The 44194-nt window shown below is 65.5% G+C and carries 40 protein-coding genes; 19 read left to right on the top strand and 21 right to left on the bottom strand.

Features of this window, described 5'->3' with window-relative positions:
- From L6D77_RS24180 to hflK (L6D77_RS24165), 4 genes are all read right to left on the bottom strand, one after another.
- Nucleotides 1-1628: heavy metal translocating P-type ATPase (locus L6D77_RS24180; protein ID WP_236170185.1), on the bottom strand; the 1628-nt coding region annotated here is incomplete at its 3' end.
- Nucleotides 1625-2644 (bottom strand): protease modulator HflK, encoded by a 1020-nt coding sequence (hflK, locus tag L6D77_RS24175; protein ID WP_232885475.1) that lies wholly within the window; start codon nt 2642-2644, stop codon nt 1625-1627. The genes hflK (L6D77_RS24175) and L6D77_RS24180, both read right to left, overlap by 4 nt.
- On the bottom strand, nt 2637-3641 hold the full coding sequence (locus L6D77_RS24170; protein WP_232885476.1) for an SPFH domain-containing protein: 1005 nt from the start codon (nt 3639-3641) through the stop codon (nt 2637-2639). The genes hflK (L6D77_RS24175) and L6D77_RS24170 overlap by 8 nt, the downstream gene beginning before the upstream one ends.
- Complete coding sequence (gene hflK, locus L6D77_RS24165; protein WP_232885477.1) at nt 3638-5617, bottom strand: protease modulator HflK; 1980 nt, start codon at nt 5615-5617, stop codon at nt 3638-3640. Before hflK (L6D77_RS24165) ends, L6D77_RS24170 begins: the two co-directional genes overlap by 4 nt.
- A 279-nt stretch (nt 5618-5896) precedes the next feature.
- Between hflK (L6D77_RS24165) and pmrG the strand changes: the two genes are divergently transcribed.
- Together pmrG and L6D77_RS24155 are read left to right on the top strand one after the other, a co-directional pair.
- On the top strand, nt 5897-6583 hold the full coding sequence (pmrG, locus tag L6D77_RS24160) for a lipopolysaccharide core heptose(II)-phosphate phosphatase PmrG (RefSeq protein WP_232885478.1): 687 nt from the start codon (nt 5897-5899) through the stop codon (nt 6581-6583).
- 2 nt (nt 6584-6585) lie between these two features.
- The gene (locus L6D77_RS24155) at nt 6586-7416 is read left to right on the top strand and encodes a phosphatase PAP2 family protein (protein ID WP_232885479.1); all 831 of its coding nucleotides are present in this window, start codon (nt 6586-6588) and stop codon (nt 7414-7416) included.
- On the opposite strand, the gene L6D77_RS24150 is transcribed toward L6D77_RS24155, so the two are convergent.
- Nucleotides 7367-8380, bottom strand: coding sequence for a transporter (locus L6D77_RS24150; protein WP_232885480.1), 1014 nt, complete (start codon nt 8378-8380; stop codon nt 7367-7369). The genes L6D77_RS24155 and L6D77_RS24150 overlap by 50 nt on opposite strands.
- A gap of 239 nt (nt 8381-8619) precedes the next feature.
- Between L6D77_RS24150 and L6D77_RS24145 the strand changes: the two genes are divergently transcribed.
- The 3 genes from L6D77_RS24145 to L6D77_RS24135 all read left to right on the top strand — a co-directional run bounded on the left by L6D77_RS24145 (nt 8620) and on the right by L6D77_RS24135 (nt 12865).
- On the top strand, nt 8620-10752 hold the full coding sequence (locus L6D77_RS24145; RefSeq protein ID WP_232885481.1) for a TonB-dependent siderophore receptor: 2133 nt from the start codon (nt 8620-8622) through the stop codon (nt 10750-10752).
- 611 nt (nt 10753-11363) lie between these two features.
- Nucleotides 11364-11768, top strand: coding sequence for a hypothetical protein (locus L6D77_RS24140; RefSeq protein ID WP_232885482.1), 405 nt, complete (start codon nt 11364-11366; stop codon nt 11766-11768).
- A gap of 128 nt (nt 11769-11896) precedes the next feature.
- Nucleotides 11897-12865 (top strand): ribonuclease Z, encoded by a 969-nt coding sequence (locus tag L6D77_RS24135; protein ID WP_232885483.1) that lies wholly within the window; start codon nt 11897-11899, stop codon nt 12863-12865.
- Nucleotides 12866-12885: 20 nt separating this feature from the next.
- Here the strand turns inward: L6D77_RS24135 and ppk2 are convergent, their stop codons facing one another.
- The gene (ppk2, locus tag L6D77_RS24130; RefSeq protein ID WP_232885484.1) at nt 12886-13704 is read right to left on the bottom strand and encodes a polyphosphate kinase 2; all 819 of its coding nucleotides are present in this window, start codon (nt 13702-13704) and stop codon (nt 12886-12888) included.
- 210 nt (nt 13705-13914) lie between these two features.
- Here ppk2 and L6D77_RS24125 point away from each other — a divergent pair, with 210 nt between their 5' ends.
- Entirely contained in the window at nt 13915-14532 is a 618-nt protein-coding gene (locus tag L6D77_RS24125) for a hypothetical protein (protein ID WP_232885485.1), read from the top strand.
- A 224-nt stretch (nt 14533-14756) separates the two neighbouring features.
- Nucleotides 14757-14975, top strand: coding sequence for a hypothetical protein (locus L6D77_RS24120; protein WP_232885486.1), 219 nt, complete (start codon nt 14757-14759; stop codon nt 14973-14975).
- Between the two features lie 30 nt (nt 14976-15005).
- Here the strand turns inward: L6D77_RS24120 and L6D77_RS24115 are convergent, their stop codons facing one another.
- Entirely contained in the window at nt 15006-15881 is an 876-nt protein-coding gene (locus tag L6D77_RS24115; RefSeq protein WP_232885487.1) for an AEC family transporter, read from the bottom strand.
- Nucleotides 15882-16351: 470 nt separating this feature from the next.
- On the opposite strand from L6D77_RS24115, the gene L6D77_RS24110 reads away from it, so the two are divergent.
- From L6D77_RS24110 to L6D77_RS24100, 3 genes are all read left to right on the top strand, one after another.
- Nucleotides 16352-17656 (top strand): MFS transporter, encoded by a 1305-nt coding sequence (locus L6D77_RS24110; RefSeq protein ID WP_232885488.1) that lies wholly within the window; start codon nt 16352-16354, stop codon nt 17654-17656.
- A gap of 111 nt (nt 17657-17767) precedes the next feature.
- On the top strand, nt 17768-18091 hold the full coding sequence (locus L6D77_RS24105; protein WP_232885489.1) for a hypothetical protein: 324 nt from the start codon (nt 17768-17770) through the stop codon (nt 18089-18091).
- Between the two features lie 49 nt (nt 18092-18140).
- The gene (locus L6D77_RS24100; protein ID WP_232885490.1) at nt 18141-18695 is read left to right on the top strand and encodes a YbhB/YbcL family Raf kinase inhibitor-like protein; all 555 of its coding nucleotides are present in this window, start codon (nt 18141-18143) and stop codon (nt 18693-18695) included.
- Between the two features lie 184 nt (nt 18696-18879).
- On the opposite strand, the gene L6D77_RS24095 is transcribed toward L6D77_RS24100, so the two are convergent.
- A complete protein-coding gene (locus L6D77_RS24095; RefSeq protein WP_232885491.1) occupies nt 18880-19812 on the bottom strand; it encodes a LysR family transcriptional regulator in 933 nt (310 codons plus the stop codon).
- A 113-nt stretch (nt 19813-19925) separates the two neighbouring features.
- On the opposite strand from L6D77_RS24095, the gene L6D77_RS24090 reads away from it, so the two are divergent.
- Complete coding sequence (locus L6D77_RS24090; protein WP_232885492.1) at nt 19926-20186, top strand: DUF2790 domain-containing protein; 261 nt, start codon at nt 19926-19928, stop codon at nt 20184-20186.
- A gap of 117 nt (nt 20187-20303) precedes the next feature.
- Nucleotides 20304-21602 (top strand): MFS transporter, encoded by a 1299-nt coding sequence (locus tag L6D77_RS24085; protein WP_232885493.1) that lies wholly within the window; start codon nt 20304-20306, stop codon nt 21600-21602.
- Here L6D77_RS24085 and L6D77_RS24080 read toward each other — a convergent pair.
- Nucleotides 21599-22300, bottom strand: coding sequence for a tRNA (adenine(22)-N(1))-methyltransferase (locus tag L6D77_RS24080; RefSeq protein ID WP_309295661.1), 702 nt, complete (start codon nt 22298-22300; stop codon nt 21599-21601). The two genes, L6D77_RS24085 and L6D77_RS24080, sit on opposite strands and share 4 nt — an antisense overlap.
- A gap of 172 nt (nt 22301-22472) precedes the next feature.
- Between L6D77_RS24080 and L6D77_RS24075 the strand changes: the two genes are divergently transcribed.
- From L6D77_RS24075 to L6D77_RS24060, 4 genes are all read left to right on the top strand, one after another.
- Entirely contained in the window at nt 22473-22853 is a 381-nt protein-coding gene (locus L6D77_RS24075; protein ID WP_232885494.1) for a RidA family protein, read from the top strand.
- Between the two features lie 37 nt (nt 22854-22890).
- Nucleotides 22891-24534, top strand: coding sequence for a KAP family NTPase (locus L6D77_RS24070; RefSeq protein ID WP_232885495.1), 1644 nt, complete (start codon nt 22891-22893; stop codon nt 24532-24534).
- A 384-nt stretch (nt 24535-24918) separates the two neighbouring features.
- Nucleotides 24919-26919 (top strand): peptidase U32 family protein, encoded by a 2001-nt coding sequence (locus L6D77_RS24065; RefSeq protein ID WP_232885496.1) that lies wholly within the window; start codon nt 24919-24921, stop codon nt 26917-26919.
- A 62-nt stretch (nt 26920-26981) separates the two neighbouring features.
- Nucleotides 26982-28475 (top strand): FAD-dependent oxidoreductase, encoded by a 1494-nt coding sequence (locus tag L6D77_RS24060; RefSeq protein ID WP_236170186.1) that lies wholly within the window; start codon nt 26982-26984, stop codon nt 28473-28475.
- 1 nt (nt 28476) lies between these two features.
- Here the strand turns inward: L6D77_RS24060 and L6D77_RS24055 are convergent, their stop codons facing one another.
- The gene (locus tag L6D77_RS24055) at nt 28477-28920 is read right to left on the bottom strand and encodes an anti-virulence regulator CigR family protein (protein ID WP_232884686.1); all 444 of its coding nucleotides are present in this window, start codon (nt 28918-28920) and stop codon (nt 28477-28479) included.
- 146 nt (nt 28921-29066) lie between these two features.
- On the opposite strand from L6D77_RS24055, the gene L6D77_RS24050 reads away from it, so the two are divergent.
- Nucleotides 29067-30077 (top strand): aldo/keto reductase, encoded by a 1011-nt coding sequence (locus tag L6D77_RS24050; RefSeq protein WP_232884687.1) that lies wholly within the window; start codon nt 29067-29069, stop codon nt 30075-30077.
- A 21-nt stretch (nt 30078-30098) separates the two neighbouring features.
- Here L6D77_RS24050 and L6D77_RS24045 read toward each other — a convergent pair whose 3' ends face one another.
- The 11 genes from L6D77_RS24045 to benA all read right to left on the bottom strand — a co-directional run bounded on the left by L6D77_RS24045 (nt 30099) and on the right by benA (nt 41920).
- Nucleotides 30099-31235 carry a glycerate kinase gene (locus tag L6D77_RS24045; RefSeq protein ID WP_232884688.1) on the bottom strand — a complete coding sequence of 379 codons (1137 nt, stop codon included), beginning with the start codon at nt 31233-31235 and terminating at the stop codon, nt 30099-30101.
- A 235-nt stretch (nt 31236-31470) separates the two neighbouring features.
- A complete protein-coding gene (locus tag L6D77_RS24040; protein ID WP_232884689.1) occupies nt 31471-32721 on the bottom strand; it encodes an OprD family porin in 1251 nt (416 codons plus the stop codon).
- Nucleotides 32722-32783: 62 nt separating this feature from the next.
- Complete coding sequence (locus L6D77_RS24035) at nt 32784-33986, bottom strand: benzoate/H(+) symporter BenE family transporter (RefSeq protein WP_232884690.1); 1203 nt, start codon at nt 33984-33986, stop codon at nt 32784-32786.
- Between the two features lie 144 nt (nt 33987-34130).
- Nucleotides 34131-35057 (bottom strand): catechol 1,2-dioxygenase, encoded by a 927-nt coding sequence (gene catA, locus L6D77_RS24030; protein WP_232884691.1) that lies wholly within the window; start codon nt 35055-35057, stop codon nt 34131-34133.
- 32 nt (nt 35058-35089) lie between these two features.
- Nucleotides 35090-35380 (bottom strand): muconolactone Delta-isomerase, encoded by a 291-nt coding sequence (gene catC / locus L6D77_RS24025; protein ID WP_232884692.1) that lies wholly within the window; start codon nt 35378-35380, stop codon nt 35090-35092.
- 142 nt (nt 35381-35522) lie between these two features.
- The gene (locus L6D77_RS24020; RefSeq protein ID WP_232884693.1) at nt 35523-36644 is read right to left on the bottom strand and encodes a muconate cycloisomerase family protein; all 1122 of its coding nucleotides are present in this window, start codon (nt 36642-36644) and stop codon (nt 35523-35525) included.
- A gap of 29 nt (nt 36645-36673) precedes the next feature.
- Complete coding sequence (locus L6D77_RS24015) at nt 36674-37996, bottom strand: MFS transporter (RefSeq protein WP_232884694.1); 1323 nt, start codon at nt 37994-37996, stop codon at nt 36674-36676.
- Nucleotides 37997-38052: 56 nt separating this feature from the next.
- A complete protein-coding gene (locus L6D77_RS24010) occupies nt 38053-38814 on the bottom strand; it encodes a 1,6-dihydroxycyclohexa-2,4-diene-1-carboxylate dehydrogenase (protein WP_232884695.1) in 762 nt (253 codons plus the stop codon).
- 186 nt (nt 38815-39000) lie between these two features.
- Complete coding sequence (gene benC, locus L6D77_RS24005) at nt 39001-40011, bottom strand: benzoate 1,2-dioxygenase electron transfer component BenC (RefSeq protein ID WP_232884696.1); 1011 nt, start codon at nt 40009-40011, stop codon at nt 39001-39003.
- A gap of 68 nt (nt 40012-40079) precedes the next feature.
- The gene (gene benB, locus L6D77_RS24000; RefSeq protein ID WP_232884697.1) at nt 40080-40565 is read right to left on the bottom strand and encodes a benzoate 1,2-dioxygenase small subunit; all 486 of its coding nucleotides are present in this window, start codon (nt 40563-40565) and stop codon (nt 40080-40082) included.
- Entirely contained in the window at nt 40562-41920 is a 1359-nt protein-coding gene (benA, locus tag L6D77_RS23995; protein WP_232884698.1) for a benzoate 1,2-dioxygenase large subunit, read from the bottom strand. The genes benB and benA overlap by 4 nt, the downstream gene beginning before the upstream one ends.
- 662 nt (nt 41921-42582) lie before the next feature.
- Between benA and L6D77_RS23990 the strand changes: the two genes are divergently transcribed.
- Nucleotides 42583-43644, top strand: a complete 1062-nt coding sequence (locus L6D77_RS23990; RefSeq protein ID WP_232884699.1) for a 3-deoxy-7-phosphoheptulonate synthase — start codon at nt 42583-42585, stop codon at nt 43642-43644.
- An 82-nt stretch (nt 43645-43726) separates the two neighbouring features.
- A complete protein-coding gene (locus L6D77_RS23985; RefSeq protein WP_054884552.1) occupies nt 43727-44008 on the top strand; it encodes a peptidylprolyl isomerase in 282 nt (93 codons plus the stop codon).
- Nucleotides 44009-44194: the final 186 nt, after the last annotated feature.

The following is a 44194-nucleotide window of genomic DNA, read 5'->3' as shown; positions in this document are numbered from 1 at the left end:
ACCACGCCCGCCTTGAGCGCCAGTGAATCATTGATGCCATCGCCAACCACCAGCGGCCGAAAACCGGCCTGCAGCTCCTGATTGACGTGGTGCAGCTTGTCGTGCGGCAGTGCCTGGGCAACCACGCTGCCGATTCCGGTCTGTGCGGCGATGGTGTCGGCCACACGCTGGCGGTCGCCGGTCAGCAGCAACTGGCGCCCCAAGCCCAGCTCGCGCAGTTGCGTCATGGCCTCGGCGGCTTCGGCGCGCAGGGTGTCGGCCAGCAGCAGCCAGGCCACGAAGCGGCCATTCAGGGCCAGCCCGGCGATCGGCCCGTCATGGGTCGGCACCGGGGGCATGGCGATGCCCAGCTGCTGGAACAGCTCCGGGCGCCCCAGCGCGGCCTCGCCTTCGGCAGTGCGGGCCAGTACGCCGAAACCCTGGCGTTCGCGCAGATCACTCAGGGCCAGTAACCGATCATGGCTGACCAGCCGGGCCAAGGCGCGGCTTACCGGGTGGCTGCTGGCCGTGCCGAGGCTGGCTGCGAGGCGTTTGACCTGGTCGTCAGACCATTGCGAAGTACTGTTAAGCACCTGCTGCAGGTGCAGGCTGCCGTGGGTGAGCGTGCCGGTCTTGTCGATCACCAGCGAGGACAGGTCGGCAAGCTCTTCCAGAAACGCCGAGCCACGGATCAGGATGCCGTGCCGCGCGGCCACGGCAATCCCGGCCACGGCGGTGGCCGGGGCCGACAGCACCAGCGCACAGGGGCAGGCGGCCACCAGCACGGCGAGCATGGCCTGGGCATCGGCGGTGATGAACCAGGTGGCGGCGGCGATCAGCAACACCAGCAGCAGGTAACGCCCGGCATAGCGCTCCAGCAAGCGGGTGATCGGCGGCTTGGCCTGCTCGGCGCGCTGCATCAGGGCGATGACCTTGCCCAGCGTGGAATCGTCGCCCACGCGGGTGACTTCGATGCGCAACAGGCCATCGAGGTTGATCGCGCCGCCATGCACCAATGCGCCGGCCTGCACGTCCTGGGGCAGGCCTTCGCCGGTGATCGGCGCGGTATCCAGGCTGGCCTGGCCCTCCAGCACCCGGCCATCGGCCGGGACGCGGTCGCCGGCACGCACTTCGACCTGGTCGCCCGGTACCAGGCTGGCATTGTCCACCTCGCTGACCTGGCCATCCGCGCCGATCCGCCGCGCCTGGCTGCGGGTCAGGCGCCCCAGGGCCTCGATCGCCTCTTGCGAGCCGATCACGCTGCGCTCTTCGAGCACGTGGCCGAGGATCATGATGATCGGCAGCAATGCGGCGGTGGCCAGGTCGCCCGTGGCCCAGGCGCCGAGCATGGCCAGGCCGATCAGTTGGTCGGTGATGCCGTGCAGGCTCGGGTGGCGCAGGCTGAACCAGGCCGAGCGCAACACCGGCACCGCCACCAGCAGCGACGCGCAGCCCAGCAACAGTTGCGCCACGCCCTCCTGGGCCGGGGCCAGCCAGCGCCAGGCCAGGCCCAACCCGAGCAGGCCGAGGGCGAGCATGGCCAGGGTCAGTTGGCGGGCCGCCTGGCGGCGCTCGTCGCTGGACAGCAGCCCCGCGGTGATATGCACGTGGCCATGGTGGTGATGATGGCCGTGGTGGTGAGTGCTCATGGTTTGGGGCCTTCCAGGATCATGCGCCCGGCATCGCCAGGGTCGACGGTGGTTACGCTGCCTGCGTGGGACAGGATGGCGGGCATACGTTCGCGGTACAGGCGCAATAACAGGTCCGGGTCCTGCTGCCCGCCCAGGCCGACGATGGTCGCCGTGCTGGCCTGGGCCCTGGACACACGCTCACGCCCCTCGGCCTCGGCCACCTGCAAGGTGCGGTCGGCGGCCTGGGTGGCTTGCTGCAACTGCCGGGCGGCATCGTTGCGCGCGCTGGCGATCGCCTGTTCGGCCTGCTGGCTGGCGGTGAGCACGGCGTTGAAGGCATTGACTGCCGCCACCGGCAGCGAGGACTGCACATCCACCCGCACCACCTCGATGCCCAGCTCGCCGCCGGCCGCCTTGAGCGCCGCCAGGCGCTGGTTGATGCCCTGCTGCAGGTCGCCCCGCAGGCGCTCGCGGCGCTCGGCAAGGCCGCTGTCGGCGCCGACCAGTTCCGGGCGGGCGACCAGGATCGCGTCCATGTCGCGCGAGGCGCAAACCTGTACCGCGCTGCGCTCGACCAGGCGCTCCAGCGCCGGCAGCACATGCTCGCCCTGGCGGGTAAAGGCGTAGGGTTCATTGACCTTGTAGAACACCCGTACGTCCAGCTGCACCATGCCCGCGTCGCCGCTGAGCAGGTAGCCCGACCCCGCCGTCGCGTCGCCGGCCAGCTTGCCGTCCAGGTCGGCCTTGCGTGCCAGCTCCGAGCGCAGCAGCAGCTCGACCCGGCGCTCGCTCACCCGGTCGGCCGACGGCAGTATCAGCACCTGTTCGAACGGCCGCGGCCAGGCCAGCAGCAAGCCGGCGTTGTGGATCCGTGACTCGGCGCCCAGGCGCAGCACCACCGCACGGTTCTCCGGGCCGATTTCACGGACATTGCCAAACAGCCAGCCCAGCGCCGCCAGCAAGGTGACCGCATACAGCGCGATGAAACCAATGCCGCCGGCCTGCAGCCACGCGCTACCACGCGGGTTAGTCATGGGCACGCCCCGCCGGCAATGCCGGGCCGTCCACCAGCGCACGGAACGGTGCCGCGTCGGTGCGCAGCACCAGGCGAGTGCTGGGCGTGACCAGGGTGCCCAGGGTGTCGAGCGAGCGCAGCAAGCGGTACAGCTCGGGCGCACCGGCATAGGCCTTGCCGTAGATCTGCGCCGCGTCGACCTGGGCCTGGGCCTGGACCTGCGCGGCCTTGACGCTGGCGTCGGCTTCGAGGATGCGCGCGTCACGCTCGGCGGCGGAGCGAATCTCGGCGGCCTTGCGCTTGCCTTCGGCGGTGCGCTCGGTGGCGATGGTTTCGCGCTCGGCACGCATGCGGTCGACAGTGGCTTCGAGGGTTACCTTGGGCAGGGTCAGTCGCTCGATGCCCACCTGCACCACCTTGATGCCGTAGGTGTGCGCCAGTTGTTCGGCTATCTGCTGCTGCAAACGCTGCTCGAAGGCATCGATGCGCACACGGCTGGCATCCACGTTCACCAGGTCGGCCAGCTGGAAGCCGCTGGCGCTGGTTTCCAGGGCCGAGCCCACCAGGGTGCGGATCTGCCGCGCGGCTTCATCAGGCTGGTTCTGCACGGCACGCATGAAGCGCTGGATGCTCTGCGGATCGGCCGCCACCTGCCAGGCGATATAGGCCTGCACGATGATCCGCAGACCATCGCGGGTACCGACGTCCTGCAGGCCGCTGGAGGTGGTGCGCAGGCGCAGGTCGACCGGCACCGCCGCTTCGAACGGCACCGGCCAGCGCCAGGCGAGGCCCGGCGCCAGCAACACCCGCGACGGGTTGCCGAAGCGGGTGATGACGGTGGCCTCGCCGACCCGCACCTGCACTAGGCTGGCGGTCGCGGCGAGCAGCAGCACCAGCAGCGCGGCGATCAATATCCGGCGCCGGGCGGGGCCGGCCGGGGCCTGGTCAGCATGGGAATGGCCGTGATCATGGTCGCAGCCATGGTGGTCGTGGGCGGCATGGGTGCTCTGGCTCACTTGGCGTGCTCCTGGTTGCGGGTACTGGAGGTTGATAGCGCTGGGTCCACCGGCAATCCATAGCTGCGCAGGTCCAGGGTCGGCGCCTGGGCCGCGCCCAGGCGGTGGTCGATGATCAGGCTGTGGGCGCCGGCCAGCCCTTGGCTCAGCCGGTCCAGGTACTGTTCAAGCACGAAGGCCTGGCCAGCACCGGCCCAGGCCGCCCGTTCGGCATCGAACAGCAGCGCCGCCGCCTGGGCCTTGGCGCGGGTTTCATGGGCGCTGCCGCTGGCCGAGTCTGCGGCCACGGTGGCGGCTTGGCGGGCCAGGCTAGCCTGCTGTGCGGCCTGGCCACGGTCACGGGCGATCAGCGCATCGGCGTTGATCTGCGCGGCCTGCACACCGTGGTAGGCATTGGCCGCGCCGGCGGGCGGATGGATCGCCTCGATCGCGGTGGCGAGGATCTCCACCCCGCTGTCCAGTTGGTCGAGGTCGGCCTGCACCGCCCTGCCGATATCCTGGCCCAGGGCTTCGCGCGCTTCGCCCAGCACACCGTCGAGCGAGCGCCCGGCAAAGTCGTGTACCAGCACCCGGTTGGCGACGCTGCGCAGCAATTGTTCAATATCGCTACTGTGGTAGGTGGCGGCCAACGCCGCAGCGTCGCTCAGGCCGATGCGGTAGATGAAGCGCACGTCCATGTTGACGATCTGGAAGCTCTGCGCATCGCCATCGCTGCCCGCGATCACCTGGGCGTTCTCGCTGACGTGGGTGGCATCCCACAAGCGATTGGCAGCCACGGGCGCAGGCCCTTCGGCAGCGGCCAGGGGCTCGGCGGCAGCGGTGTCGCCGGTGCTGGCCAGCTCATGAATAGTGCCGTTGTCCACCCGCACCACCTTGCCCAACGGCCAGGGCAGCCCCAGGTGCAAACCGGGTTGATAGACCTGTACCGGCTTGCCGAAGCGCTCGTACACGCCGCGCCCGTCCATGGGCACCTCGACGATAGCGGTGAGCAGCCAGCCGACCAGGCCGACCAATGCCAATACCGGCAACAAGGCCCGACGCATGAAGCCGAAAGCCCAGATCTGTTGCAGGTCGATACCCAGGCGCTGGTGCAACTCGCCCCGCAAATACGCCAGTGGCCGCGGCGGCCATTGCAGCGCACCGGCGACCAGGCTGCGCGCCACCAGATGCGGTTCGCGGCGTGGGTGGCGCGGGCTGAACACCGACAACACGGCCCGCAGCATCAGCTCGACGGCCAACAGGCCAGGCAGCAACCCGATCAGCACCGCCAGGCGTGCCGGCCACAACCGTTCGCCGTCGGCGAACACCAGGCAAGGGATCGACAACACCAGCACGGCGATCAGCAGGCGTAACTGCGCCGCCAGCGCCGTGGCTTCGGGCCACGCGTTGGCGTCACTGCCGGCCAGGTGGCGCTCGACCACCACCAGCCCGAAGGCGATCAGCGCCCACCCCCCCACCGCCACCCAGCTTGCCTGGTGGGCCAGGGCGGCGGCCGGCAGATCGAGCCGCCAGTACCCTTGCACCAGCAGTAGCGCCAGCAGTGCCAGGCCGAACAGCCACAGCGCATCGCCGCCGATGCGCCGCAATTGCCTGCGGCACAGCTCACTCAGCCGTTCGAGCCAGCGCTCGTAAGGGCTGAGCAGCTCGGGGTCGCCCTGCTCCTGCAACGCCTTGCGCCAGGGCGCCAATTGCGCGGGGTGCTGGCCGATGGCCGTGGCGCGCCAGCTGGCAACCACCCAGGCCGACCGGCTGCTGGCGGCGACAAGCAGCCAGGCGGCGGCATTGATGCTCAGCAAGGGTGCCCAGTGCGAAGCGGGCGCGAACAGCCCGACAAAGAACGCCAACCCACTTTGCAACGCTGACGCGGCCAGCGCGCTGTAGACCAGCAATACCAGGCGGCGTGCCTGCGTGGGGGCTTGCTGGAAGCGTGCAATCCCCTGCAGGTCCAGGCCGTGGCTATCCAGGTTGACGCTCATGAAAACTCCAGAGACTGAGGGTGCATGGCCGCAGGATGGTCACCCACCCGGCATGCTGGCGCAGAAACACGGCGCGGCTAATATCGTTATGTTATAGCAACGCCAGTGAAAAAATTGTGAGGAAATATTTCATCGATTTCATCGACAAGATCGCCGCTCGCATTTTTTTCACATCCCCCTCACCGTCTCCCGACATTCGACTTTCTAAAGTGCCGCCACTCGTGATGCCTGTGGCCCTGCGCCGCTGCATCCCACATTGCTCACCCACGGAGTGACTGCATGCTGCAAGGCACCCTCGTCAAACCCACCTCCCTCAAGCCCTCCCGGCGCGTTCGGCTTTCCCCCACGGCTTTGATCGCCGGCCTGTGCGTGGCGTTGACCCTGGCCACCGCAGGGGCGTGGTATGCCGCACGCACCCAGGTACGCGACCTCGGCAGCGAGCGGCAGATGAACCGCAGCGGCACCTACGCCGCCTGGGCCAAGGGCTCGGCCATTGTCCTGGTGCGCCATGCCGAACGCTGCGACCGCTCCCATGCCGCCTGCCTGAGCGACCCTGCCGGTATTACCGAGGACGGCAGCCGTGCCGCCGTGGGCGTAGGCCTGGGGCTCGAGCGGCTGGGGCTGCAGGACAGCGATGTGCTGGCCAGCCCCGAGGTGCGTACCCGGCAGACGGCAGGTTTCATGTTCGGCAAGAACATCACCACCCAGGACTGGGTGGCACGCTGCGATGCGACCTTCGCCAGCGCGGTGTTCGACCACAAGCGGCCCGGCCATAACCTGGTGCTGGTGACCCACAGCGGCTGCATCGACCAGCTCGAGCGGCAACTGGGCGTAGCCGGCGGCGAACGCAGCAGCGGTTATGCAAGTGCCTTGTTCCTGTCGGTCGACAGTGCGGGCAAACCACAGATTCTTGGCCAGATGAACGCCACGCAGTGGCGCAACCTGGCCCCAGGCAAAGGGATGTGACCATGCCGTTTTCCACGCGCACACGCTTCTACCTCAACAACCTGGCCTTCCCGCTACTGCTGGCGGTGCTGGTGTTCGTGCTGTTCGACCTGACCGAGCTGGACCGCTGGATCAGCAACCTGCTGCTCGACGCGAACGGGCAGTTCGTCTTCGCGCACAATGCGCTGTTCGAAAAACTCACCCACAAGTGGCCGCGGATCCTGCCGGACTGGACCGGCGAACTGGCGGTGATCGGGGTAATGCTGTCGCTGTTGTGGCCACTGGCCTCACGCTCGGCCCGGGCCGCCCGCCTGCTGGATGCCGTGCGCATCGCCCCGGTGATGCGCTGGAGCACCCGCTACCGCCGCGACCTGTGGTTCGTGGTGGTGGCGTTCGGCCTGTGCACCATGGTCATCCACTACCTGAAGAGCCACACCGGGGTGTACTGCCCGGTGGAAACCACCCTGTATGGCGGCACCGAAGCGCGCTACGAATGGTTCGACCAGTTCAACGGCCTGGACCGCGCAGGCCCCGGCCGTTGCTGGCCCGGCGGCCACGCTTCCAGTGGTTTCACCCTGTTGGCGCTGTACTTCATCGCCCTGCGCCACCGCTGGCAGCATGCGCGCAAGCTACTGGTGGCGATCCTGCTGATCGGGATGTTCTACGGCACCACCCGCGTGTTGCAGGGCTGGCACTACATGTCGCACACCTTCTGGGCCGGGATTTTCGTCTGGCTGACCAGCTGGTTCACCGCCTTGCTGTTCTACGGCCGCCCGGCCCTGCAGGCAGCGCCGCAAGCCAGGCTCAGTAATCGCCCCGCTTGCGAAACGCCCAGCGCCCTGCAATCAACGTAAAGGTCACCACCAGCGCCACCAGCACCCAGAAGCCGTGGGGGTCGTCCGACAGCGGCACGCCCCCCACGTTCATGCCGAAAAAGCCGGCGATGATATTGATCGGCAGTGCCAGCACGGTGACCACGGTCAGGGTGAACAGGGTGCGGTTGTTCTCTTCGGTGAGCTTGGCGGCAATCTCTTCCTGCAACAGCTTGATCCGCTCGACCAGGCTGGTGAGGTCGCTGATGATCACCGAGAACTCTTCGGTGGACGCGCGCAACTGGCGGATATCCTCTTCATGCAACCACTCGGGCGGGCGGTTCAGCAGCCGCAGCAACGAGCCCGGCTCCAGTGCCAGCAGGCGCTGCAGGCGCACCAGTACACGGCGCAGGCTGCCCAGCTCGGCGCGGTTGTCGCTCAGGCGCAGCGACAGCAACTGGTCCTCGATGCGGTCGATCTTCAAGGTGGTTTCGCGCAGCACCCGGGTCAGCAGGTCGCCCTGGTCGCGCACCAGGTGCACCAGCAACTCCACCGTCGAACCGAACCCCTCGCCGCGCTTTACCGATGAGCGCAGCTCGTCCACCGAGTGCAGCGGCTGCAAGCGTGCGCTGACCAGCAAACGGCTGCGTGCGCAGGCCCACAGGGTGGAAACGTCGGACGACATCACGCCATAGCTGAACACCAGGTCGTTGACCACCGCCAGCAAGGCGCTGTCGGTGTGCTCGATGCGCGTGGAGCGCGAGCCTTCGCGCAGGGTTTCGAAAAAGGTGTCGGGCAGGTCCAGGTGGCTCTTCATCCAGCGCTCGCAGGCGGCGTGGGCGAGGTTCAGGTGCAGCCAGAGGAACTGCCCGTCGGGTGGCGCCTGCAAGTGCGCCAGGGCCTGTACCGAGTCGATCTCGCGGCCGGGATGGCCCGGGCGGAACAGGTACGCATACAGCAGGCCGTGCAGGTCGGTTTCAGGGTTTTGCGGATTGGCGGGGAGCATGCGGCGGAGCGACCTCGGCGAGTCCCGGTTCAGAGAAGGTCATATTAGGTAACGTCACATGACAGTTGCGTGACGTTTTCGCTGAAGGCCACGGCTGTTCTAGCCGGCACCCATGGAACTGGCACGCCCGTCACAATTGGCATGTGGTATGCCAAAATATCTGGTAATGGGAATTGTTACCAGATACTATCGCGACGCTTTCACACCCTCCCCCGTGCCCCTTTCCAGGACCTGAACCCATGCGTTACAGGATTGTGTCGCTGTGCCTGCTCCACGCCGCTCCGATGCTCAGCTGGGCCGCGCCAGCGCCGCTCGAAACCAGCACCGGCATTCAGCTTGAAGCCGTGAACATCAATGCCGATGCCGCCGACTACGAGCGCGCCGACGGCCCGGTCGAGGGTTACCGCGCCACCCGTTCGGCCAGCGCCACCCGCACCGACACCGCCCTGCACGAAACCCCGCAATCGGTCAGCGTGGTGCCCAAGGATGTTCTGGAAGACACCGGCGCCACCCGCTTGCAGGACGCCCTCGACTACGCCGGCGGCATTGGCCGGGCCAACAACTTCGGCGGCCAGGGCCTGACCACCTTTACCGTGCGCGGCTTCACCACGGGCGAGTTCTACCGCAACGGTTTCCCGATCAACCGCGGCTACCCCAACGCCCCGGACGCCAACACCGTCGAGCGCCTGGAAGTGCTGCGCGGGCCCGCCACCGCCCTGTATGGCCGTGGCGACCCCGGCGGCACCTTCAACGTAGTCAGCAAGCAGCCCTTGCCCGAATCCAAGGTCACCCTGGGCAGCCAGCTGGACGATCAGGGCATGCACCGTGCAACCCTCGACGCCACTGGCCCGCTGAGCCAGGACGGCAGCCTGGCTTACCGGCTGAACGTACTTGGCGAAGGTGGCGAGAGCTTCCGTGACGACGTCCAGAGCGAGCGTTACGACGTCGCCCCGGTACTCAGCTGGCAGGTCAACGACAGCACCAGGATCGTCTTCGAAGGCGACTTCATGCGTAACAACCACCCCCTCGACCGTGGCCTGACCCGCTACAGCACCCAGACCGGCAGCGCCTCGCGCGACACCTACATCTGGGAAAAAGGCAGCGACAACCTGCTGCACAACGACAACAACATGGCCCAGCTGCGTTTCGAGCACCTGCTCAACGACAACTGGACCCTGGCCGGCGGCATGCAATGGCTGGACGGCACCCTGCAGGGCAACGCCGTGGAAGCCAACGGCGCACCGGCCGACGGCCGCACCCTGCAGCGCAACTTCAACTACCGCAAGCTGGACTGGACCGACCGCGACTACCAGCTCAACCTCACCGGCCACTTCGACACCGGCGCGTTCAGCCATACCCTGCTGACCGGCATCGAGTACGAAGATTACGACTACCGCTCGATCATCCAGCGCTCGTCGGCCGCCGACGGCACCTACCCGATCGATATCTACAACCCGGTGCTGGGCCAGCCGCGCCCTGCCCTGACCCGCACCACCACCCACGACCAGGAGAACCTCAAGACCTGGGCCTGGTTCGTGCAGGACCAGGTGGCCCTCACCGAACGCCTGAAGGCGCTGGCGGGTATGCGCCTGGAGCGATTCGAGCACGACTACGACAACTACCTGCCGGGCGCCAAGGGCTGGCAGGCGGCCGACAACGCCGTCACCCCGCGTTTCGGCCTGCTCTACGACCTGACCGACACCGTGGCCGTCTATGCCAACACCGCCCGTTCGTTCAAGCCCAATACCGGTGCCAGCCGCCAGGGTGACGGTTTCGATCCGGAGAAAGGCAAGTCGTACGAACTGGGGGTGAAATGGGAAGCGCTGGAGCGCCAGCTGAGCGTCGACGCGGCGATCTACCACATCGTCAAGGAGAACGTGCTGACCCGCGACCCCGCCGACGCCAACTACAGCCTGGCCGCCGGCGAAGTGCGCAGCCGCGGCCTGGACATCAATGTGGCCGGCAACATCACCCCTGAGTGGCGGCTGATCGGCGGCTATGCCTACGTCGATGCCGAGGTGACCAAGGACAACCGCCTGCCCAGCGGCACACGCCTGGCCAACATCCCGCGCAACAGCTTCAGCCTGCTCAATACCTACGAGTTCCAGGATGGCCTGGCCAAAGGGCTGGGGCTTGGCGTGGGGCTCAAGTACGTGGATGACCGCAATGGCCAGACCGAGGCGGTGACCTACAGCATGGAGCAGTACACCGTGGTTGACCTGCTCAGCTACTACAAGGTCAACGAGCATGTGCGCCTGAACCTGGACGTGAAGAACCTGTTCAACAAGGGGTATGACGAAGGCGCGTTCAATACCTATGCGTACCCGGGAGCGCCGCGTACGGTGCAGGCTGGGGTTGCGTATACCTTTTAAAGGTCCTGCGGCTGGGCGTTCGCCTTGCATGGGGGCGCGCAGCCGTCCGCCGCAAGAGTTGCAGCGCCTATGAGATCGAGCGCCGCCCGCGCGGCGCTTCGCGGGCAAGCCCGCTCCCACAGTTTATTTCGGGCCAGTCTTTCCTGTGCCGGTACCGGGGCCTGCCTTGTTGGTATGGCGCGGTTTCAGCGTGGGCGTTGCCGCCGCCCCACATGACTCAAGACATGCACCAAGGCGGGCACCGGTACTTTCACAGGCATAATTGGCCCGAAACAAACTGTGGGAGCGGGCTTGCCCGCGAAGCGCCGCGCGGGCGGCGCTCGATCTTGAGAGCGCTGCAAGGCTCTCGCCAATCCCTTGCTCGCGCCCACGCGGTACCCGTCAAGAACCCCTCGAACCACTACCCCTGACAACCGGCGCTTGTAACTTCGTATTACAAACTACGCTCAACTACCAAAGCGGCAATCGCCGCGACACGGGCCATCGGCCTTCGAAGGATCGTGCTCCAGGACCCTGCCAGACGACTGGCGGACCGCCACCCCGGCGGCCGAGGTCCACCGACTGTGGCCTTCCCTGCAAGCGAACGCAGGCAACGCTGAGCGGAGATCACTATGCAGTTGAAAAAAATCGTGTGGATGCTGGCCATCGGCGGTGTGCTCTCGGCATCGTCCGCACTGCAACCGGACAACCTGGGCGCGTTTTCAAGCGCCATGGCGAAGGACGGCGGTGGTGGTGGCGGCGGCGGCCACGGTGGCGGTGGCAGTGGCAGTGGCGGCGGTGGGCATGGCGGCGGTGGCCACGGCAACGGCGGTGGCAGCAGTGGCTCAGGCCATGGCGGTTCGGCAGGCGGCCATGGCGCCGACGATGGTGGCAACCATGCGGCCGGTGGCCTGCACGGTGTCGGCCACGGTGCCGATGACGGGGCCAACCATGACGCCGGCGAAGCCCACGGCGTTGGCCACGGTGCCGATGACGGCGCCAATCACGATGTGGGTGACGACCGCGGCGGCACCTGACCCCTGACGCTCCCAGGCACAGGTGCTTGCACGGCACCTGTGCAGCTTCTCCCGCCACGCCTGGCATGCTAGCCTCCGCGCGCCCCTACCTGCGGGGCAGGAAAGCCGTCACGTCAAGGAGTCAGGCAATGGACCTGCAGTTTCTGGGCACCTCCTCTGGTGTGCCCACCAAGGCCCGCAACGTCAGCGCCACCGCCGTCATCGAATCCACAGGCCACAGCTGGTACCTGGTCGATTGCGGCGAAGGCACCCAGCACCAGCTGCTGCTCAGCCCGCTTTCCGTGCGGGACTTGCGCGGTATCTTCATCACCCACGTCCATGGCGACCATTGCTTCGGCCTGCCGGGGCTACTGGCCAGCGCCGGCATGTCCGGGCGCCAGGAGCCGTTGCCGCTGGTCCTGCCCGATGCCCTGCTTGGCTGGGTGCGCCAGAGCCTGGCGGTAAGCGAGACCTTCCTGCCGTTCGAACTGCAACTGCAGGCGCTGGAAACCTTCAAAGGCTTCAGCGCCGGCAATGTCGAGGTGAGCACGATCGAGCTGTCGCACCGCGTGCCCTCCTGGGGCTACGTGCTCGATGAGCGCGACCCCGCGCCGCGGCTGGATACCGCGCGCTTGAAGGCCGACGGTATCCCGGCCGGGCCGCTGTGGGGGCAACTGGCCCATGGCCTGGCCGTCACCCATGAAGGCCGATCGCTCGAACCCCGCGACTACCTGCAACCGACTCGCCCCCCGCAACGGATCATCGTCTGCGGTGACAACGACCGCCCCGAGCTGCTCGCCGAGTTGGCCCAGGGCGTCGATGTGCTGGTGCACGAAGCCACCTTTACCCAGCCGGTGGTCGAACGCAGCCAGACCACCTTCGGCCACAGCACCGCGGCGCAGGTGGCGCAATTCGCCGAAGCCGCAGGGGTGAAGAACCTGGTGCTGACCCACTTCAGTGCCCGCTACCAGCCCACGGCCAACGGCCGTGGCAACTCGATCGCAGAAGTGCGTGAGGAGGCCATGGCGCACTACAGCGGCCACCTGACCCTGGCGCAGGACCTGCAACGCTATCACCTGGGGCGTGACGGGCGGCTGGAAGCGCTGGACAGGGCCTGAGGCCCGCCCGGGCCCGGGTTTCAGAAGCGCTCGCCGACCATCTTGAACGGGTAAGGCTGCGACTTGTACTTGCCGATCTTGCCGCGCTTGGGCAGCTCGATCTTCTGCTTGTGGCTGAGGTCCTTGTACGGGACCTGCTGCAGCAGGTGGCTGATGATGTTCAGCCGCGCCTTGCGCTTGTCCTCGGAGCGGGCCATGAACCACGGCGCCCAGGACGAGTCGGAGGCGGCGAACATGTCGTCGCGGGCGCGGGTGTAGTCGTCCCAGCGGTTGTACGACTTGAGGTCCATGGGCGACAGCTTCCACAGCTTGCGGCCGTCGTCGATGCGGTCCTGCAGGCGGCGGGTCTGCTCTTCGGCGCTGACTTCCAGCCAGTACTTGAGCAGGATGATCCCCGACTCGACCATCATCCGCTCGAACATCGGTACCACGGTGAGGAACTTGTGCGCCTGCTCATCCGTGCAAAACCCCATCACCCGCTCGACGCCGGCGCGGTTGTACCAGCTGCGGTCGAAGATCACCACTTCACCGGCGGCCGGCAAATGGGTGAGGTAGCGCTGGGCGTAGATCTGGGTTTTTTCCCGCTCGGTCGGCGCCGGCAGTGCCACCACGCGAAATACCCGGGGGCTGACGCGCTCGGTGATGGCCTTGATGGTGCCGCCTTTGCCGGCACCATCTCGGCCTTCGAAGATGATGCACACCTTCAGGCCCTTCTCCACCACCCACTGCTGCAGCTTGACTAGCTCCACGTGCAGCTTCTTCAGTTCGTTTTCGTAGTCTTTGCGCCCGAGTTTCGCGGCGTCATTGCCCTTGTTTTTCTTGCCCGCAGCCTTGGCCATCGCCTGCTCCCCTGTGCCAACCCCTGGATGCCGCGGCGCTGCCGTGGCGGATCAGAGCAGTATGGATGAGCCTCGGCGATTTGCCGGGCGCTGTGCCGGCATGTCCACTGGCCACGATTGCAGCCGCTCTGGCGCGCGGGTTTTAATCCCGTCGTCGCTGGCCCGGGCCGGCGTTCTATCCGCACCATGGCAACTCAAGGAAGCCCCACGATGGACAGGAAGCTCGTACCACTGGCCCTGCTGGCAACCCTGCTCGGCTGCTCGGATGACCGGCAAGCCACCGAGGCCGGCCTGCGTCAGGCCGCGCAAACCTGGCTCGACAGCCAGTACCCGCATTGTTTCGTGATCAGCAGCTTCCCTGCCCGCACCCGCGATTTCGACGTCGACGGCAACAACAAGGCGTTGCATGCCCTGGCCCAGGTGGGCGTGGTCAGCGAGAAAGAGATTGCCCGCACTGAAGTCCCTGCCCGCCTGTGGCAGGCGGCGCGCACCGACATCTACTACGCGTATGAGCTGACCGATGAGGGCCGCAAGTACTACAAGGCCGACACAGGTAACAGCAAGGTCGGTGGGCTGTGCTTCGGCAAGGCGCGGGTCACCGCCATCGAGCAGTTCACAGCGCCGACCGAACAGGCTGGCAAAACGGTATCGAAGGTAACGTATCGCTACAGCGTCAGCGAGCTTCCCGCATGGGCTGGCGATGCAACGGTGCAGGCCAGCGTGAAAGGTTTGGGCCAGGCGTTCGACAGCAGCCGTCAACCGTTCCAGACGACCGCCAACATGGCGTTGACCGAGCAAGGTTGGGTGCAGCAACCGTTGGCCAATTAAGTGGCAAGGAACGCTGGGGCCGCTACGCGCCCCTATCGCGACACAAGGCCGCTCCTACAGGAAATCGCGCTTACTTGTAGGAGCGGCCTTGTGCCGCGAAAGGCCGCGCAGCGGCCCGGCGCACTCGAGACTCCGGTTAATCCTCAGAAAATCCGCATTCGCCATCCTTGCCCCGCCCCGGCCGCCTCGCGGCCGGTTTTCCGGTTCAACGATGGAGTCACCCCATGAAATCCCTGTCTTTCGCCCTCGCCCTGCTGGCCGCCACCTCGGTCACCTCAGCCTTCGCCGAAGGCGGCGCCGAGCGTCTGCAAGCGCGCAACGAGCAGCTGGCTCTGCAACGCCAGCAACAGGCCGAGGCCGTCGCCAAGCGCGATGCCCACGCCCAATCGCAGGCGCAAGCGCCGCGCCAGGGCGATGCACTCAACAGCAAGCCTTGCAGCTGATGCCCGCGAGGGCCGGAGATACTCCGGCCCTCACAACCACCACGCCAACACGGCCGGCAACCACACGAACGACAGCAGCGTCGAGCACATCACCAGGTTGGCCACCTGCTCGGGTTCGCGGTTGGCCCGCACCGCCAGCAGGTAGTTGAACACCGCCACCGGCATCGACGACTGCACCACCAGCACCGCCCGCTCCAGGCTCTGGAGCCCCAGCGCGGTACCCACCGCCCAGCCCACTGCCGCCCCCAGTACGATACGCAACCCGCCCAGCAACAGGCCGCTGCCGATGTGCTGCGGGCGAATGCTGGCCAGCGAAACACCAAGGGTCAGCAGCATCAGCGGGATGGTCATGCCGCCCAGCAGGTCGGCGGTGTTGGCCAGCCAGCGTGGCAGTTCGATATCGAGGAAGATCAGCGGCATGGCGCCGGCCAGGCTGATGACGATGGGGTTGCGCAGCAGCGCCTTGAACGAAGCGGCGCCCCCGGCAATGGCAATGCCCAGGGTGAACTGGAAGATCGACAAGGTGAGGAAGAACGCTACCGCCAGTGCCAGGCCGTGTTCGCCGAAGGCGTACAGGCTGATCGGCAGGCCCATGTTACCGGTGTTGGGGAACATGAAAGCAGGCATCAGCACGCGCCAGTGCCGGCCGCTGAGGCGGCATACCAGGTAGCCGGTCAGCGCCATGCCGAGCATGCACAGCACGCAAGCCAAGGCCATGCTGGTGAAGGCGCCGGGATCGAGCTGGGTGCGATTGAGCGTGGACAGCACCAGCGCCGGCGTGCCGACGGTCATGACCACCCGCGCAATGAATTCGGTCGGATAGTCCAGGCCACGGCGGGCCCAGATGTAGCCGATACCGGCGACGATGAACACGGGGGCCAGGACAGCGAACAACGAGGCCAGCATTGCGTAGGATCTCCCTGAAAAACCTGCCGCGCATTATGCGCACTTGTGCAGCTGCGCCCCAGGCCAATGCGCAGGCGCCAACAGTTAAAGTAAATTCTAGAAAGATATAACGCTTTAAAAACATGAATTTACTATCGATTGTTAATGTCAATTACTCGATATATTTTCTGGGGCAAACGCGTACTGAGCACATAGCCTTGGGCCTGCGGCCTCTCGTCGCAGCCAACGCCCTCTTGGCAAATCCGCCACAGCCCGTAAAATCCCGCCTCCTTTTCGCCCGGCACCCACCCGGTGGCCACCGCCCGCAAGGACCGCGTCCGCGCCTCTCGCCACATCGCGCATGTGCTACAGGCTCAACCGCCCCCGCCCGGCCTCCCCCTTGAGGTCCAGCGGTTGACTCTTGCCCAGGTCGCACCCGTGCACGCAGCGCAGAAAGGCACAGCTCGGCTTCTTCCAACCTTGAGGTACGTATGTCTCCGCGTTTGCTGGCGATGGCGCTGGCACCCCTGCTCGGCCTGTTCATCATTGCCCTGGGCAATGGCTTCATGTCTTCCCTGACCACCCTGCGCCTGGACGCCGCCGGCGAATCGGCGACCACCATCGGCGTGGTGTCCTCGGCCTACTTCATCGGCCTGACCCTCGGCGCAATCGTCAACGACCGGCTGATCCTGCGCATCGGCCATATCCGCGCCTACAGCAGCTTCGCCGCGCTGATCGGCGCAACCATCCTGCTGCAGGGCCTGTTCTACGACACCACCTGGTGGTCGATCCTGCGCCTGCTCAACGGCTGGGCCGCCGTCGGCGTGTTCCTGGTGATCGAAAGCTGGCTGCTGCTGGCCGGCGACGCCAAGATCCGTGGCCGCCTGCTGGCGCTGTACATGATCGCCTTCTACGGCGCCGGGGTGATCGCCCAGGCGGCCCTGGGCGAGATCACCAGCTGGGGCGACACCGCGCCGTTCATGCTGGCCGGCATGCTCGCCACCCTGTCGGTGCTGCCGATCGTGATCCTGCCGCGGGTATCGCCCCTGCTCGACCAGGTCGAGCCGCTCAAGCCGCGCCAGCTGCTGGGCGTGGCGCCTACCGGGCTGGTCGGCTGCTTTGGCTCGGGGGTGGCGATTGCCGGGATCTATGCCCTGCTGCCGTTGTACCTGCAACGGGTCGGGCTGGATGTGGGCGAGGTCGGCGAAATGATGGCCTGGGTGATTCTCGGCGCCATGCTGCTGCAGTACCCGGTGGGGCGCTGGTCCGACCGCAAGGACCGCCAGGATGTACTGATTGCCCTGGCGGCGATGTGTACCGTGCTGTCGCTGCTGATCGTGGTGCTGCCGGTGGACACCGTGCTGTTGCCGGCCCTGCTGTTCCTGCTCGGTGGCGGCGTGTTCGCGCTGTACCCGGTGGCAGTCAGCAGCGCCGCCGACCGCGCGCCGGCCGATGCCCTGGTGCCGATGATCCAGGGCCTGTTGCTGATCAACTCGCTGGGCTCGGCCATGGCGCCGTTGACGATCTCGCCGATGATGACCTCGTACGGCGAAGTCGGGCTGTTCTGGGCCTTCGCCGTGATCAACCTGGCGATGGTCGGTTTCTTCCTCTGGCGCCGTGGCAAGCGCCCGAAACCCGAGCACCCGGCCCCCTTTACCGCGGCCACAACCTTCTCGCCCACCGGCGCCGAGCTGCGAGTGACCGAGGACCTGATGCATGCCGCTCAGGAGCACCCGACCCTGGACGCGCTCAACAGCGCGGCGGCGCCTCATCAGGCGCGCAGCGAAAGCCACTGATGCAACCGGGGCCGCCTGCGGCCCCTTGGTTTACCGCCCGTCGCCCGAGGGGCACCCTGGCCGCGTTTTGGCAGCCGAATCCATGACAGTTCATCCGACAGGAGACTCACCATGGTTCGCGTACGCCCGCTCGCCCTGCTCCTCTGCCTTTCGCTGGGCATCGTTTCGGCCACCAGCTACGCTGCGTCCGATCCCTACGGTGGCCAGCCGCAGACCAACGAAAGCAGCAAAGGTGATCAACCCAGAGGCTCCACCGCCGGTGACGGCAGCAGCGTCAACAACCCCGGCGGCGGCAAGGACAACGACAGCAGCGACACCGGCACCAATTCTGATGCGGCTGACGGGGCTGCCGGTGGATCGAACAGTACCGGTGAGGCTACCGGAAGCGGTGCCGGGCACACCGGAGGCACTGCCGAGGATCAGGACAGCCGTTGACCGGCCTTGGCTACACTGCTGAACGACGCCCCTGCCCTGGAGACTCGGCATGAACCTCAGGCACTGGTTGCTGCTTGCCCTTCTGCCCATGGGGGCATTCGCCGCCTCGGTCAACCACAGCCCCGCCCTGGACATCAGCTCGGCGTCGTTCACCGACGGTGGCGTGATCGCGCTGCAGCAGGTGGGCGCGGCCACTGCCTGTGGCAGTGGCGAGGAAAAATCACCGCAAGTGAGCTGGACTAACCTGCCGCAAGGCACCCGCTCGCTGGTACTGGTGATGTTCGACCCCGACGGTGGCAAAGGCCTGGGGGTGGTGCACTGGCTGGCCTACAACATCGACCCGGCGGCCGGCGGGCTGGAGGAAGGTGCGGGTGGCCAGAGCAGCCCGGTGGCTGCGCTGGGCCTCAACTCCCATGGCGCGATGGCCTATCGCGGGCCTTGTCCGCCGGCCGGCGATAATCCTCACCACTATGTGCTCACCTTGATCGCCACCGATCTGGCCCCTGGCAGCCTGCCCGGGGAGATGGACCATCGAGGGTTGCTGGAGGCGCTGCGGGGCCATGCGCTGGGGGCGCAGAGCCTGGTGGGGCGTTATGGGCACTGATCCCCAACGCCCAATCAGTGGGCTCACATCTTCGTTGTAGGAGCGGCCTTGTGCCGCGAAAGGGCCGCAGAGCGGCCCCAAGGCTTTTGCGTTACCCGCTAATCTGCCGGGGCTGCTGCGCAGCCCATTCGCGGCACAAGGCCGCTGCTACAGAAAAGCTACGCAAGGGCTGCATCTAGCCGCCCTACCGCCAGTACTGCGCCTTATCCACCACCCGCTGGTGCTCGGCAAACAGCAACGGCAGCTGCTCCTTGAGATAGTCGATCCAGGTGCGCACCTTGGCATCCAGGTAATGCCGCGACGGGTAGATCGCATAGATCTCCCGCTGGCGCAGCCGGTATGGGGCCAGCAACCGGCACAGGCGCCCTTCCTGCATGGCCTGACTGGCCGAGTAGTACGGCAGCAGCCCCACCCCCATGCCCAGTTCGGTGGCCTTGACCATCGCGTCGGCAACATTGGTGAGGAAGGTATCCTGGGGCACGATGACGCAATTTTCCGGGGCCTTGCCGAAGGTCCAGTCCTCTTCGAACAGTGGATCGACCGTGCGCAGGCAAACATGCTCATGCAAGTCTTGCGGTTGTTTGGGAACGCCATGCCGAGCCAGGTAGTCGGGTGAGGCGCAAAGAATGCTGTGAATGCTGCCCAGCGGGATGGCGATCAGCTGCGAATCGGGCAAGCCCTGGCCAATGGCGATCACCACATCGTGCCCCTCGGCCAGCGGGTCGGGGTTGCGCTGCGACAGGGTCAATTCCATCACCACTTCCGGGCACGAGGCGTTGTAGCGCGCCACCAGCGGCATCATCAGCAGGCCCAGGCCATGGGTGCAGTGCAAGCGCAGCCGGCCGCGGGGCGTGAGGTGTGCGCCACGGGCCTCGTCCATGGCCTCTTCGGTGAGCAGCATGATCTGCCGCGAACGCTCAAGAAAGCGCTCACCTGCCTCGCTCATGCGCAGGCGCCGGGTGGTGCGGTGCAGCAGGCGGGTCTGCAGCTGGTTTTCCAGCTCCGCGACGATCCGCGACACCTGCGCCGCCGAGATGTCCAGGGCATTCGCGGCGGCGGCGAAACTGCCGCATTCCACTACCCGGGCAAAGGTGCGCATCGCATGCAGCATGTCCATGAGGTGGGCTCTCATTCATACATGAAAGGCAGGAATCTATCACGGGTTAGCCCATTTATTGTGAAACACCAATGAATGGATCATGGACACATCCCGAAAACGAGGAGCCTGTCATGAAACGTTCGATCGCTTTTCTCGCCCTGTCCGCCACCCTCGCCTCGTTCGGCGCCCTCGCCGACAGCGCCACCCAGCAGCCCGTGAGCAGCAGCTACGAATACGGCATGCCGCTGGACGTGGCCAAGGTCATCTCGATCACCCCGGCCAGCAACGTCGCCGATTGCCAGGTGGGCACCGCGCACATGGTCTACGTTGACCACCAGGGCCAGACCCGCCAGGTCGACTACCGCGAAATGGGTAACTGCTCGCAGCTGTAACGCCTGCGTAAACGGCCGGGAAAAATACCAGCCGTCTTGCCCAAAGTGCATTTGCCCACCTGCCGCGTCGCCCCATGATCATCCGGAACAACTACAAGAACGTTCCGGAAGCCGATCATGATCGAAACCGCTGCTGCCCTGCCCGCCCATTCACCGGCCGCCACCCACGCGCGCATCACCTGGCGGCTGATGCCGCTGCTGCTGGTGTGCTACCTGTTCGCCCACCTCGACCGCATCAACATCGGCTTCGCCAAGATGCAGATGAGCGCCGACCTGGGTTTTTCCGACACGGTGTACGGCCTGGGTGCCGGCCTGTTCTTCGTGGCCTACGCGCTGTTCGGCGTGCCCAGCAACCTGGCCCTGGACCGGGTCGGGCCGCGGCGCTGGATCGCCACGCTGATGGTGGTCTGGGGCCTGCTGTCCACCGGCATGCTGTGGGTGCAGGACGCGGCCGGCTTCTACACCTTGCGCTTTCTGCTCGGCGTCGCCGAAGCAGGCTTCTTCCCCGGCATCCTGGTGGTACTCAACCGCTGGTACCCGGCCAGGCGCCGGGCCCAGGTGACCGCGCTGTTCGCCATCGCCGTGCCCTTGGCCGGGGTGGTCGGCGGGCCGCTGTCCGGCGGCATCCTGCAAGCCTTCCATGACCACGGCGGCCTGCGCGGCTGGCAGTGGATGTTCCTGATCGAAGGTTTGCCTGTGGTGCTGCTGGGGCTGGTGGTGCTCAAGTGGCTGCCAGACAGCTTCGAGCAGGTCAGCTGGCTCAGCGCCGAACAGAAAAGCGCCCTGCGCGCGGAACTGGACGGCGAGGAACAGCGCAAACCGGTCAGTTCGCTGGCGGGCTTGCTGGGCAACGGCCAGGTATGGCTGCTGGTGGCAGTGTACTTTGCGGTGATGCTGGCGGTGAACACCCTGGCGTTCTGGATGCCCAGCCTGATCCATGGCGCCGGCATCGGCAGCGATGGCCAGGTCGGCCTGCTGAGCGCCGTGCCCTACCTGGCCGGCTGCCTGTTCATGCTCGGCTGCGGGCGCTCGTCGGACCGCCACCGCGAGCGTCGCTGGCACCTGTGTGTACCGCTGCTGATGGCCGCCGCCGGGATCGCCGTGGCCGGCCTGGCACCGGGCAATGCGCTGCTGGTGATGGGCGGCCTGGTGGTGGCCGGGATGGGCGCCAGTGCCGCACTGCCGATGTTCTGGCAACTGCCCCCGGCGTTCCTGGCGGGCAATACCCAGGCGGCGGGGATCGCCATGATCAGTTCGTTCGGCAGCATCGCCTCGTTCCTCGCGCCCTACCTGATCGGCTGGATGCGCGACACCACCAACAGCCCGGGCCTTGCGCTGCAGGTGCTGGCGGTGGCAATTGTGCTCGGGGGACTGCTGGTGCTCAAAGTGCCGGCCAGCGTGGCCAACCCGCGCTAGGCGGCGGCCAGCATCTCGCTGATCCAGCGGGCCTGACGGGCTATGTCCTGCACCTTGTCCTCGGGCACCGGCTGGCGGGCACGCTCGAAGTTATCGAGCGTCTGCTGCTTCTGGCGCAGCATGCGCTGCCACTTGAACAGGAATGCCGGGCTGCGCTGTTGCATCAGCAAAGGGCCGAAATACAGCTGCTCGGCGCTATAGACGACCGCCTCGCAGCGCTCGGCAACGATGATCTCGTAGTCGAAGCGGTTCTCCCGCAGCACTTCTTCGCAGCGGATGCGGTAGTCGTTGTCCATCAGCCACTGGCGCAGCGGCTGCTCGCCGCCGTTGGGCTGCAACACCAGCCGCTCCTTGCCGCTCAAGCGTTGCTTGCCGGCCTCGAGGATGTCACGAATAGTCTCGCCGCCCATGCCGCAGATGCTCACGGCAGTGATCCCGTCTGCCGGCTCGATGGCCGCCAGGCCACTGGCCAGGCGTACGGTGGCCTGGGCCTCCAGGCCGTTCTCGCGCACGGTGCGCTGCGCGGCCTGGAACGGCGTCAACGCCACTTCACCGGCCACCGCCGCGGCGATCGCGCCACGGCGCAACAGCGCCACCGGCAGGTAGCCGTGGTCCGAGCCGATGTCAGCCAGCCGTGCCCCGGCCGGGATATGCGCCGCCACCCGCTCAAGGCGGGTGGACAATGTGTGTTGGTTCAACGGTTGCCTCTTCGATCGCCACCAGGGCCCGGCGCCTGCGGCCGGGTCGGGGCGCGATTCTGCCGTGGGCCGCCGCGCTTATCAAATCCGCGCGACCACGGCCATGGCTCGACCCGCCCTTGACGCTCGCGTAGGCTTGCGGGCTTTCCTCCCGTGCAAGGCAGAACATTCCATGGCAAACGACGGCATCATCTTCACCCCGGACCCGGACGCCGATTCCATCTCGTCCGACGTGGCCGAGTACAACGGCGTGCTGGTCAGCACCCAGATCCCCACCCGCGCCGACGGCAGCCTTGAGCTGGGCGACATCACCACCCAGAGCGAATGCACCCTGCAGGCGCTGAAGGTAGCCCTGGAGCGCGCCGGCAGCTCGATGGACCGGGTGCTGCACCTGACCATCTACCTCACCGACATGGCCGACCGCCCGGCGTTCAACGCGGTGTACCAGCGCTTCTTCAGCAAGCCTTGGCCGGTGCGTGCCGCAGTTGGTGTGGCGTCCCTGGCCGTCGAAGGCATGAAAGTGGAAGTGACAGCGATGGCGGCCAAGGGCTAATCAGTTCCAAAAATTCGGCAACCCACAAGGATGCGAGATGTCATTATCAATAGAACAAGCCACGCGTGCTTTGACTAAAGCGCTGAAGAACAAAGAGCACAAGGTAATTGCCCTTTCCGGTCCTTGGGGCACAGGCAAAACACACTTGTGGGATACCATAAAACCGTCTTTGCGGCCCGGCATAATTGAGGTGACGGCATTCGGCGCAAAATCAATTCAGGATCTAAAAATGAGGCTCTTGCAGAGCTACCTCGACAGTGGCATGGATGGCGCAGGCACCACAGTTAATGAGGTGCTTTCCTTCGCTAAAGGAGCTCTTAAGAAATTCACAGGCATCGACGCCGGGGATGCTCACCTACTGGCCTTGCCAACGTTCACTCGCAATAAATTGATCCTAATTGACGACATCGAAAGGAAACATAAGTCCTTCGAGGCCGATGAGCTTCTCGGGTTTATCAATGAATTTTCGGAAAAATACAGCACGCGCTTTCTTCTGGTACTGAACACTCAGAAACTGGACGACAATGCTACATGGCAGACGCTTCGAGAGAAGGTGATAGATACTGAGTTTTCCTTATCCCCGACTTCGGACGAAGCGTTCGCCATTGCCTGCCCAGGTAACAATAAAAATTACCTGAAAACCGCCAAGAAAGCCGCCGCTCAGCTTGAAATCAGCAACATCAGGATCTTGAAAAAAATCATAACATCGCTCAATTCGCTATTTGCCGAGCAGGAGGAGCTTTCACCGAACTTGTGCGAGCAAATAATTCCCTACACTACACTCATGATTGCTGCCTATCACAGGGGAATTGAGTGCGGAATTACACTGGAATACATAGAGGATTTTCATTGGGGTAAGTCTGAGCCAAAAAATGATGAAGACGCAGCTTGGCGCAAAATTATCAGTAAAATTGGTTATTTCCGCGACCAGTTCCCGCCGATCATTGCGCACTACTTGAGAACAGGTGAAATTCAACACGATGCTATTTCTGAATTCCTTGCGCCTCGCCGGAAAAACTCCGAGAAGAACAGGAGAAGCGAACTGGTCAAGGAATTTCTTCAGGACTTCCAATGGTGCCAGAGCTTCTCAAGGGAAAAATTACTGGATTTCCACAAGCTCATAGAACCGCACTTTTATGAGATAGACAGCTACGACGCCACCTCAATCTGTACATTTTTCACTGAATATGGCGAATTTGAAAAGGGTGAAGCGCTCATCGACACCTGGGTCACCGCGGCCCGTAGCGACCCTACCGGCATAAATAGACTACCCTACGGAAGTCCGCCGACAATTCACGAAAAAATACATGCATTGAAAGGCGAATTGAAACCGCCCACCGGCGAACCCATGACGTTATTGGCAGCAATAGATAAAATCAAGAGCCAACCAGATGAAACGTCTGCACACGAGCAGGTTTTGCTTATTTCGACCGCCGAGCAATATATTGAGCTGATCCCCTCACTTAATCGAGAAAATCTGAAGGATTTCATCGACTTTCATCTACGTATCGCCAGCCAGTGTTCTACGCGTACGCTAACAATAGCCTTTGAAAATTTTTCTTCTGCCTACAAAGCATTTTCCAACTTGGAGCAGAACGCTCAACTTGTCAGGATCATTGAGCGCGAGGCATCGTCGAGAAATATTGATCTTGATGTATTCAGCTCATGCGCGGTTACCTGAGCTCCCCTCCAACGTTGCTCGAGGCTGCCGGTATCGATCAGAAGAGGTAAATTAGCATTCTCGCTTAGCTGAATGGCGGGCTTGAACGTTCGATCTTGTTCCTAGCCCTTTCAACGGAGGCTAGGGTTCGTACGAAACGATGCCGAGCGGCGATCATGCAAGGCGAAAACAGACGCGGAACTGTCGGAGTCGCGCTCGACTTCACTGGGCGCAGATGAGCATTGCGACTGGCCTGGCCTCCAGCCTCTTTCGAGGCTGCCTGATCGTCGCGCAGGCATTTAACTGTGGGCCTAAGTACCTCCATCGAGCAGATCATGGGTGCCCCGTCTGGCATTTCACCGCTACAATGCCCGCCTTACCGTGACAGCCCGAACCTATAACGACATGTCCCTTCCAAAGCACCACCTGGAACTGCTCAGCCCTGCCCGTGACGTGAGCATCGCCCGCGAGGCGATCCTGCACGGCGCTGACGCCATCTATATCGGCGGCCCGAGCTTCGGCGCGCGCCACAACGCCTGCAACGAAGTCAGGGAAATCGCCGAACTGGTGGAGTTCGCCCGGCGCTACCACGCGCGGGTGTTCACCACCATCAACACCATCCTCCACGACAACGAGCTGGAGCCGGCGCGCAAGCTGATCCACCAGCTGTACGACGCCGGCGTCGATGCGCTGATCGTGCAGGACCTGGGGGTGATGGAGCTGGATATCCCGCCGATCGAGCTGCACGCCAGCACCCAGACCGACATCCGCACCCTGGCCCGGGCCAAGTTCCTCGACCAGGCCGGTTTCTCGCAACTGGTACTGGCCCGTGAGCTGAACCTGCAGGAAATCCGCGCCATCGCCAGCGAGACCGACGCGGCCATCGAGTTCTTCATCCACGGTGCGCTGTGCGTGGCCTTCTCCGGCCAGTGCAACATCTCCCACGCCCAGACCGGGCGCAGCGCCAACCGTGGCGACTGCTCCCAGGCCTGCCGCCTGCCGTACACCCTCAAGGACGACCAGGGCCGTGTGGTCGCCTTCGAGAAGCACCTGCTGTCGATGAAGGACAACAACCAGACCGCCAACCTGGCCGACCTGGTCGATGCCGGCGTGCGTTCGTTCAAGATCGAGGGCCGCTACAAGGACGTGGGCTATGTGAAGAACATCACCGCCCACTACCGCAAAGAACTGGACGCCATCCTCGAAGGCCGCCCGCAGCTGGCCCGCGCCTCCAGCGGGCGTACCGAGCACTTCTTCGTGCCCGACCCGGACAAGACCTTCCACCGCGGCAGCACCGACTACTTCGTCAGCGACCGCAAGATCGACATCGGCGCCTTCGACTCGCCGACCTTCACCGGCCTGCCGGTGGGCGTGGTGGAGAAAGTCGGCAAGCGCGACCTGCAGGTTGTGACCGACGTGCCCCTGAGCAACGGCGACGGCCTCAACGTGCTGGTCAAACGTGAGGTGGTGGGTTTCCGCGCCAACATCGCCGAGCTCAAGAGCGAGTCCGAGGACGACGGCCAGAAGCGCTACCGCTACCGCGTAGAGCCCAACGAAATGCCCGAGGGCCTGTACAAGCTGCGCCCCAACCACCCGCTGTCGCGCAACCTCGACCACAACTGGCAGCAAGCCCTGCAGCGCACCTCGGCCGAGCGCCGGGTGGGTGTCGAGTGGCACGCGGTGCTGCGCGAGCAGCGCCTGTTGCTGACCCTCAGCAGCGAGGAAGGCGTGAGCGTGCAGGTGGCCCTGGATGGCCCCTTCGGCGCCGCCAACAAGCCGCAGCAGGCGCTGGACCAGTTGCACGACCTGCTCGGCCAGCTGGGCACCACCATGTACCACGCCAATGCCATCGAGCTGGACGCGCCGCAGGCGTACTTCATCCCCAACTCGCAGCTCAAGGCCCTGCGCCGCGAAGCCATCGAGGCGCTGACCGAGGCGCGGGTCAAGGCCCACCCCCGTGGCGCGCGCAAGGCCGAGACCACGCCGGCGCCGGTGTACCCCGAGTCGCACCTGTCGTTCTTGGCCAACGTCTACAACCAGAAGGCCCGCGACTTCTATCACCGCCATGGTGTGCAACTGATCGACGCCGCCTACGAGGCCCATGAAGAGCACGGCGAAGTGCCGGTGATGATCACCAAGCACTGCCTGCGCTTCTCCTTCAACCTGTGCCCCAAGCAGGCCAAGGGCGTCACCGGCGTGCGCACCAAGGTCGCGCCGATGCAGCTGATCCAGGGTGATGAAGTACTCACCCTCAAGTTCGACTGCAAGCCGTGCGAGATGCATGTGATCGGCAAGATGAAGAGCCATATCATCGACCTGCCCACCCCGGGCAGCGCCGTGGCCCAGGTGGTCGGGCATATCAGCCCGGAAGACCTGCTCAAGACCATCCCGCGCGCGCCGCATTGAGGGGGACCACCCTTTGCGCGTTTGCCCCTGGGGTAGGACGCAAGGGGTGCGGCGCCTGTGAGATCGAGCGCCGCCCGCGCGTGCAGGCCGGGACCGAAGAGGTCATCCTGGTCCGCCATGGCGACCAGGTGCGCGCCTACCAGGGCAACTGCCCCCACGAAGGCGCGCCGCTTGAGGAAGGCGTGGTGTGCGGCGGCTTGCTGGTCTGCCCCTGGCACAAGGCCGCGTTCGCCGTCGATGAAGGCGCGGTGTGCGAGCCACCTGCACTGGTGGGGTTGCGCCGCTATCCGGTAAAGATCAAGGACGGCCAGGTCTGGGTCGATGACCAACCCTTGCCCTTGGCGGCAACACCCCGCCACAGCGATGCGCGGGTGTTCGTGGTGGTCGGTGCTGGCGCTGCCGGGTCTGCTGCCGTGGCCACCCTGCTCGACCATGGTTTCGGCGGGCGCCTGGTGTGGGTCGATCAGGAACAACCCAACGCCTACGATCGCACTGCCCTTAGCAAATTCGTCATCGCCGGGCAGATGCCGCCGGACGAGGTGCCGGCGCTGCTGGAACCCGGCGTGCTGCGCCAGGGGCAACTGCAGCGTCTGCACGGCAAGGTCCGCAGCCTGAACGTCAATAACCGCGAAATCGTCCTCGCCGATGGGCAGCGCCTGAAGTACGACGCGGCCCTGCTGGCCACCGGCGGCAAGCCCAAGCGCCCCGACCTGCCCGGCGTGCAATTGCCCGGTATCTGCGTGCTGCGCTCGCGCGAGGATGCCGCGCGCCTGCTCGACTTGGCCGAACCCGGCCAGCCGGTGGTGATCGTCGGTGATGGCTTCATCGGCCTGGAAGCGGCGTCGGCACTGCGCAAGTACGGCCTGCAGGTGCATGTGGTGACCCGCCATCCAGTGCCGTTGGTGAAACAGCTGGGTGAACGCATCGGCCTCAGCCTGCGCGAACTGCACGAGCGCAAGGGGGTGCTGTTCCATGGCCCCACCGAAGTGGCCGCTTTCGAAGGCAGTGAGCGGGTCGAGGCAGTGATCCTCGCCAACGGCGAGCGCCTGGCCACACCGCTGGTGCTGCTGGGCACCGGCGTCACGCCGGCTACCGGGTGCCTCCAGGGGCTACAACTGGGCGAAGACCGCTCGGTGCAGGTCGACGCCCATCTGCAGGCCACCGAAGGCCTGTGGGCGGCCGGCGACATCGCCACCTTCCCCCTCGCCGGGCGCCCGGTGCGCATCGAGCACTGGCGCCTGGCCCAGCAACACGGGGTGATTGCCGCCGCCAACATGCTGGGCGAGCGGCGCCGCTACGATGATGTGCCGTTCTTCTGGACCTACCAGCATGGGCGCACCCTCGAAGTGCTCGGGCATGGGCTGCACTACAACCGCATCGAGTACGTGGGTGAGCCCGAGCACGGCGATTTCATCGCCCTGCAATGCATCGACGACCAGGTCGAGGCAGTGGTCGCCAAGGGCTATGCGCGGGCCATGGCGGTGCTGTCGCAACGCATGAAACGGCCGTTGTCGAGCCGCGAGGCGCGGGAGCTGATCGATGCCTGGCCAGACTGACTCAGTCCAGCGCGCCGTGCAGCACCTGGTAGATCAAGCCCGTGGCAGCAGCCACCAGGATCAGGTCGGCCCCCGCCTGGAGCCAGTCATAGCCATCGTAATGGGGCAGCTGGCCCAGCAGCCTGCCGTCGAGTTTCTTGGCAATGCCCGGGGGTAGCGGCTTGCCACGGGCGAGGTTCTTCTGGATGCCTGGCGGCAACGGCGCCGCGGGCGCCCAGTAGTCACGGTAGCGGTCAAGGGTGATCCGCACCCCGCCGATATCCACCTGAGGCCCGCCGTGATAGGCATTGCCGGCTTTGTCTGGCTTGCCCTTGCCTGCTTTATCGTGCTGCTGGCCATGGGCATTGCCTTTGCCCTGGCCATTGCCGGGGTCCGCCAGCAGCAGCGGCGAAGTGCCGAGCATGGCGAGACTGGTAGCGATGGCGATGATCCGCTGCGACTTCATGGGCCTGCTCCCTGGTAATCGATTGGCGCACCGTCAAGCATCGACCAACCCGCGCAGCAGGGCAAGGCTGGCACCTGCACCTTTCAAAGTGCCCGGGTTCTGTGTAAAACCACCTGACCCTCATCGCATGCAAAGGATTCCCGGCAATGATCTACCGCCCCCTTGGCCACAGCGGCCTGCAAGTCTCGGCCCTTACTCTCGGCAGCATGATGTTCGGTGAACAGACCAGTACCGAAGATGCCCTGCGCATCATCGACAAGGCCTGGGACCAGGGCATCAATTTCGTCGACACCGCCGATGTGTACAACGGCGGCCGTTCCGAGGAAATCGTCGGCGAAGCGGTGGCACGCAACCGCCAGGAGTGGATCGTCGCCTCCAAGGCCGGCTACGGCCCGGTGGATGGCCTGCCCAACCGCAGCGGGCTGTCGCGCAAACACCTGTTCAACGCCATCGAAGCCACGCTCACGCGCATGGGCACCGACTACCTGGACATCTACTACCTGCACCGCGAAGACCACAGCGTGCCGCTGGAAGAGACCGTGCGCGCCATCGGCGACCTGCTGGCGCAAGGCAAGATCCGCTACTGGGGCGTGTCCAACTTCCGCGGCTGGCGCATCGCCGAGATCTGCAACGTCGCCGACAAGCTCGGCGTGGCAAAGCCGGTGGTCAGCCAACCGTTGTACAACATCGTCAACCGCCAGGCCGAGCCCGAGCAGCTGACCGCAGCGGCCTACCATGGCCTGGGTGTGGTGCCGTTCAGCCCGTTGGCCCGTGGCGTGCTCAGCGGCAAGTATGCCCCCGGCTCCGTACCAGACGCCGGCAGCCGCGCCGGGCGCCAGGACAAGCGGATCATGGAAGTGGAATGGCGCCAGGAGTCGCTGGGCATCGCCCAGAAGATCCACGCCTATACCGAGGCCAAGGGCGTGGGCATCGTCGAGTTCGCGATTGCCTGGGTGCTGAACAACCGCCTGGTCAGCTCGGCTATCGTCGGGCCGCGCACCGAGGCGCAGTGGGACACCTACGCCGGTGCCCTGGAGGTGAAGGTCACCGCCGAAGACGAAGCCTTCATCGATTCGCTGGTGACCCCGGGCCATGCCTCCACGCCCGGCTTCAACGATGTGGCGCACTTCGTCAGCGGGCGCCTGCCGCGCGCCTGAGTGCGGCCAGGGTGGTGCGGCTCAGCGCCGCGCCACCTGCCACAGCCGTGCAACATCCCCTGCCCGTGCCTTGAGCAGGTTGCCCGCGTCGGCACAGGCCTGTTCCAGGCTCATCGGCCCGCTGGCCAGGGCAAACGCGGCGTCGATGCCGTGCGCATACAACTGCTCATAGCCCGCGCCCAAGGTGCCAGCCAGCACCACAACGGGCACGCCATGGCGTTTGGCGACCCGCGCCACACCCATGGGGGTCTTGCCACGCAGGGTCTGCGCATCGAAACGCCCCTCCCCGGTGATCACCAGGTCAGCGCCCTGCACCAATGCATCGAGTTGTGCCAGCTCCGCCACCACTTCGACACCTGGACGGAACTGCGCGCCCATGAAGGCCTTGGCCGCGAAGCCCATGCCACCGGCCGCGCCGCTGCCCGGCTGGTCACGTACATCCTTGCCCAGCAACTGCGCGCAATGGTCGGCGAAATGGCCCAGTGCCTGGTCCAGCGCCTGCACCTGCTCGGGGCTTGCGCCCTTCTGCGGGCCGAAGATCGCCGAAGCGCCATTGGCGCCGCACAACGGGTTGTCGACATCGGCGGCGACCTCCACCTGGACGTGCGCCAGGCGCGGGTCAAGGCCGCTGGCGTCGATGCGGGCCAGTTGTGCCAGGGCCAGGCCGCCTTCGGCCAGCGCGTGGCCTTGTGCATCCAGCAGGCGCAAGCCAAGGGCGCGCAGCATGCCGCTGCCGCCGTCGTTGGTGGCGCTGCCGCCGATGGCCAGGACAATGCGCCGGGCGCCGGCCGCCAAGGCGGCAGCCACCAACTCGCCAGTGCCCCAGGTGCTGCTGCGGCAGGCATCGCGCTCGGCGCTGGGGACCAGCTGGATACCACTGGCCTGGGCCATCTCGATCACCGCGGTGCGGCTTTCAGGCAGCCAGCCCCAGGCAGCTTCCACGCTCGCCCCCAATGGCCCGCGTACCTGCTGGCGGCGTTGTTCGCCCTGGCTGGCGGCGACGATGGCCTCCATGGTGCCTTCGCCACCATCCGCCATCGGGCACTCGACCAGGGTGGCCTGCGGCCACACTTGGGCCAGGCCACTGGCGATGGCGCGGGCGACACCGGCAGCGTCGAGGCTGTCCTTGAACGAATCGGGGGCGATGACGACTTTCATGGAGCTACTCCTGTGCTGATACCTCGCATGCTGACAGTTGTGTGATGGAGTGGCCTCTGTCGGATGCACAAAACTGGGGGTGGGTTGTTTGGGCGGATGCCTGCTACACCATTCAATTTGGCGGGGGCTGCTTCGCAGCCCTGTCGCGGCACAAGGCCGCTCCTACAGGTGAACGCGATTTCCTGGAGGAGCGGCCTTGTGCCGCGATAGGGCCGCACAGCGGCCCCAGCATTGGTCAGAACAACTGCCAGGTGTACATCAGGATCAGTCGGTTCTCGTCGATATCACTGCGATAGTTGGACCGCGCCATGGCATTGCGCACCCGGATCCCCAAGCCCTTGAGCACCCCGCTCTGCACCGCATAGCCCAAATCGATATCCCGCTCACGGTCACGCCCCTCGAAGCCCTTGCCGGTATCGACGTTGTCACCGGTGATGTAGCGCACCGTAGCCGTCAACCCCGGGATACCCATGGCAGCGAAGTTGTAGTCGTAGCGCAGCTGATACGAGCGTTCGTCGGTATAGGCGAACTCGTAGGTCGGCACTTCGTTGCCCAGCGGGCTGATATTGGCAAACACCCGTGGGAACGGGCTGTCGCCGTAGATGGCCTGGTAACCGGCGCCGAAGCTGTGCCCACCCCGCTTGGCGGTGAACATCGAAAAGAACGCCTGGTTGTCGATGTTCCCCAGCAGCGCATCGCCATCCTCGCGGGCCGTGAAGTAGCCCAGGTTGGCACTGAGCACCCAGTCCCCCAACGGCTTGCTGTGCTTGAAGCCCACGAAACTCTGTTGGTAGATGTCTTCCAGTTGCCCATGCCACAGGCTCAGGCTGCTCAGGTTGGCATTGAACGCGTAATCGCCGCCGACATAATTGAACGCATCGCTTTCGGCCTGGCGCATCGGCACATGGCCGAGCATGGCATTGAGCTTGCCGTCGCCGGCTTCGTTGCGCAGGTGGGTCGAGCGGAGGTGGCCAGCCTGCAGGGTCAGCCCGTCGAGCTCGCTGGAGCTCAGGCTCACGCCCTGGTAGGTCGGCGGCAGCAGGCGGATATCGCTGAAGGTCAGCACCGGCAGGTTGGGCTGCAGTTCGCCGACGCGCAGCTCGGTCTTCGACAGCCGTGCCTTGAAAGTCGGAGCCAGGCGGCTGTATTCGCTGGCGGCGCGACCATCGCCGTGCACCGGCAACAGGCCGGTGTTGACCCGGTCGGGGCTACTGTCCAGGCGAATGCCGAGCAGGCCCAGGGCATCCACGCCAAAGCCAACGGTGCCCGGCGTATAGCCGGACTTGAAATCGAGGATGAAGCCCTGGGCCCACTCTTCGGCCTTGGACTGCTGGTTGGCGCCGACGATGTCCGAAAAATCACGGCTGAAGTAATAGTTGCGGGCGCTGAGGCTGGCCTTGGCGTCCTCGAAAAAGCCGCCGTCGGCAGCCCACAGTGGTTGGCTGAGCAGGCTCAGGCCGATGGCGACGCAAGGGGTGTGGTTCATTCCGAAGCTCTCTGATCTTGTTGTTATGTGATAAAGCGCAGAACCAGAACGTGGTGGGTGGCTCAGGACTCCTGTTCAGAAGTGGCGGCGCGCAGCCTTGGCCGGCGCAGGTGGACCAGCGCATGAGCCAGCAGGCCGAACAGCAGCCCCCAGAACGCGGCCGACAGCCCAAGGAAAGTCACGCCCGAGGCGGTGACCAGGAAGGTGAACAGCCCGGCATCGCGCTCGCCGGGTTCGGCCAGGCTGCGCGCCAGGGCCTCGCTGATCGCGCCATACAGTGCAAGGCCTGCAAGGGCGGCGATCAACGCGGCGGGAAACGCGGCGAACAACGACATCAAGGTGGCCCCGGCAATGCCCAGCAGCAGGTACAGCGCACTGCCCGCAACGGCTGCCACGTAGCGTCTGCGCGGGTCTTCGTGAGCCTCACGGCCGGTGCACAGGCTGGCGGTGACCGCCGCCAGGTTCAGCCCGTGGCAGCCGAACGGCGCCAGCAGCAGGCCGCCCAGGGCACTGGCACTGATCAGTGGGCTGGCCTCTGTGCGGTAGCCGGCATTGCGCAGCACCGCCATGCCCGGCATGAACTGCCCGGTCAGCGCCACCAGTACCAGCGGCAGGGCCAGGCTGAAGGTCGCGGCCAGGCTGAACTGCGGCGTGGTCCATTGCGGCGTGGCCAGGGCCAGCACCAGTTCGCTGCCGCGAAATTCGCCACTGGCCACGGTCACCAGGGCGCCCACGGCCAGTACCGTCGCCACCGCATAGCGCGGCTGCACCCGGCGCATCAGCACGTAGGCGACGAACATCGCCAGCACCAGTACCGGTTGCACCGGCAAGGCACGGAAGACCTCGATGCCGAAGCTGAACAGGATCCCGGCCTGCATGCCGGCGGCAATGGAGCCGGGCAGCCGGGCGATCAGGCGGTCGAAGGCGCCGCTGATGCCGATCAGCAGCAGCACCGTATTGGCCACCAGGTAGGCGCCGATCGCCTGCTCCAGGCCAATGTGCGGCAAGGCGCTGACCAACAGTGCCGAGCCCGGGATCGACCAGGCGATCACCACCGGCACCCGATAACGCAGGCTCAGCAGGCCACCCAGCAAGGCGCTGCCCATGGACACCGCCCACACCCAGGAGGACAGCTGGCCATGGGACAGGCCGGCGGCTTCGGCGGCGTGGAAAATGATCACCAGCGGGCCGGCATAGGAAATCAGCGTGGCGATGCAGCCGGCCACGACGGCGGACAGGGAGCAATCCTTGAACAGGGTTTTCATGGGATTTCTCGCAGGGCGGGTTGGGCCGGGCTTTGTGTCCAGCTCTTGTTTTGATGTTGCCCTTTTCGCGGGTAAACCCGCTCCCACAGGTCCGCAGTCACTTTGTGGGAGCGGGTTTACCCGCGAAAAGGTCGCCGCGATGCCTCAGGCCTGTTGCAAAGCCCGCGGCCGCCCGCTGCGCTGTTCGGCGTCGCTGTCCTGCGCCTTCTGCAACTGGAAATCGAACTGCATCTCGGCATAGCGCCCCGCCACACCCCGCGCCCCGTCCTCGCGGAAAGTGATCTCGCCCACCAACCCATCGCGGGTGGCATAGGCGAAGTCGTCCCACAGGTACTTGTCGCCCGCCAGGTTGATCTGCGTGGTCAGGTGCCGATACCCCGGCGCCGAAATGAAGAAGTGGATGTGCGCCGGGCGCTGGCCGTGGCGGCCGAGCAGGTCCAGGCACTCCTGGGTCGGCCCCTGGGGGTCGCAGCCATAGCCGGACGGCACGATGGAGCGGGCGCGGTAGCGGCCTTCGGCGTCGGTGACGATGCGCCGGCGCAGGTTGTACTCGGACTGGCTCTGGTCGAAGAACGAATAGGTACCGCGGGTGTTGGCATGCCACAGGTCCACCGTGGCCCCGGCCAGCGGCTGGCCATCGGGGCCGCGCACCTGGCCTTCGAGGTACATCACCGTGGCCACGCCCTCCTCGCTGCCATCGTCCATGCGCACCACGGCCTGGGCCAGCGGTGCGCCGGCCACGTACAGCGGGCCTTCGATGGTTCGCGGGGTGCCGCCGGTCAAGCCCAGCTCGGCGTCCTTCGCGTCCTGCAGCAAGTCGAGGAAGTGCTCGATGCCCAGCCCCGCCACCAGCAGCCCGGCTTCACCGCGACCGCCCAGGCGGTTGAGGTAGTCCACGGCGAGCCAGAACTCGTCCTCGCTGACCTCCAGGTCCTCGATCAGCCGCGCGGTGTCCTGCAGCACGCGCTGCACGATGCGCTTGAGGCGCGAGCTGCCTTCGTCATTGCCAAAGCCTGCGGCTTGTTCGAAGAATTTCTGCACATCGGGGGTGTGGGCGATCTTCACGGTCATGATCTGGTACCTCGAATTGTTCTTGTGGGTTGTTAGCGGTCGTCGCTGTGGATCGACGAGGGGTGGCGGCACAGGCCGGCGACCTCGATGTCCATGTAGGGAAACAGCGGCAGCTGCATCAGGGTGTCGTGCAGCGCCTCGACGCTGGGCACGTCGAACACGCTGTAGTTGGCGTAGTGCCCGGCGATGCGCCACAGGTGGCGCCAGGTGCCGTCGCGCTGCAGGCGCTGGGCCAGCTCTTTCTCATCGGCCTTGAGTTGCGCGGCCTTGGCCGGGTCCATGTCGACCGGCAGTTTTACGGTCATCTTCACGTGGAACAGCATGGGGATCTCCTTGCGTCTAACCGGGTCGTAAATCGTTCACTGTGGGAGCGGCTTTAGCCGCGAACACCGGCTTCGCCGGTGCCATCCACCGTGTCGCCTGCTTCGCGGCTAAAGCCGCTCCCACGGGGCCTGGGTGTTCTTTCTAGCGGCGGGCGAAGCGCGCCAGCTGCGCCTCGTCCAGGGTCAAACCCAAGCCGGGGCTGGCCGGCACATGCAGCTGGAAGTCGCGGTACACCGGCGGCTGGTTGACAATTTCTTCGGTCAGCAACAGCGGCCCGAACAGCTCGGTGCCCCAGGTCAGCTGGCGAAGGGTCAGGAAGGCATGGGCCGAGGCCAGGGTGCCCACGCTGCCTTCGAGCATGGTCCCGCCGTACAGGGCGATCCCGGCCGCTTCGGCGATCTGCGCGGTGCGCAGCACGGCACGCGGGCCGCCGTTCTTGGCGATTTTCAGGGCGAAGATGCTCGCCGCACCGTCGGCGGCCAGGCTGAAGGCATCCTCGACGCTTTCGATGGACTCGTCGGCCATGATCGGCGCCGGGCTGCGCTGGTTAAGGCGAACCTGGCCACCGCGGTTGATGCGCGAGATCGGCTGCTCGATCAGGTCGATACCGTTGTCGCCCAGCACCTGGCAGGCGCGGATGGCCTGGGACTCGTCCCAGTACTGGTTGACGTCGACGCGCACGCTGGCGCGCTCGCCCAGCTCACGCTTGATCGCCACCACGTGCCTGAGGTCCTGCTCCACGGGGTTGGCGCCGATCTTCAGCTTGAACACCCGGTGTCGACGAATCTGGAGCATGTGCTCGGCCTCGGCGATATCGCGGGCGGTGTCGCCGCTGGCCAGGGTCCAGGCCACTTCCAGGCTGTCGCGCACGCGCCCGCCCAGCAGTTCGCTGACCGGCAGGCCCAGGCGCTTGCCCTGGGCATCGAGCAAGGCGCTCTCGATGCCGGACTTGGCGAAGGTGTTGCCCTTGGCCAGCTTGTCGAGCTTGAGCATGGCGGCGTTGATGTTGTCGGCGGCCATGCCGACCAGCGCCGGCGCCAGGTAGGCGTCGATATTGGCCTTGATGCCTTCGGGGCTTTCGTAGCCATAGGCCAGGCCACCGATGGTGGTGGCTTCACCGATGCCTTCCACACCGTCGCTGCAGCGCAGGCGCAGGATCACCAGGGTCTGCTGCTGCATGGTGTGCATGGCCAGCTTGTGCGGGCGGATGGTCGGCAGGTCGACGATGATCGCCTCCAGCCGGTCGATGGTCGGGCTTGTCATGCCAGGGCTCCAGTTCAGTCAGTAAAGGGTCAGGCCGTCGCCGCCAGGGCCTTGCGCCGGCCACTGGCCAGGTGCACGGCCATGGCCAGCGCGGCAATCGCGCCGGGGATGGCGAAGGCGATGAAATTGAGTTGCAGCGGCAGGTTGATGCCCATCAGCGCGCCACCGAGCAGCGGGCCGACGATGGCGCCGTTGCGGCCGATGCCGGAGGCCCAGCCCAGGCCGGTGGAACGCACCGACAGGCCGTACAGCTGGGCGGCGCCGGCGTACAGCAGGATCTGCGTGCCGATGGTGGTGGCGCCGGCGATGAAGATCAGCAGGTACAGCACCGGCATCGGGCTGTTGACCCCCAGCAGGCTGATCGACAGCGCGGCGGCGATGAAGAACGCCACCTTGACCTTGACCAGGTTGTAGCGGTCGCCCAGCCAGCCGCCGAGGATCGCCCCGGCCATGCCGCCGAAGTTCAGCACCAGCAGGAACGACAGGCTGGAACCGAGGCTGTAGCCGGCGTTGGCCATCAACTTGGGCAGCCAAGAGCTCAGTGCGTAGACCATCAGCAGGCAGCAGAAGAACGCCAGCCACAGGGCCAGGGTGCGCACCGCCAGGCCGTTGCGAAAGAGTTCCAGCACCGAGGCGCCCTGCCCCTTCCTGTCCACGGCCTGCAGCTGGTCATCGGCCTGCACGTCGCAGTGTGGGTCGAGGCGTTTGAGCAGTTTGCGCGCCTCCTCCATACGGCCCTGGCGCACCAAAAAACCGATGGACTCGGGCAGGTAGTAGAGGATCACCGGCAGCAACAGCAGCGGCACGGCGGCGGCGAAGAACATCGACTCCCAGCCGAAGCGCGGCAGCAGGAAGATACCAACCCCGGCCGAGAGCATGCCGCCCAGCGAGTAGCCGCTGAACATGATCGCCACCAGGGTGCTGCGCAGGCGCTTGGGCGCGTATTCGTTCATCAGCGCCACGGCGTTGGGCATCAGCCCGCCGCAGCCCAGTCCTGCGAAGAAACGGTACAGGCCAAATTCGCTGGGGCTGCTGGCGAAGCCGTTGAGGATGGTGGCCCCAGAGAACAGCGCGAAACAGATGGCGATGCCCTTCTTGCGCCCGATGCGGTCGGCCAGGCTGCCGAACGCCAACGCGCCGAACATCATGCCGAACAGCGCATAGCTGCCCAGGGCGCCGGCCTGCAGCGGGGTCAGGCCCCATTCTTTCATGATGGTCGGCAGGACCACGCCGTAGATGAACAGGTCGTAGCCGTCGAAGATCAGCAGCAGGCCGCACCAGGCCATGACCATCCAGTGGAAGGGGCTGAAGCGGGCATTGTCGATGATCGGGTGCACGTCGAGTGTTCGCATGGCATCTGTCTCTTTTGTTTTTGTTGTGTGAAGAGCAAACCTTGCCGGGGCGTCCGTCAGCCGAGGTCGCCACCGCCCACCGGCAGGGTCACGCCGGTGATGTACGAGGCCTCGTCTGAGGCCAGGAAGAGAATTGCGCCGACCTGTTCGTCGAGGCTGCCGTAGCGTTTCATCAGGCTGCTGGCGACGGTCTGGTCGACGATCTGCTGGTACCAGCCCTTCTCCTGCGCGCTCTGCTCGGCCTGGTTGCGCGGGATACGCCTTGGCGGCGCCTCGGTGCCGCCGGGGGCGGTGGCGTTGACGCGGATGCCGCGCTCGGCGGTTTCGAAGGCCAGGCAGGCGGTGAGCGCGTTGACGCCGCCCTTGGCCGCGCCGTAGGGCACGCGGTTGACGCCACGGGTGGCAATGGACGAGACGTTGACGATGGCGCCGCTGCCGCGTTCGAGCATGTACGGCAAGGCGGCGTGGCAGCACCACAGGGTGGGGAACAGCGAACGGCGCACTTCGGCCTCGATCTGCTGCACGTCGTAGTGTTCGAAGGGCTTGGCCCAGATGGTACCGCCAACGTTGTTGATGAGGATGTCGAGGCGGCCGAAGGTGTCCACGGCGCGGGCCATGACCTTGGCGCAGTCGTCGTGTTGCTCAAGGTCGGCGGTGAGGGTCAGCATGCCCTCGCCGGCCAGTTCATGGACCAGCTCGGAACGGTCCACCGCCACCACCTGCGCGCCTTCGGCCTTGAGCCGCCAGCACACGGCGCGGCCGATGCCTTGGGCGGCGCCGGTGACCAGGGCGACTTTGTTGTGGAATCTGTTGTTCATCATCTATCTCCGCTTCCCCGCTGGTCCCTGTGGGAGCGGGCTTGCCCGCGAAGGCGTCCGACCAGGCACAGTTGTTGAACCTGCTGGCCTCTTCGCGGGCAAGCCCGCTCCCACTGGGTTGGCGTTTTGCCAGGAATAAAAAGAGGCCACCCTCACCCGCACGATGCGGGCAGCCCCGTAAAAGCCTCAGGCCGCCGCTGCGAACTTCTCGTAGTAGAAGTTGGCCGGGGTGATGCCCTGTTCGCGGATGTACTGGCCGACCGCCTCGACCATCGGCGGCGGGCCGCACAGGTACACATCCACATCGCCTTCATTGAGGTGGCGCGGCTCGATGTGCTGGGTCACATAGCCCTTCTGCGGATACTCGCTGTCGGGGTTGGCCACGCAGGCGCTGTAGGTGAAGTTGGGGATGCGCGCGGCCAGGGCCTGCAGGCGGTCCAGCTCGACCAGGTCGAAGTCGTTGGTCACGCCGTAGATCAAGTGCAGCGGGTGCTCGCTGCCCTGCTCGGCGATCTTCTCCAGCATCGCGGTGAAGGGCGCCAGGCCGGTGCCGCCGGCCAGCAGCAACAACGGGCGCTGGATCGGCCGCAGGTAGAAGCTGCCCAGGGGGCCGGCCAGGCTCATGCTGTCGCCAGTCTTGGCCAACTGTGTGAGGAAACTGCTCATCAGCCCGCCCGGCACGTTGCGGATCAGGAAGCTGACTTCGCCGTCCTTGGGCAGCGAGCTGAATGAATAGGCGCGGCTCTGCTCGCTGCCCGGCACCTTGAGGTTGACGTACTGCCCCGGCAGGAACGCCAGGCGGTTCAGCGCCTCGCCCTTGATCGACAAGGCGATGGTGCTGGCCGAGAGCTGGCGCACATCGCTGATGGCCGCCTCGAAGCTGGCCTGTTCGGTCTTGCACAGCTGTGACGAGGCCGGGATGCGCACCACGCAGTCGCTTTCGGCGCGCATCTGGCAGGTGAGCACGTAGCCCTGGGCGATTTCCTCCTCGCTCAGGGCGTCCTCGATGAAGTTGTCGCCCAGGTCGTAACGGCCCGATTCGGCCTTGCATTTACAGGTGCCGCAGGCGCCGTCACGGCAATCCAGCGGGATGTTGATGCCTTGGCGGTAGGCGGCGTCGGCCACCGTTTCCTGGCCGTCGGCCTCGATGAAGCGGGTAACCCCGTCCTCGAAATTCAGTGCTATTTGAAAGCTCATGGTGCACCTCGCGGGCGAGCCTGGCCGCGGCGCGCCGAGGGGCACACCGACAGGCTCCGCCGGGTGGATCAGATGTGGTAGATGTCGATGACCTGACGCACGTAGTCGTTCTTCAGCACCACCTTCTTCGCCTTGATCAGCGGCTGCTCGCCACGCAGGTCGAGGGTGTAGAAGCTGGTGCCGAAGTAGCTGTCGGTGGTCTTGTAGCGAAAGCTCAGGGTGTGCCAGTTGAAGCGCACCAGGCAGCTGCCTTCGCCCTGCTCGACGATCTCGATGTTGCTGATGTTGTGCGAGGTGCGGGTGTCCGGCACGGTGGCACTGGAGCGCTCGGTCTTGATGCGGAATACCCGGTCCTCGAGGCCGCCACGGTTGCCGTACCAGATCAGCGAGATCTCGCTCTGCGGGTCTTCGGTCAGGGTGTCGTCATCGTCCCAGGACGGCATCCAGAAGGTCGCGTCGCTGGCATACAGCTCCAGCCACTGGTCCCATTGGGCATCGTCCAGGTAGCGCGCTTCGCGGTAGAGGAAGTCGCGCACGGTGTCATGCAGGCTCATTGCACGGCCTCCACGGGGATCAGTTGCTGTTCGTCTTTCAACGCCTGGATCATGGTGTCCTGCCAGTACTTGTGCTGTAGCACGAACAGGCCTTCGTCCTCGGTGCGCACGCCCGACAGCAGCGGTTCGAGCTCGATTTCCTTGGCCGCCTCGTCGGCACCTTCGACCCAGTGCTGCGCGCCGCGGGACATGTCGTTCCAGCCGGTGCCGCCGCCGTAGCCGGTCTGGCACGAGCGGAACTCTTCCAGGTCATCCGGGGTGGCCATGCCACTGACGTTGAAGAAGTCCTCGTACTGGCGGATGCGCTTGGCCCGGGCATCGGCGCTCTCGCCTTTGGGCGCGATGCAGTAGATAGTGATCTCGGTCTTGTTCACCGAAATCGGCCGGGCGATGCGGATCTGCGAGCTGAACTGGTCCATCAGGTACACGTTCGGGTACAGGCACAGGTTGCGCGAGTTCTCGATCATCCAGTCGGCGCGGGCCTGGCCGAAATCGGCGGCCAGCTGCTCACGGCGCTCGTAGGCCGGGCGGTCCTCGGGGTTGGCCCAGCGGGTCCAGAGCAGCAGGTGGCCGTGGTCGAAGCTGTAGAAACCACCGCCCTGCTTGGCCCAGGCGCCGGCGCTCATGGTCTTGATCTCGTCGCCCGCCTCGCGCTGCTTGCGCTGGTTCTGGGTGGCGGCGTAGTTCCAGTGCACGGAGCTGACGTGGTAGCCGTCGGCGCCGTTTTCGGCGGTGAGTTTCCAGTTGCCCTCGTAGATGTACGAGCTGGCGCCGCGCAGCACTTCCAGGCCCTCAGGGGACTGGTCGACGATCATGTCGATGATCTTCGCCGACTCACCCAGGTGCTCGACCAGAGGTTTGACGTTTGCGTTCAGGCTGCCGAACAGGAAGCCGCGGTACGACTCGAAGCGCGCCACCTTGGTCAGGTCGTGGGAGCCGTCGCAGTTGAAGCTGTCGGGGTAGCCGGCGTTGCTTGGGTCCTTGACCTTGAGCAGCTTGCCGCTGTTGTTGAAGGTCCAGCCGTGGAACGGGCAGGTGTAGCTGGACCGGTTGCCGCGCTTGTGCCGGCACAGCATGGCGCCGCGGTGGCTGCAGGCGTTGAGGAAGGCGTTGAGCACCCCGTCCTTGTTGCGCGCGATGAAGACCGGCTGGCGCCCCATGGTAAGGGTGAGGAAATCGTTGTTTTCGGGGATCTGGCTTTCGTGGGCCAGGTAGATCCAGTTGCCCTCGAAGATGTGTTTCATCTCCAGGTCGAACAGGCGCGGGTCGGTGAACATTTCACGCTTGCAACGATAGACGCCCTTCTCCCGGTCATCTTCGAGCATGGCATTGAGGTAGTCGAATCCCAGGGACATGGCCAGGGCCTCCATTGTTATTGTTCAGGCCGGGTCAGGTTATGCCCTGGGTGGGGGCGCAGATATCCAGATCGTGCAGAGTGGTATCCGTTTTGTGCAGGCAGAATTGAACAGCACCTGGCACGCTCAATCACACCGATAGCAATTACCCATTGAACACCCGCGCCAAGGTGCAGTAAGCTCGGGCACATTCACTGGAGAGCAACATGCCGAAACACACCTGCAACCACGCCAACCACACCGGTCGCCCTGCGCACCGCGTGCTGGCCGTTGCCGGTCGTAACGCCGTTGCGAGCTTTTATTTTGGTTATTGGTTTAGCTACTAGGCGCCGATAACCCACCCGGCGCCCACCTTCGAGGGGCCGCCGAACATGAGAATACTCAAACCCCCGGTCGGCTCCCCGACCGGGGGTTTTGTTTTTCCGGGCCAACCCATTCAACGCTTCATCTTGAGGACTGATTCATGAACTACACCACCTATTCCTACCCAAGCACCTTTGCATGGCGATTTAGCCAATCCCGTTCGGGCCAGCCTGCCGCCTCCGTTCGGTCGATTTCCGGTGGCGATGCCGCACAACTAATCAATTTGACGACCAGTCGAACACTACGATAGGGCCGACCGCGCGGGCCAGAACCCGCCGTCCGCCCAGGGAAAAAACGCCATGCACGCCTCGAACCTCGCCCTGCCCCTGACCCAACCGCAAGCGGCCAACACCACTGTCAGCCGACGCCTGCCCAGCCCGCACCTGCTCAAGCAGCAGATGCCGCTGTCTACCGAACTCGCCCAGCAAGTCCACAGCCACCGCCAGGCCATCCGCGCCATTATCGAAGGCCGTGACGAGCGCCTGCTGGTGATCGTCGGCCCGTGCTCGATCCACGACCCGCGCTCGGCGCTGGAATACGCCGACCGCTTGGCGGCGCTCAGCCGTGAAGTCGGCGACAAGCTGCTGCTGGTGATGCGCGCCTACGTTGAAAAACCACGCACCACGGTGGGCTGGAAAGGCCTGGCCTACGACCCGCACCTGGATGGCAGCGACGACATGCATTCGGGCATCGCCCTGTCCCGTGGCTTGATGCTGAGCATGCTCGAACGCGGCCTGCCGATCGCCACCGAGCTGCTGCAACCCATGGCCGCCGGCTACTTCGACGACCTGCTGGGCTGGGCGGCGATTGGCGCGCGCACCACCGAGTCGCAGATCCACCGTGAAATGGTCAGTGGCCTGGAGCTGCCGGTCGGCTTCAAGAATGGCACCGACGGCGGTATCGGCATTGCCTGCGACGCCATGCGCAGCGCCGCACACCCGCACCGCCACTTCGGCATGGACGCCCAGGGCCACCCGGCGATCATCGAGAGCCTCGGCAACCCGGACACCCACCTGGTGCTGCGCGGCGGCCACAAGGGCCCGAACTACGATGCCCACAGCGTTGCCCAGGCGCGCCAGGGCCTGGCCAAGGCGGGCCTGACACCACGGATCATGGTCGATTGCAGCCATGCCAACAGCGGCAAGGACCCGATGCGCCAGCCGGCGGTGTTCGAGGATGTGCTGCAGCAACGCCTGAACGGCGACCGCTCGCTGGTCGGGGTGATGATCGAGGGCCACCTGTTCGACGGTTGCCAGGCATTGGGCGCTGGCGCGCTGAAGTACGGTGTGTCGATCACCGACGGTTGCCTGGGCTGGAGCGCGACCGAGTCGATGCTGCGCGAAGCGGCCAAACGTTTGTAGGAAGCAGTCGGCAAGCCTTGCGAGACATGGCCTAGACAATTGCGCTAGGCTTGCCCTTTTTCACCCCTAGGAGCAGTACCCCATGGCCCGAGCCACCGCCCGCCACATCCTGGTTGCCACTGAAGACAAGTGCAACGAACTCAAAGCACAGATCGAAGCCGGCGCCGACTTCGCCGAAATCGCCAAGGCCAACTCCACCTGCCCATCCAGCCGCCAGGGCGGTGACCTGGGCTCGTTCGGCCCAGGCCAGATGGTCAAGGAATTCGACACCGTGGTGTTCAGCGCACCGGTCAACACCGTGCAAGGCCCGGTGAAGACCCAGTTTGGCTACCACCTGCTGGAAGTGACCAGCCGCCAGGACTGAGGCGTTCTTGATCGCCCGCCCCTGCGCTGAACCTGTGGGAGCGGGCTTGCCCGCGAATGCGTCCGCCCAGACAACCACGTTGCTCGAACGGACGCATTCGCGGGCAAGCCCGCTCCCACAAATGCTGTTTTGCTTCGCCCTGGCGTGCATGGCTTGCTTCGCCCAAGCCGCCCCCACCCACGCCCT

Origin of the sequence: Pseudomonas parasichuanensis (assembly GCF_021601385.1) — a bacterium.
Taxonomy (GTDB): Bacteria; Pseudomonadota; Gammaproteobacteria; order Pseudomonadales; family Pseudomonadaceae; genus Aquipseudomonas; species Aquipseudomonas parasichuanensis.
The sequence above is the reverse complement of the archived record's forward strand: the minus strand, read 5'-3'. Positions and strand labels throughout refer to the sequence as shown.

Excerpts from the sequence above, each read along its gene's own strand:
- hflK (WP_232885475.1), bottom strand. The coding sequence starts at position 2,644 with ATGACTAACCCGCGTGGTAGCGCGTGGCTGCAGGCCGGCGGCATTGGT.
- hflK (WP_232885477.1), bottom strand. The coding sequence starts at position 5,617 with ATGAGCGTCAACCTGGATAGCCACGGCCTGGACCTGCAGGGGATTGCA.
- pmrG (WP_232885478.1), top strand. The coding sequence starts at position 5,897 with ATGCTGCAAGGCACCCTCGTCAAACCCACCTCCCTCAAGCCCTCCCGG.
- L6D77_RS24155 (WP_232885479.1), top strand. The coding sequence starts at position 6,586 with ATGCCGTTTTCCACGCGCACACGCTTCTACCTCAACAACCTGGCCTTC.
- L6D77_RS24150 (WP_232885480.1), bottom strand. The coding sequence starts at position 8,380 with ATGCTCCCCGCCAATCCGCAAAACCCTGAAACCGACCTGCACGGCCTG.
- L6D77_RS24145 (WP_232885481.1), top strand. The coding sequence starts at position 8,620 with ATGCGTTACAGGATTGTGTCGCTGTGCCTGCTCCACGCCGCTCCGATG.
- L6D77_RS24140 (WP_232885482.1), top strand. The coding sequence starts at position 11,364 with ATGCAGTTGAAAAAAATCGTGTGGATGCTGGCCATCGGCGGTGTGCTC.
- L6D77_RS24135 (WP_232885483.1), top strand. The coding sequence starts at position 11,897 with ATGGACCTGCAGTTTCTGGGCACCTCCTCTGGTGTGCCCACCAAGGCC.
- ppk2 (WP_232885484.1), bottom strand. The coding sequence starts at position 13,704 with ATGGCCAAGGCTGCGGGCAAGAAAAACAAGGGCAATGACGCCGCGAAA.
- L6D77_RS24125 (WP_232885485.1), top strand. The coding sequence starts at position 13,915 with ATGGACAGGAAGCTCGTACCACTGGCCCTGCTGGCAACCCTGCTCGGC.
- L6D77_RS24120 (WP_232885486.1), top strand. The coding sequence starts at position 14,757 with ATGAAATCCCTGTCTTTCGCCCTCGCCCTGCTGGCCGCCACCTCGGTC.
- L6D77_RS24115 (WP_232885487.1), bottom strand. The coding sequence starts at position 15,881 with ATGCTGGCCTCGTTGTTCGCTGTCCTGGCCCCCGTGTTCATCGTCGCC.
- L6D77_RS24110 (WP_232885488.1), top strand. The coding sequence starts at position 16,352 with ATGTCTCCGCGTTTGCTGGCGATGGCGCTGGCACCCCTGCTCGGCCTG.
- L6D77_RS24105 (WP_232885489.1), top strand. The coding sequence starts at position 17,768 with ATGGTTCGCGTACGCCCGCTCGCCCTGCTCCTCTGCCTTTCGCTGGGC.
- L6D77_RS24100 (WP_232885490.1), top strand. The coding sequence starts at position 18,141 with ATGAACCTCAGGCACTGGTTGCTGCTTGCCCTTCTGCCCATGGGGGCA.
- L6D77_RS24095 (WP_232885491.1), bottom strand. The coding sequence starts at position 19,812 with ATGGACATGCTGCATGCGATGCGCACCTTTGCCCGGGTAGTGGAATGC.
- L6D77_RS24090 (WP_232885492.1), top strand. The coding sequence starts at position 19,926 with ATGAAACGTTCGATCGCTTTTCTCGCCCTGTCCGCCACCCTCGCCTCG.
- L6D77_RS24085 (WP_232885493.1), top strand. The coding sequence starts at position 20,304 with ATGATCGAAACCGCTGCTGCCCTGCCCGCCCATTCACCGGCCGCCACC.
- L6D77_RS24075 (WP_232885494.1), top strand. The coding sequence starts at position 22,473 with ATGGCAAACGACGGCATCATCTTCACCCCGGACCCGGACGCCGATTCC.
- L6D77_RS24070 (WP_232885495.1), top strand. The coding sequence starts at position 22,891 with ATGTCATTATCAATAGAACAAGCCACGCGTGCTTTGACTAAAGCGCTG.
- L6D77_RS24065 (WP_232885496.1), top strand. The coding sequence starts at position 24,919 with ATGTCCCTTCCAAAGCACCACCTGGAACTGCTCAGCCCTGCCCGTGAC.
- L6D77_RS24055 (WP_232884686.1), bottom strand. The coding sequence starts at position 28,920 with ATGAAGTCGCAGCGGATCATCGCCATCGCTACCAGTCTCGCCATGCTC.
- L6D77_RS24050 (WP_232884687.1), top strand. The coding sequence starts at position 29,067 with ATGATCTACCGCCCCCTTGGCCACAGCGGCCTGCAAGTCTCGGCCCTT.
- L6D77_RS24045 (WP_232884688.1), bottom strand. The coding sequence starts at position 31,235 with ATGAAAGTCGTCATCGCCCCCGATTCGTTCAAGGACAGCCTCGACGCT.
- L6D77_RS24040 (WP_232884689.1), bottom strand. The coding sequence starts at position 32,721 with ATGAACCACACCCCTTGCGTCGCCATCGGCCTGAGCCTGCTCAGCCAA.
- L6D77_RS24035 (WP_232884690.1), bottom strand. The coding sequence starts at position 33,986 with ATGAAAACCCTGTTCAAGGATTGCTCCCTGTCCGCCGTCGTGGCCGGC.
- catA (WP_232884691.1), bottom strand. The coding sequence starts at position 35,057 with ATGACCGTGAAGATCGCCCACACCCCCGATGTGCAGAAATTCTTCGAA.
- catC (WP_232884692.1), bottom strand. The coding sequence starts at position 35,380 with ATGCTGTTCCACGTGAAGATGACCGTAAAACTGCCGGTCGACATGGAC.
- L6D77_RS24020 (WP_232884693.1), bottom strand. The coding sequence starts at position 36,644 with ATGACAAGCCCGACCATCGACCGGCTGGAGGCGATCATCGTCGACCTG.
- L6D77_RS24015 (WP_232884694.1), bottom strand. The coding sequence starts at position 37,996 with ATGCGAACACTCGACGTGCACCCGATCATCGACAATGCCCGCTTCAGC.
- L6D77_RS24010 (WP_232884695.1), bottom strand. The coding sequence starts at position 38,814 with ATGAACAACAGATTCCACAACAAAGTCGCCCTGGTCACCGGCGCCGCC.
- benC (WP_232884696.1), bottom strand. The coding sequence starts at position 40,011 with ATGAGCTTTCAAATAGCACTGAATTTCGAGGACGGGGTTACCCGCTTC.
- benB (WP_232884697.1), bottom strand. The coding sequence starts at position 40,565 with ATGAGCCTGCATGACACCGTGCGCGACTTCCTCTACCGCGAAGCGCGC.
- benA (WP_232884698.1), bottom strand. The coding sequence starts at position 41,920 with ATGTCCCTGGGATTCGACTACCTCAATGCCATGCTCGAAGATGACCGG.
- L6D77_RS23990 (WP_232884699.1), top strand. The coding sequence starts at position 42,583 with ATGCACGCCTCGAACCTCGCCCTGCCCCTGACCCAACCGCAAGCGGCC.
- L6D77_RS23985 (WP_054884552.1), top strand. The coding sequence starts at position 43,727 with ATGGCCCGAGCCACCGCCCGCCACATCCTGGTTGCCACTGAAGACAAG.